This is a genomic window from Kushneria sinocarnis, assembly GCF_003633775.1.
GTDB classification, from domain to species: Bacteria; Pseudomonadota; Gammaproteobacteria; order Pseudomonadales; family Halomonadaceae; genus Kushneria; species Kushneria sinocarnis.
Genome location: NZ_RBIN01000012.1, coordinates 1 through 52,518 on the forward strand (window position 1 = coordinate 1; position 52,518 = coordinate 52,518).

Genomic DNA, 52,518 nt, shown 5'->3' on the forward strand with positions numbered 1-52,518 from the left:
TCATCGGGTAGCTCGGTCAGGTGGTGACAGGGTAGCCAGATTCTACCCCGCCGATGGCGATCAGGCAGCTGCGGCGGGATTTATGCAGCGTTTCCCTTGTCGACAGTGTCCAAGTGACACTACCTGAGTCAATTTGATACCTTCAGCGAGAATTCTGCAGAGAGAAAATCCATTATCATTGTTTATTACAAGATCCTTTCGAATGCGCGATGAACTCCTCACGGAAATGAAATCATGACCATTGCGTCGGCCACCCCTTATTGTTCTCATGGCGCACATTGCCAGACCTGCAGCCTGAGTTCGCTATGTCTGCCAGTGTCGTTGAAAACCGGTGAGCTGGATCACTTTGATGCCATTATCAAAAGACGCCCCCCGCTGGCGACAGGCGATTGTCTCTTCAGACAAGGCGATCATTTTTCAAACGTCTATGCCATTCGTTCCGGCAGCCTCAAACAGGTCAATTTTGATCATGCAGGCAATGAGCAGATCACCCATTTTTTTCTGCCCGGCGAACTGGTGGGATTCGATGGTATCGACGATGGCTACCATACCGGTTATGCCCATGCCATGGAGACAACCTGTATTTGTGAAATCCCCTTCAGCCATCTGGAGACGCTGGCCGAACGGATACCACAGCTGCGTAGTCAATTATTTCGCAGCATGAGCCGTGAGATGAAAGAGGATCATCGTCTGATTCGCCTGCTGTCATGCAAGACGGCCGATGAGCGTATTGCCGGTTTTCTGATCAATCTGGCTGTGCGCTTTCAGAGGTGCGGGCACTCTTCAAAAACCTATCGGCTTCCCATGACACGAACCGATATCAGCAATCATCTTGGCCTTGCTCTTGAAACGGTCAGCCGGGTGCTCAAGCGCTTCAGGGACAATCATCTGGTCGCCATCAGGGGACGCGACGTTCAAATATTGCAGCCACAATTATTATATAAACTTGCCGAAAACGGTTCACCCTGAAAAACGACAGGATTGCTTTCCATCAGTACCACAACCCATCGTTTGATTGGAAAATTCCAAAACATGGGTTTTTTATTTTGAAACAGCAATTCATTATATATAAGCGCATGCGACAAACTGCCCTATAGGGATTCTTCATATCGGCCGTAAAATGGCCATGAAAGTCGCATGGGCTTTCAGGTGGTGCCCTCGTACGCGATAACTCGAACAGCCGGCGACAGAACCGGCACAACGCGCTCGCTGACACGGGGACATCAGGGGATCATTCGACAAGGGGTCCGGGACATGATTTCCGAGTCGCTCGTCGCGCTGTCGAGGTGGCAGTTCGCCCTCACCGCGCTGTATCACTTCCTTTTTGTCCCGCTGACACTGGGACTGGCTTTCGTACTGGCCATCATGGAGACGACCTACGTCGCCACCGGCCGCGAAATCTACCGTGACATGACCCGCTTCTGGGGCAAGCTCTTCGGCATCAACTTCGCCCTCGGGGTCACCACCGGGCTGACCATGGAATTCCAGTTCGGCACCAACTGGGCGTACTACTCGCATTACGTTGGCGATATCTTCGGCGCCCCGCTGGCGATCGAAGGGCTCATGGCCTTCTTTCTCGAATCCACCTTCGTCGGGCTGTTCTTCTTCGGCTGGGAGCGGCTGAGCCGGATTCAGCACCTGGTGGTGACCTGGCTGGTGGCGATCGGGTCCAACTTCTCGGCACTCTGGATCCTGATCGCCAACGGCTGGATGCAGCACCCCACCGGCGCCGAGTTCAACTTCGAAACCATGCGCATGGAGATGCAGAGCTTTGCCGATGTCATCTTCAATCCGGTCGCCCAGGTCAAGTTCGTGCATACCGTGGCAGCCGGCTACTGCACCGGCGCGCTCTTCGTGGTCGGCATCAGTGCCTGGTATCTGCTCAAGGGGCGGGATCAGGCCTTCGCCAGGCGCTCCTTTGCCGTCGGCTCGATCTTCGGCCTGTTTGCGGTGCTGTCGGTGATGGTGCTGGGGGATGAGTCCGGCTATGAAGTGGGTGACGTGCAGCGGTACAAGCTGGCCGCCATCGAAGCCGAATGGGAAACCCAGGCCGCTCCCGCGGATTTCACCCTGTTCGCGCTGCCCAATCAGGAGACCCGGCAGAACGACTATGCCGTTCAGATCCCCTGGCTGCTGGGGCTGATTGCCACCCGTTCGCTGGATGAGCAGGTCATCGGCCTCAACGAACTCACCGAGCTGCACGAGCAGCGCATCATCAGCGGCATCCGGGGCTATACGGCACTGCAGCAGCTGCGCGAGGGCAATGACACGCCGGCGATCCGCCAGACCATCGAGCAGCACCAGGCCGATATCGGCTACGGCATGCTGATGCTGCGTTATGTCGAGGATCCCGCCAGCGCTACCCCGGCGCAGATCCATCAGGCGGCCCTGGATACCATCCCCAATGTGGCGCCGCTGTTCTTCACCTTCCGCATCATGGTCGCCTGCGGCCTGCTGATGCTGCTGGTCTTCGCCTTCGGCACCTGGGTCAGTGTGCGCCGCACGGTGATGAACTACCGCCGCGCCCTGTGGCTCTGCGTGTTTGCCATCCCGCTGCCGTGGATCGCCGTCGAGTGTGGCTGGTTCGTGGCCGAATACGGCCGCCAGCCCTGGGCGATCGGCGAGGTGCTGCCCACCTTCCTGGCCACGTCATCGCTGACCGCCCGCGATCTCTGGATCAGCCTGACCGGCTTCGTGGTGGTCTATACGGGGCTGTTCATCGTCGAGATGTGGCTGATGCTGCGCTTTGCCCGCCAGGGGCCCTCCAGCCTGCATACCGGGCGCTATCACTTCGAAGGTGACCGGACGCACGGCACCACTTCCCCGGCGATCGGAGGCTGACATCATGCTCGACTACGAAATGCTCAAGCTCATCTGGTGGCTTTTGATCGGCGTGCTGCTGATCGGATTCGCCATCGCCGACGGCCTCGACATGGGCGCCGGTATCCTGATGCCGCTGATCGGTCGCAGCGACAACGAGCGCCGGGTGGTGATCAACACCATCGCGCCGCACTGGGATGGCAACCAGGTGTGGCTGATCACTGCCGGCGGCGCCATCTTCGCCGCCTGGCCGCCGGTCTATGCCACGGCCTTCTCGGGCTTCTACTTTGCCATGCTGCTGGTGCTGCTGGCGCTGTTCTTCCGGCCGGTCGGTTTCGACTACCGCTCCAAGATCGAATCGCCCCGCTGGCGCGGCTGGTGGGATCGGCTGATCTGGTTCGGCAGCTTCGTGCCGACGCTGGTGTTCGGCGTGGCCTTCGGCAACCTGCTGCAGGGCGTGCCCTTCCGGGTCGATGACATGATGCGCGCCTTCTATGACGGCAGCTTCTTCGGCCTGCTCAATCCCTTCGCCCTGTTGTGCGGCCTGATCTCGGTCGCGATGATCGTGATGCACGGCGGCGCCTGGCTGCTGGCCCGGGCCGATCGCGCCGTCGCCGAACGCGCCGGACGCGTGGTGCAGCTGGCCGCGCTGGCCCTGATCGCGCTGTTCGCCCTGGCCGGCTTCTGGGTCAGCGCCAGCGGCATGGGCTACCACCTGGACAGCATCGGCAACACCAATGCCGCCATGCACCTGCTCGACAAGCAGGTCAGCACGCAGAGCTGGCTTGCCCGCTTCGGCAATCCGCTGATGTGGATCGCTCCGCTGCTGGCCGTGGCCGGCGCGCTGGTGGCCGCGGGGCTGGCACGCGCGGGCCGTGGCGGTCAGGCATTCGTGGCCACGTCGCTGTCGATGGCGGGGGTCATCGCCACCGCCGGGCTGGCCCTGTTCCCGTTCGTGATGCCTTCAAGCCTCGCGCCGCAGGCCAGTCTGACGCTGTGGGACGCCACCTCGAGCGAGCTTACGCTGCGCATCATGTTCTGGGTGGCGCTGGTGATGGTGCCGATCATCCTCGCCTATACCAGCTGGTGTTATATCCGGATGTGGCGACGCATTACCGTCGAGCACATCGAAAGCGATGCCCACGGACTCTACTGAACCCGGGGTCCCCTGACTGAAGGAGCATGCTCATGTGGTATCTGATCTGGGCGCTGGGGCTGGCCGTGGCCTGCGGCACCACCATCCTGGTGGTCATCAAGCTGGAAAAACGCGATTTCCGCTGAGCACGGATCGTCACACGACAGCGGGCCCGGCATATGCCGGGCCCGCTGTCGTCATACTGCTGGTGGCACCTTTCAGTGATCGCGGCCGCGTCCGGTGCGGGACTGCAGCTCGTCGATCCAGCGCGACGCCTGCGCCTTGCTGAGCGTCTCGTCGAACTCGACATCGGCCTCTTCACACAGCGTCTGCAGATAGGATTTCTGCGCGCCGGTCATGGCCTCGTCCCCGGTTGCCCAGTGATCGGGACGCTTCTCCTGATTGCTGCTTTCGGGCTCACTGGCCGCATCCTTCGTCTCGTCCGTCATCCTGACCTCGCTGCTCGGTGAACACTCTGATAACTGTATGGATATATAGTCTCGAAACCGGCCGCTGTCAGGTCACGGAGTGTAACGAGCGCTCGTCAGCTCATCACCCAGCCTCCGTTGAGATTGAAGGTCTGCCCGTTGATGTAGCCGTTGCGTGCCATCAGCAGCACGGTTTCGGCCACCTCATCGCAGCGGCCGAAGCGTTTCACCGGCAGCAGCTCGGGCGTGATGTTCGGGTTGTCGCGGATCATGTCGGTCTCGATCAGCGCCGGTGCAATGGCGTTGGCGGTCACCCCCTGATCGGCCAGCTGTCCGGCATAGCTGCGCATCAGCCCCAGCATGCCGGCCTTGCTGGCCGCATAGTGCGGGCCGATCACGCCCCCGAACTGGGCGGCAATCGACGACATCATGATCACCCGGCCCCAGCCGCGATCGCGCATCCCGGGAATCACCCGCTGGCTGGCCAGAAAGGCCGAGGTCAGATTGACCTGCAGGGTCTCCTGCCAGCGCGCCTCGTCGATCTCGTCCAGCGGGTAGATGGGATTGATGCCGGCATTGTTGACGAGGATATCGACCCCGCCGAGCTGGGCCTCGACCTCATCCACCAGTCGATTGACCTCCTCGCCCACCGCGACATCGGCCCGGACCGCCAGTGCCCGGCGCCCCTGCGCCTCGATCTCATTGACCACCGCCTCGGCCGCTTCATCGGAATGAAGAAAATTGATGGCAACATCGCAGCCGGCGCGCGCCAGCGCTACGGCAGTCTCGTGACCAATGCCCCGCGAGCCGCCGGTCACCAGTGCGATCCGTCCTGTCAGATCATCCATGCTGCGCTCCTGATAAGAACCTGTCCGGCCCAGCATAGCAGCGGTCTCAGTCGTTCATTGGCAGATGAAGGATGGCACGACGCAGCCGTGTTTCTTCGGCCCACAGTCGACCCAGCGTGATCGGCAGACGAAAGCGTCGCTTGCCGGCACCGCCGGGATTGAACCACAGCCGGGGGCGGCCATCGGGCGTATCCCGCCACTCGTTGAGTGCCTTGTGCGAGTGCCCGTGCAACATGGCATCGCACGGCGTGGCGGGATCGAAATCAGCCCTGTCGTGCACCAGGTGCAGCTGCCAGCCATTGACGCTCAGATCGCGGGTATCCGGCAGCGATGCACACCAGGGCTGGGTGTCGATGTTGCCGCGCACGGTATACAGCCGGGCCATGTTCGCCAGACGCGCCAGCAGCGCCTGATCGCCCACATCTCCCAGATGCAGGATCGGATCACATCCCGCCAGCAGGGCGACAGCTTCCTCGCGCAGCAGGCCATGGGTATCGGCGATCACCCCGATCGGTCGGGTAGTGGTCAGCACTACCGGTGACTCGGTCGCGTGCGTCATGAGCTTCTTCCGGTTTCCGATGAATGGCAATCGATGCAGGTCAACGGCGGCACGTCTTTCTACACTGAAGAATAACCGTGATGACACATTGCGTCCGGTCCGTGGCGCACTTCGCCCGACGACATCCGGCCGACGCACCATAAAGCTCAAGGGAGGAGATCATGGCAGCGCTCAACGTGACGCAGAAGCTGATCCAGTCGCATCTCATCAAGGGCGAGATGACGCCCGGCGAGGAGATCGGCCTGAAGATCGACCAGACCCTGACCCAGGATGCCACCGGCACCATGGTCATGCTGGAGCTGGAAGCCATGGGGCTGGACCGGGTCAAGACCGAGGTCTCGGCCCAGTACGTCGATCACAACCTGATCCAGGAAGACAACAAGAACCCCGACGATCACCTGTTTCTGCAGACCTCCGCCGAACGACTGGGGGTCTGGTTTTCCCGCCCCGGCAACGGGGTCAGCCACCCCACCCACCAGCAGCGCTTCGGCAAGCCCGGCAGCACCCTGCTCGGCTCGGACAGCCATACGCCGGCGGCCGGGTCGATCGGCATGCTCGCCATCGGCGCCGGTGGCATCGATGTCGCCATGGCAATGGCCGGCGAACCCTTCTATACCCGCATGCCGAAGGTCTGGGGCGTGAAGCTGACCGGCGAACTGCCGGACTGGGTCAGCGCCAAGGATGTGATCCTCGAAATGCTGCGCCGCCACGGCGTCAGTGGCGGCTCCGGTCGGATCATCGAATACTACGGTCCCGGACTCGAGCATCTCTCCGCCATGGATCGCCATGTGATCGCCAACATGGGGGCCGAGCTTGGCGCGACCACCAGCGTTTTCCCCTCCGATGAAGCGGTCAGGGCGTTCCTGCGCGCCGAGCAGCGTGAAGCGGACTGGAGCGAGCTGAAGGCCGACGAAGGCTGCGAGTATGATCTACATGACGAGATCGACCTCTCCGAACTCGAGCCGCTGATCGCCCGCCCGTCCAGCCCGGGCAACGTGGTACCGGTGCGCGAAGTGGCCGGTGAGGCGCTGTCGCAGGCCTATATCGGCTCCTCGGCCAACCCGGGTTATCGCGACTTTGCCATCGCGGCCGAAATGGTGAAGGAGCGCACCATCGATGATCGGGTGTCGCTGGAGATCAACCCGACCTCGCGCTCGATCCTGGAATCGCTGACCCGCGATGGTCATATCCTCAGCCTGCTGGGCTCAGGCGCCCGCCTGCATCAGGCCGGCTGCAACGGCTGCATCGGCATGGGTCAGGCGCCGGCCAACGACACCAACAGCCTGCGCACCGTGCCGCGCAACTTCCCCGGCCGCTCGGGCACCCGCGAGGATCACGTCTTCCTGTGCAGTCCGGAGACCGCCGCGGCTTCGGCGCTGATGGGTGAAATCACCGATCCGCGCACGCTCGACTTCGATTATCCCCGGGTCGAGAACCCCGATGATCCGATCATCAATACCCGTACCCTGATCGAGCCCCAGCCGGTCGAGAAGGCGCGCCGGGTCGATCTGATCAAGGGGCCCAACATCGAATCGCTGCCGAGTTTCGAGCCGCTCGAGGCGAGCTTCACGCTCCCCGTGCTGCTCAAGGTGGGCAATGATATCTCCACCGACGAGATCATGCCGGCCGGCGGCGAGGCCCTGCCCTATCGCAGTAACATCCCGCGGATTTCGGACTTCTGCTTCCGCGGCGTCGATGACGACTACCCGCAGAAGGCTCACGATACCGGCGATCACATCATCGTCGGCGGCGGCAACTACGGCCAGGGCTCGAGCCGCGAACACGCCGCCATCGCACCGCGCTATCTGGGCCTGCGGGTGGCGGTTGCGCTGGATTTCGCCCGCATCCACTGGCAGAACCTGGTCAACTTCGGCGTGCTGCCGCTGACCTTCGACAGCCAGGAGGATTACGATGCACTGGAAAGCGGCGACCGGCTGGCCTTCGAGAACATCTACGACGCGCTGGGTGCCGGTGACACGCTCAAGGTCAGCGTCAACGATGGTGAGCGCAGCATTACCCTGCGACACGGGCTCTCCAAACGCCAGATCGAGGTGCTGCAGGCCGGCGGTCTGATCGAATGGATGAAGCAGCAGGGCAAGCGCTGAGCGCCCAAAGGGCCGGGCACCGCGGACAAGGCAGTGAGTGACCTGTCACGGTGCCCCTGCTGCAGGGGCGGCTTCAGCCGTGATCAGTTTTTCGCGACTGAAGTCGCTCCTACAGTGAGTATGGCATCCAGGCTCGGCCCGGGTGGACGCTTCCTTCGAGGCTGAAGTCGCTCCTACAGCGAGTATGGCATCCAGGTTCGGTCCGAGTGGACGCTTCCTTCGAGGCTGAAGTCACTCCTGCAACGGGTATGGCATTCAGGTTCAGCCCGGGTGGACGCTTCCTTTCGCGACTGAAGTCGCTCCTTTAACGAGAGGCGGCCGTAATGCTCCCGTAGGAGCGACTTCAGTCGCGATCCATCCCCATCAATCGCCGAAACCTCTCCTGCTTCAGAGCGCCGGCACGTCGATCTTACCGACGGCAAAGGGCCCGCCCACGTAGGTGGTCTCGTCATCGGCCAGCTCGAAACGCTCGAAATCCTGCGGATGAAACCGCGGGCGATAGCCCAGCCGCTCGGCATTGCGGTTGTCCCAGTACGGCCGGGGCACGTCGGAGGCCCCGAACACCACCTCGAAGCGATAATCGCCGGCCAGGCCGATGGCAAGCAGCTGCAGAAAATCATCATGCTGCAGCAGCGTGCTGCAATGGCGCACCGTCTTCGGCTCGGCCAGACAGCTGCCGATGCGAATGCAGAAGCTGCGCACATCCCCCCGCGCCGAGTAGAGCCAGGCCAGATCCTCGCCGAAGGACTTGGTCACCCCATAGCGGCTGTCCGGGCGTACCGGTGCCATGTGGTCGATCACCTCATCGCTCGAATAGCGCCCTACCGCGTGATTGGAGCTGGCGAAGAGGATGCGGTCGACCCCGCGGCGCTGGGCGGCCTCCCAGAGGTTGATCGAGCCGATCAGGTTGGCCCGGGTCAGACTCTTCCAGTCCGACTCCACCGAGATGCCGCCGAGATGAATGATGGCATCGACGCCCTGCACCATGGCGTCCACCGCCTGCTCATCGGCCAGATCACACTGCACGCAGCGCACCTGCGGATGATCGCGGGTCACCGGCTGGACATCCGATAGCGTCACGGCCTCGAGCTCCCCGGCTTCCAGCCGGCGGATCAGGTAATCACTGACCAGTACCCCCAGCTGACCGGCAGCTCCGGTCAGCAGTACACGTTTGACCTCCATCGCGGCTCCTCTCCCTGTCGATATTCCTGTGGCGGTGCGGTGCCCGATCAGGCGGGCGGTGTAAAGCGCGGCTGAAAGGCCGGCACTTCGGTACCGGGTGAATCGCCCTCGAAGACGATCAGCCGCCCCGGCGATTGCTCGGTGGCCAGCTGGGTGACGAACACGGTGGTCATGTCGGGGCCCCCGAAGCAGGGCATCGAGGGCTTCGGCCAGGGCAGCTGAATGCGCTCGAGCCGCCGTCCTTCGCCATCCAGCAGATTGAGCCAGCTGGCCGAGACGCCGGCGCTCCAGTAGCGGTCGCGGCAGTCCATGGCGGCGCCATCGGGACGACCATCCGCCTCGCCAAGCTGGCACAGCCGCCGCGGCTCACCCGGCTCGCCGTGCTCATCGTAGTCAAAGCACTGCACGTACTGGCCGCGACTGTCGGAGTGGAACACCCGCCGCCCATCGGTCGACCAGGCCAGGCCGTTGGAGGTCTTCAGACCGGTCAGCACGGTTTGGCACTCGCCTTCCGGAGAGAAGCGGTAGAGCCCGGCCTCGGGTTCGCCGTCGTGGTTCATGGTACCGAACCAGAAATGACCATCGGCCCCCACCTTGCCGTCATTGATGCGATTGCGGTGTTTGCCCGGTTCGGGGTCATGCAGAAAGGCCAGCTGCTCGGTGCGGGTATCGAACCAGTAAAGCCCGCTGGCCAGCCCCACGATGAAGCGGTGCTCATCGATCAGGGCGAAGCAGCCGAGCGGCTCGGGCAGGGGCCACGTCTCCCGGCGGCGCTCGCGGTGATGCCAGCGATTGAGCGTACCGGCGGGTATATCGACGAAGAACAGCGACTGGCTGGGGGCGTGCCAGACGGGACATTCCGGAATTTCCAGGCCCTCGACCAGGACCTCACATTCGACAGCGCGAAGCGATGACATGGGCGCATCCCATCAGTATCGGCCGGTCTGGCCGATCGAACGTTCATTTTGAAGTATGACAACACACAACCCTGCCACGATGGCCGTGGCACCACCACCCGACTTTCGGTGTGGTGGGTACTCACGAAAACGGCGCCCCGCAGGGCGCCGTAACGGGCCGATCACGCGGCAAAGGCCTACAGCGATTCGCCCAGTGCGTCCGGCAGGTCGGTCACCGCACCGAGCGAGGCCGAGCTGACGGTGCGCGCATACTTGGCCATCGCGCCGCGGGTATAGCGCGGCTTCGGCCGCTGCCAGGCATCACGCCGACGCGCCATCTCTTCGTCGCTGATGTGCAGCGTCATGACGTCTTCCTCGGCATCGATGGTGATCTCGTCACCATTCTCGATCAGCGCGATCGGCCCACCGTTGAACGCCTCCGGCGTGACGTGGCCGACCACGAAACCGTGACTGCCGCCGGAGAAGCGGCCATCGGTGATCAGCGCGACCTCGCTGCCCAGCCCCCGGCCCATGATCGCCGAGGTAGGGGTGAGCATTTCGCGCATGCCGGGGCCGCCCTTCGGCCCTTCGTAGCGAATCACCACCACATCACCGGCCGCAACGGTCAGGTCGTTGATGCGGGCCTGAGCCTCCTCCTCGGAGTCGAATACCCGCGCCGTGCCGGTAAAGCGGGTGCCTTCCTTGCCGGTGATCTTGGCCACCGAGCCTTCCGGCGCGAGGTTGCCGTAGAGGACGCGCAGGTGGCTCTGCGACTTCACCGGGCGATCCAGCGGCGCAATGATCCGCTGCTCATCCGGATAGGGCGTAACATCGGCCAGATTCTCGGCCAGCGTCCTGCCGGTCACGGTCAGGCAGTCGCCATGCAACAGGCCGGCCTCGAGCAGGTTCTTCATCAGCGGCTGAATGCCGCCGATCGCTACCAGCTCGCTCATCATGTAGTGGCCGCTGGGGCGCAGATCGGCCACCACCGGTACCCGCTTGCCGATCTCGGTGAAGTCATCAAGCGAGAGCTCGACGCCGATGGTATTGGCGATGGCGATCAGGTGCAGCACGGCATTGGTCGAGCCGCCCAGCGCGATGACCACGGTGATGGCGTTCTCGAACGCCTGGCGGGTCATGATGTCCGACGGCTTGATATCCAGCTTCAGCAGGTTCATCACGGCCTCGCCGGCGGCACGGCTGTCATCCTGCTTGTTCTGCGAGACCGCGTTCTGCGCCGAGGAGTTGGGCAGGCTCATGCCCATCGCCTCGATGGCGGACGCCATGGTATTGGCGGTGTACATGCCGCCGCACGAGCCCGGCCCGGGGATCGCCGTCTCCTCGATCCGCTTGACGTCGATCAGATCCATTTTCCCCTGCGAGTGCGCGCCCATCGCCTCGAACACCGAGACGATGTCGGTATGCCCCTCGCCGGGCAGGATGGTGCCGCCATAGACGAAGATGCCCGGGCGATCGAGCCGCGCCAGCCCCATCATGCAGCCGGGCATGTTCTTGTCGCAGCCGCCGATCGCGACCACGCCATCGAACCCCTCGCAGCCGGAGACGGCCTCGATCGAGTCGGCGATGATCTCGCGCGAGATCATCGAGTACTTCATGCCCTCGGTGCCGTTGGCGATGCCATCGGAAATGGTGATGGTATTGAAGACCACGCCCTTGCCACCGGCCTCGTCGGCGCCATCACTGGCGGCATCGGCCAGTACGTTGATATGGCTGTTGCAGGGCGTCACCCGGCTCCAGGTGGACGCCACGCCGATCTGCGGCTTGCGAAAGTCCTCGTCGGTAAAGCCGACGGCGCGCAGCATGGCGCGGCTTGCCGCCTTGCCGGGGCCATCGACCACCGGCCCGGAGTGGCGACGGGTGTGATCATCGGGATCGCGTTGCGGAGGATACTGGAGATCTTCGTTCTGGCTCATCGGTCGCTAACCTGGTCGTCTGATCCGCGCGGGCGGAAGAAAACAATCGAAACTGCGGGTGCACTGCGAGTCGGCGTCCATTTCCCGGATCGGCAGGAAATGTCGGCGCGAGCGATGCGCGGGTAGCGCGGCGTGATGGTCAGGCATCACGACGTTGACGATAGTATACGCCTTTCAGAGCCTGAAGGGTGACTTAAGCGGGCGCTTCTCTCCCCTGTCCGGGCATGTCGCCGGCCACGGTGCGTGTCGTCACGGCCAGTGAGGCGCCGAGCTCGAGCGTCAGTTCGGCATCGCCCGGCAGCTCCCCAACCCCTTCCGGCGTACCGGTCAGGATGACATCGCCCGGCTCGAGCGTGAAACTGCGCGACATTTCCACCAGCAGGGCGGCCACATCGAACAGCATCAGGGAAGTATCGCCCTGCTGACGAGGCTCGCCATCGATGGTCAACGAGAAGTGCAGCTGCTGCCAGGCGACCTCGCTGCCATCCACCGGCACGAAATCCGACAGCGGACAGGCGCCATCGAAGCCCTTGGCGCGCTCCCAGGGGTGGCCCTGCCGCTTGAGTTCGGCCTGCACCTCGCGCAGGGTCAGGTCGAGTGCCAGGCCCATGCCGGCAATCGCCGCCAGCGCCTGATCGGGGGTGGCGTGGCTCAGCGGCCGATCGATCAATAGCGCCAGCTCGGTCTCGAAGTGCACCGCGCCCCGGCCACTCGGCACCCTGATGGGCTCGGCCAGCGCGACGGCACTGGTGGCCGGCTTGATGAACAGCAGTGGCGTTTCGGGCACCGCGTTATCGAGCTCGCGGGCGTGGGCGGCGTAGTTGCGCCCGATGCAGACGATCTTGCCGAGCTGTCGACCGACCGAACGGCCGTCGGTAAACCTGAGCGGAAAGGCCATGGGCGAAGTGCTCCTGAAGGGGGAGCTGCCAATGTAGCGCCTGACGGCCATGCAACGAAATACGGCGGCAGCCCGCAGGCTGCCGCCGTAATGCATCCGAATGCGCCCGAACAGGCGGCTCGGGCGCGCAAGACCGATTACAGATCGCGCCAGCGCTGATCCGGTGTGTGCGCGAGGAAGTCCGGGCGCTGCTTCTTCGCCCCGAACGGCTCCTGCATGGCGTTATCACGCCGGTTGAAGACAAAGAAGATGTTGCTGCGCGGATCAGGCGACATGTTGGCGTTCGAGCCGTGCATGGTGTTGCAGTCGAACAGCAGCAGGCCACCGGCCTTGCCCTTGGGGGCCTGAATGCCGTTGCGCTCGATCAGCTTGGCCAGTACTTCCTTGCTGGGCACACCCGCTTCCTGCTTTTTCAGCGAACTCTTGTAGTTGTCATCCGGCGTTTCGCCGAGCGACGGCACGAAGGCCTGATGAGAGCCCGGCACCAGCATCAGCGGACCGTTGAACTCGTGGTTATCGGTCAGCACGATCGAGGCGCTGATTGCCCCCATCCGCGGCATGCCGTCCTCGGCGTGCCAGGTTTCGAAATCCGAGTGCCAGTCGAATCCCTTGCCTTCGAAACCGGGCTTGTAGTTGACCCGGCTCTGATGGACATAGACATCATCGCCGAGAATCTGGCGGACCGAATCGACCAGTTTCGGGTCCTCGGTCAGTTTGTGGAATTTCTGCGACAGGAAGTGCACTGCAAACAGCGAGCGGATCTCGTCGCTGGAGGGTTCGGTGACGGTGAAGTCGCGATTGCGATAGTCATCACGCGCCAGCAGCGCATCCAGTTCGCGCCGGTACTCTTCCACTTCCGCCTCGTCGAGAAAGCCGGGAATGAACAGAAACCCGTTCTTCTCGAATTCGGTCAGCTGCGCCTCGCTCAGCGGCCCTTTGACATGACGGCCGCGCACCACCTCGTCGTGACGCTTGAGCCAGGACACCCCCAGCGGCTCGCTCAGGCGGGTGGGGTAGAAATCCTCGCGCTGATTCTGCTCGAACTTCTGCTCGTTATATCTCGCGTTTACCTGTGCCATAACATCAGCTCCGGATGTATGAGTGGCCCGACGGCTCCATGCCCACGGGAACCGGCGCCGAACTTCAATCAGCGCCCGTAATGTTCAATTTTCAATGGCAGCCCTCATCCTGGACCAAACAGGTATTGATGCAACCCGATAACAATAGATGTTTCCTATCGTCGCGTATTTCGCAACATGTGTTGTCCTTTTGCGGTTAAGACGAAGGTCCAGGAGGCTTTCATAACCCGGATCAAGTTGTACATTATTCTGACCACCCGAGCATCGACCCGCGGGTCCTCGCCCCGGATCGTAACGGTCTTCGAGCAATCCTGTGCCGGCTTGACGGATGTAATGGAAACCGTCGCGCCACCGGTCCATCCTGGAAGTACACCAGCGGCACAGGGAGTGCACGTGAACAACCCGCATGAAGGATCAGGGAGCGATCCGGATCGACTGCGCAGCGAATGGGCCGAGCCCGCCGCAGACGCAGCCGAACTCAATGCCCGGCTGGCCCGGCTGGTCGATCGGAAGGCGGATCGGCTGCCGCTGCCTGGGCACGGCAGCACACTCGAGCGCTGGCGCCGGCTGGCCGGGGTGGCCGGGTGCGACCTGTCACTGGTCAAACTGTACGAAGGGCACACCGACGCGCTGGCGATTCTCGCCGAGCATGGCGCGGCCGCACTCGCCGTCGAGCAGTCGCGCTGGGGAATGTGGGCGGCAGAGCCGCCGTTTGCCCGGGTGCAGCTCTGCGCCCCGGACGGCACGCCCCTGACGGATGAGCAGACGCCCGATGGCGGCGGTGTCCGTCTCGAAGGCACCAAGGCTTGGTGCTCCGGCGCTACCGGCGTCTCGCACGCCCTGCTCACCGCCTGGCAGGGCGATCATCAACGACTGGTCGCGGTCGAGATGGATCAGCCCGGCATCGAGGTAACCGATACCGGTTGGGCAGCCCTCGGCATGGCGCCAACCGCCAGCGTGGAAGTGAGATTTCACGGTGCCCACGGCCTGCCGGTGGGGCCTGCCGGCGGCTATCTCGAGCGGCCCGGCTTCTGGCAGGGCGGTGCCGGGATTGCGGCCTGCTGGTTCGGCGGCGCCCGCCGGCTGGGCGAAATCCTCCATGCCCGCGCCCTGCGCGGCGGCGATGCGCATCTGATGGCCCACCTGGGGGCGGTCGATCGGGCGCTGGATACCGGCGCGGCGGTGCTGCGCCGGGCGGCCGCCTGGATCGATGCCCGACCGCAGGCGGATGCCCGGCTGGTCGCCATCCGGACCCGGGCCAGTCTCGAGCACATGGCCGAGGCCGTGATGCACCACTGCGGCCATGCCCTGGGCGCCGGACCCTTCTGCCGCGACCCGGCCTTCGCCCGCTTCATGGCCGATCTGCCGGTCTATCTGCGCCAGAGCCATGCCGAGCGCGATCTCGAATCACTCGGCCGGGCACTGGCCGAGTGCCCCTCCCCCGGGGAAGATGAAGCCACCGGAGGATGGCGACTGTGAACGATTCAAGCAGCGATGACCGCCGCATCGAAGGTATCGGCACCCCGGCCGAGGCCTGGCAGAAGTGGTCCGGGCTGGCCGCCCTGCCCGAGCTCGAGGCCGCCGCACTCATTCCGGCGGGCTGGCGTGCCGTGGTCGTCGCTCCTCATCCGGATGATGAAGTGCTGGGCTGTGCCGGGCTGATGATGCAGCTGGCACTGCTGGATCGACCACAGGCGCTGGTGGCCGTCACCGATGGCACCGGCAGCCATCCCGATTCGCCGCAGTGGCCACCCCGGCGGCTGGCCCGGGAGCGCCCGGCAGAGAGCGCGCGCGCCCTGGCGGCTCTGGGGCTGGCCAGTGTCCCGGTCTCCCGTCTGGAACTACCCGACACCCGCGTGGCCGAGCATGAAAACGCCCTGGTCGAACTGCTGACGGCCCGGCTGGGCCCTCACGACGTGCTGCTGACCACCTGGCGCGGCGATGGTCATCCCGATCACGAGGCCACCGGCCGGGCCTGCGCCCGGGCGGCCGAAGCCGCTCACTGCCGGCTGATCGAACTGCCGATCTGGACCTGGCACTGGGCCCACCCCGGTGATGACCGGGTGCCGTGGTCGCGCGCCGGGCGGCTGCCGCTGACCGACTACCAGCAGCGGCTGAAGCATGCCGCCATCGCCTGCCATGCCAGTCAGCTCGAAACGGATGACACATCCAGCCGAGGGCCGGTGCTGAGTGCCCACAGTCTGGCGCGCCTGCTGCGCCCGTTCGAGGTCTTCCTGCAATGAGCTTCCATCCCGATGAGTTCGACCGTCTCCATGCCGCGCAGGCCGACCCCTGGGGCCAGGAGCAGCACTGGTATGAACAGCGCAAGCGCCAGCTGACGCTGGCGATGCTGGGCCGCCGGCGCTATGCCCGGGCCTTCGAGCCCGGCTGTTCGGTCGGCGTGCTCAGCCGCGCCCTGACCGAACGCTGCGACAGCCTGCTGTGCAGCGATGCCAGCACCGCCGCCCTGGCCACTGCCCGGACACGGCTGGCCGAGCTGGCCGGGGTGACGCTCCGGCAGCAGCAACTGCCCGATGAATGGCCGGCCGGGCACTTCGATCTGATCGTCTTCAGCGAGCTGGGCTACTACCTGACGCGCGAAGCGCTGATCCGACTGATCCCTGCCATACGGCACGCCCTGACGGCCGAAGGCGAACTGCTGGCCTGCCACTGGCGCCACCCCATTGCCGGTGGCGAGCTCGATGGCGATGAGGTGCATGACCTGCTCGAAGAGCACCTCGGCCTGCCGCGGCTGGCAGAGCACCGCGAGCCGGATCTGATCATGACGCTGTGGTCGCGCGATGAGCGCTCCCCGGCGCAGCGCGAGGGACTGGCATGATCGGCGTGGTGGTACCGGTACACAATGAACAGGCCCTGCTGCACGACTGCCTGCAGGCGCTGCAGCAGGCGGCCCTGCACCCGGCCCTCGGCGCGGAACCGGTGCGCATCGTGGCGGTGCTGGATGCCTGCAGCGACGACTCCGCCCGGGTAGCGGCTGCCCATGACGGCATCACCGTGCTCGAAACGAGCGCTGCCAACGTCGGCCGGGCGCGCCATACCGGCGCGGTTCACCTGCTGGCGAAAGGCGCCCGCTGGCTTTCGTTCACCGATGCCGACAGCCGGGTCGGGCGGGAGTGGCTGGCCGTGCAGCTTGCCAGCCCGGGCGATGCCATCTGCGGCAGCGTCAGACTCGACGACTGGGCCGGCATGCCCCGGGCCCAGCGTCAGCGCTATCTCGCCGAACGCCGGCTGGTAGCAGCCAACCGCCATGTACACGGGGCCAACATGGGGGTCAGCGCCGAGGCCTATCGCGCCGTGGGCGGTTTCGAGCCGCTGTGTGCTCATGAGGATATCCGGCTGATCCAGGCGCTGGAAACGGCCGGATATCACGTGCACTGGGCGCCGGCACTGAGCGTCATGACCAGTGCCCGCCTTGACGCCAGGGCGCCCGAAGGCATGGCAGCGCTGCTGAAGTCACTGCAGTAGCGACAGGCACGAAACCGCACAGCAGCACGACGCGGGATCTGCCACCATGGTGGCATGACTGATCGGTAGCCACCGATCGCTGTGAATATCATGCCCCGAGGCCATCGAGGCGCACGCGCTCATGTCGACCCTGTTTACCGCGTCTACCGCGCTCATCGCCACGGTTGCGCTGATGCTGTGCACCCAGGCAGCGCAGGCCAGCCCTGACGATGAGTTCAATCGCGCCGCCGCCCCCAAGCCCGATCATCTGATCCAGCCGGACCACGGCACCGCCAGCCAGCTGCGGGCCCGCCGAATGCGAGCCCGGCACGGCGGCAGTACCGCGAGCGCGAAGCCGCCGACCTTCAAGAACTATCCCGCCTTCCCCGCAAGCGTCAACGACAGCGTCTCCCATGCCAGGCAGCTGGCCATGACCACCCTGAACGACCAGCTCGGCAAGCCCTACCTGTGGGGGGGCAGCTCGCCGGGGGCCGGCTTCGATTGCAGCGGGCTGGTGTATTACGCCTACCGTGACCTGCTGGATATCCAGCTGCCCCGCACTGCCAATACCATGTATCACCTCAAGGATGCACCACGGGTCGGGCGCCATGAACTCGAACGCGGCGATCTGGTGTTCTTTGCCATTCATACCCGCCAGGCTGCCGATCATGTCGGCGTCTATCTGGGCGAGGGCCGCTTCATTCAGGCACCGCGCACCGGCAAGACGATTCGCGTCAGCTCGTTGCACAACGACTACTGGACACGCCACTATCTGGGCGCACGCCGGCTGTTGACCCAGGCAACGGTCCGCTGACAGCAGAGCTGTACAGCTGTTGCCATGATTGGTGCAACCCACCAGAATTGGGCTTCCTGCTTCAGTCCGGAGAGAATGAAGATGTCCGAAAACGTCAGCTGCATGGTGCGTCACTTCAGGCACTATGCCGATCTTGGCGATGACGAGATCGAACTGCTCGGTACCCTCGAGCGTTCACCGGAGCATCTCACCCCGGGTGAAACCCTGTGGCTGGAAGGCAGCTCCGCCGATGAGCTGGCCGTGGTCAGCAAGGGCTGGGCCTACAGCTTCTACAGCCTCAAGGATGGCAACCGCCTGATTCTGGATATCTATCTGCCGGGCGACGTGATCGGGCTGCGCGAGTTCGCGACCTCGGAGCACCTGGCCAGTGTCGAAACCATCACCGAGTGCACCATCTGTCGTTTTCCGCACAAGCATCTGACCGATGTCTTCAAGCAGTCCAGCAAGCTGACCCGGGTCTTCTTCGCAGTGGCGTCCACCCAGCAGTCGATTCTGGTCGAAAGGATGATCAACCTCGGTCGCCGCGATGCGGTCGGCAGGATCGCGCACTTTCTCTGCGAGATGCATACCCGGCTTGAGCGCACCAACGATGACATGCAGGGCCAGTTCCGCCTGCCCCTCTCCCAGCAGATGCTGGCCGATACCATGGGGCTCTCGGCCGTGCACGTCAGCCGGGTATTCTCCCAGCTGCGTAACGAGACGCTGGTCGAACGTGAACGCCATCGCATTCGCATTCCCGACTTCGAGCGGCTGGTTCGGTTCGCCGGCTTCAACAACAACTACCTCGGCACCCGCTCAATCATTCAGAATCGCGACTGATCACCCGCCTCCCTGTCGGAATACGGCTCGCCCGGTGCCTGCCTGACCTTCTATGCTGTCCTGGTGAAGCCATTCGCGAACCCGAGCGACATTCCAATCAACAGGGAGTTGGCATGGAACAGCGCACACTGGGCAATACGGAACTTGTGACCGCACCGCTGATCTTCGGCGGTAACGTGTTCGGCTGGACACTCAATGACCGGGAATCGTTCGACATGATCGATGCCTGGCTGGATGCCGGCTACAACGCCATCGACACCGCGGATGTCTACTCCCGGTGGGCCGAGGGCCACAGCGGAGGCGAATCGGAAGCGGTGCTGGGGCGCTATTTCCGCCAGCGCGGCAATCGTGACCGCATCATGCTGACCAGCAAGGTGGGCATGGACATGGGCGATGGCAAGAAGGGGCTCGGCAAGGAACGCATCATGCATGCCATCGAGCAGTCGCTGCAGCGCCTGCAGACCGACTACCTTGATCTCTATCTGTCGCACCAGGACGATCCGGATACACCGCTGGAAGAGACCCTGGATGCCTACATGCGTCTGATCGAGCAGGGCAAGGTACGCTACGTCGGCGCCTCCAACCATACCGGGGCACGCCTCGAGGAGGCCCTGGACATCAGCAGTCGCCAGGTACTGCCCCGCTACGAGGTGCTGCAGCCCTTCTACAACCTCTATGATCGTGCTGACTACGAGCGCGATCTGGCGCCGGTGGCCAGGGAGCACGGCCTCGGCGTGACCCCCTACTTCTCGCTGGCCAGCGGTTTTCTGACCGGCAAGTACCGCTCGCGGGAGGATGCCCGGGGCAAGTCACGCGAACAGTTCGTCGACAAGTACTTCAACGAGCGCGGCATGCGGATACTGGAGGCACTCGACAGCGTCGCCGAACGCACCGATGCTTCGCCGGCCTCGGTAGCACTCGCCTGGCTGATCGCCCAGCCGACGGTCACTGCCCCCATCGTCAGCGCCACCTCGGCCAACCAGCTGGCCCAGCTGCGCAAGGCCACCGAGCTTACCCTCGACGACGAGGCGCTCGAGCAGCTCAACCGGGCCAGTGCCGAGCGCTGATCCGGCTGCCATCCGATCAGAAAAACCGCCTCCCGGGGAGGCGGTTTCTCATGGCCACATCAGGCCGGCATCAGCTCGTCATTTCTTCGGCTGGCCACGCGCCTTGATATCATCAAAGTGCGCCTGACCCTGCTGATCCACCTGGCACTCCACCACGTAGATCGCATTGCCCTCACCCTGCAGGTTGACCACCAGCGGGTACTCATGCCCCGGGTTGTAACCACTGGCATTGGTTTCCAGCACCGCCAGCCCCTGGATATCCTCTTGAGTCTGACGGTTTTTGGCCGTATCCAGACACTGAGCGACAAGCTCAGGGTGAGGCTGCTGCTGCGTAGTGCGCGCCTGCTGATTTTCAGGACGCTGCTGTCCGCTCTCATCCTGGGACTGGGCCAGTACGTTACCGGCGCCCACCGTCATGCCGATACCCAGCGCGGCGGTCACCAACCATTGGCGAAGCGTGGTCATCCGATTCTCTCCTGAGGAAATGCTCACCTGCCAGTATAGATAAGCAGCTGATTTCTCGCCCGGAAACGACCGGGAACGCCGCTCGGGCGCCCCCGGACCGAATGGCGGCCGGCGCCGGGTCAGTGTCGGTCGTTGGCCGAATGGCGGGTATGCTCCGACTCGTTCTCCTCGTCAATCTGCTGTACAGCCGTGATGACCTTGCACATCTCCTCGTCGAACAGCTCGCGCTGCTGAGCATAGAAGTGCCGGGTCGACGAGGCGCCATAATGGCCCCGGGCATGAGAGGCGAACTGGCGTTCGAGCTGATCGGCATGATACTGCAACCGCTCGGCCAGATAGCCGGCCTCGCCCTGACGACAGACCACATCCATCAGTGCCCGCACCTCCACATTGAGCAGATAGAGCTGGCGTACGTTGCGCGCCTGGACCTCCTGACGGGTCGACAGGTTGTCATCCAGCAGGCGGATGTCATCAAGCTGGCAGCAGGACGATGCTTGGCTGCGTGATTCACTCATGACACTTCCTCCCAGCAGGTCGATTACATACACAGCGTAACACCGCCAAGCGGCCGAGCGGCTTCCACCTTGGTCCCATGCCCTGCGCCCTGGTGTCGCAGCCGGCTCAGCCAACGCGCCGGCGATCGCCATGCTCACCGGTATACTGCTGGTACTCGCGCGGCGTCATGCCCTTGAGACCACGGAAGTGACGGTTGAAGTTGGAGAGGTTGTTGTAGCCCACCCGGAAACAGATCTCCGAGACCGTGTACTGCCCCTCCATCAGCAGCCGGCAGGCCTGATTGATGCGTACCCGCCGCAGAAACTCCACGAAGGTATTGCCCGTGGCCCGCTTGAACAGCCGGGAGAAGTTCGAGGGCAGCATGTCGTGCCGGGCCGCGAGATCCGACATGCGCAGATCCTCGCTGAAGTGGTTGTGGACATGCCGCAGGACACTGTCGATCTGTTCGGAGAAGGTGCCCTGCAGCTGGTGGCGATAACCGTCACTCGCCAGCTGGCGGTAGTGCCCCCCGGCCAGGTCATGCAGCAGCGTCAGCATGGTCAGCAGCCGCCGCGAGTGTGGCTGTTCCCCCATGCTCTCGAGCAGGCACGCGCCCTGCTCGGCCCGCTCTCCCTCGAAGAGCAGCCCGCGCACGGCCGCTCGCAGCATCGGCCGCAGGCAGTTGAGCTCCGGACAGAGAGTCATCATGTGCTCAAGCCAGGCCGCGCGGAACTGCAGTACCACATCCCGCCCCCGGATGAGACCGTCGTCGCGCTCGGCGTCGCTGAACCAGGCGTGCGGCAGGTTGGGACCGACCAGTACCAGGTTGCCCGGGCCGAAGCGCCCCACGTGATCGCCGACAAAATAGCTGCCCCGGGAGTAGCGGATCAGATGCAGCTCGAACTCCGGGTGGTAGTTCCATTTCGCCAGCGGCGAAGGGAAGTCGTGACAGTGCCAGCAGAAGCTGAATTCGGGGTCCTGCGCGACGTTTTCGAAAACGGGCATGCCAAGCTGGATCTCGTCGACCGGCAGATCACTTGCGGATGTCTGTGAATGCGCCATGATCATCGTCCATCTCCACTCCGGACCGGGGCCGCACCGCTGCCTGCGGGAGACAGCTCATGCAGCGCTCGAGCACCCCTGCCGCCAGCCACCCCGTGACCGGGCGCGTGATCGCCACGCGCCCCGGCTACCCGCAGCGTGGCCGACACATCACTGCCACTTCTGCCTGAAAATACGTTCCGGCGCGCCTGGCCATTGGTCTTCCGTTGCCCTGTCACGGTCGTGGTCTCCGGCTACAGGAGTGATTCTTTGGTCGTAGAAACGGTTTTCCGTCCTGCCCGGATGACCTGCTGGCGTCCGTTCCGCCCTGCAGTGGCGGGCGCTGGCGGTAGGCGCGTCACAAGATGCAAAAAAGTATCAGTACACTGCAATTTTTACACTAGCGAAGCCGCGCCACACGTATTTAGGTAGCCTCATCACGTGATCCACGGATCACCCCGCACCTACCGCAGCCATCAGCTCAGGGAGCACCATGAACGCCAAGGCACTGGTACTGGAACAGCAGCACGAACTCTCCCTGCGGGAGATCGACCTGCCCGATCAGCTCGGTGATGAGGATGTCCGGGTCCGGATCCATACCGTCGGCATCTGCGGCAGCGATGTGCACTACTACACCCATGGCCGGATCGGCCCCTTCGTGGTGAACGAACCGATGGTACTGGGCCATGAAGCCTCGGGGACGGTCATCGAGGTCGGCCGCCACGTCACGCATCTTGCTGCAGGCGACCGCGTCTGCATGGAACCCGGCATCCCCGATCTCGCCTCCCGGGCGTCGAAACTCGGCGCCTACAACGTCGATCCGGCCGTGCGCTTCTGGGCCACCCCGCCGATCCACGGCTGTCTGACGCCGGAAGTGGTCCACCCGGCGGCCTTCACCTTTCGCCTGCCCGACTCGGTGTCCTTTGCCGAAGGCGCCATGGTCGAGCCCTTCGCCATCGGCATGCAGGCGGTCGCGCGGGCCGATGTCCAGGCCGGGGATGTCTGCGTGGTGACCGGCGCCGGCCCGATCGGTCTGATGGTCGCGCTGGCCGCGCTGGCCGGCGGTGCCAGCGAGGTGCTGGTATCCGACCTGGTCGACGACAAGCTCGCCATTGCCGGTGGCTATACGGGTGTCACGCCGATCAACGTGTCGCGCGAGTCGCTGCGAGATGCCGTCAGCCGGCGCTGCGGCGAGGACTGGGGCGCCGATGTGGTCTTCGAGGCCAGCGGCAGCCCGAAAGTCTACGACGACCTGCTCGCCTGCGCCCGCCCGGCGGGTACCGTGGTACTGGTGGGCATGCCGGTGGAGCCGGTGACCCTCGATGTCGTCGCCGCCCAGGCGAAGGAGCTGCACATCGAGACCGTGTTCCGCTACGCCAACGTCTACGACCGCGCCATTGCCCTGATGGGCTCCGGCAAGGTCGATCTCAAGCCGCTGATCTCGGCCACCTTCCCGTTCGAACGCAGCGTGGAAGCCTTCGAGCGCGCCGCCGCCGGACATGCCGAAGACGTCAAGCTGCAGATCACCCTGGATGAATGACCGGCGACAGGTAATGACAGGTGGCAAGTGATGCAGGGAGCGGGCGCCCTTCGGCATTCGGGGCAAGGCGCTGGCGCCGGGCCCATGCAGCGTGCCGCCACGCCCGAGGAGCTCGGCCCCAGCCTGATCTACCTGGCCAGCGACGCCTCGAGCTTCATGACCGGCTCGGTGATGGTGGTCGACGGCGGCTATACCCTCTGGTAGTGCTGTCGAACGTCGAGCCACCGGGCAGGCCGAGCCGCACCATCAGCGTATCGGCATCGCGCTGCAGGTCGCGTCGCTGCCGGGCGGCGCGGGCGCGCTGCCGGGAATCGCGCAGGCCGGGGAGATCGGCGTCGATGTTCAGCAGCAGCGCACTGAGCGCGCTGTGCAGCATCAGCGCACCGGCACGCGCATCACTGCCGAGCATGTCATCACTCAGCGGCAGGGCCTCTTCGATCAGGGTCAGCGCTTCCAGGCAGCACTCCGCTGCCCTGAGCGGAATCGCGGTGGCCCGCTCGGCCGCGGCGTTGATCGCCTGCTGGCGCGACTCGCGTTCGGCTTCGCTCTCCTGCGGCTGACGGGTCGCCGCCATGAACTGCTCGAAGGCCGCCACGTCATCGTCAGCGCAGGGCGCCAGCTGCGCGCTCAACTGCTCGCCCCACTCGATGAGCGCTGCACGCCGTTCGTTGTCGCCATGCTGCTGGGTAATCCGCAGCCCCTTGAGCACCAGCGCCAGACCGAACTCGGCCGATACCGTGGCGGCCGCGCCGCAGCCCGGCGTAGCCTGTGTCGCGGTGTGCTGACGGAACGCATGCAGCGGCTGCTGCCACAGGCTCTGCTCGCCGTTGCCGGCATCATCACGGGATGTAGTCATGTCTCGATATACTCGGGATTGCAGGGCCGGGCGAGTCGAACGTCATGCCGATCCCCCTGCGGAACTTCGAAACCAGCGGCGCCCTCCCGCTGCCTTCAGCCAAGCGTAGCAGCCCTGTGCGCCATGGCAGACAGCCTACCTGTTTACTCGCGCACCGAGGCCTCGGTCGCCGGCACGCGACGCCGTCCGGTCAGCGTGGTACCGATGGAAGCCACGATGATCGCACCGATCGCCAGCCATTGAAGCTGATGCAGCTGCTGGCCCAGAAACAGCAGCCCGGCCAGTGCGCCGACGGCCGGCTCCAGACTCATCAGGGTGCCGAAGGTCTGGGTCGGCAGCCGGGGCAGCGCAATCATCTCCAGGGTATAGGGCAGCGCGGTAGAGAGAATCGCCACCGCCAGCGCCAGCGGCAGTATCGCCGGTGCCAGGAGCGCCGTACCGGTGTCGACCACGCCGATCGGCGCCACCGCCACGGCCGCCACGGTGATGCCCAGGGCAGCGCTCTGGGTGCCGTTGCCGCTGCCGGCCTTCTGCCCGAACAGGATATAGAGTGCCCAGCAGACCCCGGCACCCAGCGCGCACAGCGCCCCATAAGGGTCGATGGCGGTCGACGTTGCCCCACCCGGCAGCAGCAGGACCACCAGCCCCGCCACGGCAAAGGCGATCCAGAGCAGATCGAGCATGCGCCGCGAGGCGAGCATGGCTACCATCAGCGGGCCGGTAAATTCCAGCGCGACGGCAATGCCCAGCGGCACGGTCTGCAGTGCCTGGTAAAGCAGGAAGTTCATGCAGCCCATGGCCACGCCGTAGATCACGATCGCCTTCCAGGCACGACGACTGACCGGTCGTCGCCAGGGGCGCAGGAAGATCAGCATCAGCCCCGCTGCCAGGATCAACCGGATCGAAGTCATGCCGGAGGCGCCGATCACATCGAACAGCGAGCGGGCGATGGCCGCCCCGCTCTGGATCGAACACATCGCCACGATCAGCAGTACCACCGGCCCCAGACGAGCCAGCAGGGGATGGGATTTCGCGGAAGCCACGGATAACACTCGCCACCTCTCTGTGCGCTCCTGCTCCAGGGCAGGCAGAATGCAGGGAACCGCAACATGCGGACATGCATGATGGACAACAAGACGCCAATGAGCAATATATTGCACAACAAGGAACGACCCGATGTGCTTGTCCACGTGGCCGCCAATGTCCGCCGGCTGCGCCGGACCGCCGAATTCAGTCAGCAGGCACTGGCCGAACGGGCGGGCGTCAGTCGACGCATGCTGGTCAATATCGAAAAGGGTGACATCAACGTCAGCCTTGGAACGCTCGATCGCATCGCACAAGCACTGGGAGTCCATTTTTACGCCCTGGTGCAGCCACCCGACAGCCCCGATTCGGCGCACATCAACGAGGTGGCCTGGGCCGGCCGGGCACCGCAGAGCCATGCCACCCTGCTGGCCAGCAAGCCGGCGCGCCACGAGGTGGAGCTCTGGGCATGGTCGCTGGCGCCCGGCGAACGCTACGACTCACCGGCCGATGGCGCCGACTGGCACGAGATGCTGCTGGTCATCGACGGCACCCTGACACTCTATCTGGCCGACCGGACGCTCACCATTGCCGCCGGCGACTTCCACGTCTTCCCCAGCGACCAGCCACACGGTTACGCCAATCATACCGACCGGCTGCTGAAGTTCATGCGCAACGTGCTCTACTAGACCTTCGTTTGCCATGGCCCGCGATACCGGGGGCGCACTGTCACACCCTCTTGCAACACTCCCCGGGATCGGTGCCTGATAGGGAGGTCGTCACTCATTCATGCCGGCTCATCCGGCATGGTGCCACGCCGGGCTCCGGTCCGGTTTTTCCAGACCGCTGACGAGGTATGCCATGTACAGCAACATACTGGTCCCCATTGACGGTTCCGAGGATGCCCAGCGAGCGCTGGCGATCGCCTGTCAGCTGCAGCAGCTATCGGGTGGTCAGCTGCAGCTGCTCAACATTCCCGAGTTGCCGGTCGCCGACGACTGGCTGGGTTATCAGACCGGTGCCTCGCCACTGGACTACACGCCCGAAAAGGCCGAAGCCCAGGGGCGCGAGACGCTGGAAGCCGCATGGCAGCAAAGCGGTCAGGAGAATCAGGAGGCGGTGAACTTCATCGTGCGCCAGGGGGTACCGGCGCACGTGATCGTCAGTGAGGCCGGCCAGCTCGGCGCCGATGCCATCGTGATGGGCAGTCGCGGGCTCAGTGATCTCAAGGGGCTGGTGACCGGGAGTGTCTCGCACAAGGTCAGTCATCTGGCGCCCTGTACGGTAATCACCGTGCACTCGCACTGAAGTGACACTGACCGCTGCCCATGGCAGCGGTCGGCACAGCATGCCGGTACGACAGACACTCCGGCAGGCCGAGCCGGGCCATGCAGCCTGCCTGCTCATGTCCGACGCCGCTACCCCTGAACCGGCACCACGGGTCTCGCTCATGACGAGCATGGCGACACCTGGGCAACTTGCGCTACATCCTGCAACACGACAACATGGCCCGCCCCGCATTCGGTCAGGAAAAAGAGTCGTGTCCACAAAACCCAGCTGCATGGTGCGTCACTTCAAACACTACGCAGCGCTTGATGAACAGGAAATCGAGCTGCTGCACGAGCTCGAGCGCTCCCCGGAACATCTCACCGCCGGCGATCACCTCTGGTACGAGGGACATGAGTCCACCGAGCTGGCCGTGATCAGCCAAGGCTGGGCCTACAGCTATACGCGGCTGGAAAACGGCCATCGGCTGATTCTGGATATCTACCTGCCGGGTGACGTGATCGGACTGCGCGAATACGCCACCGATCGCCATCAGGCCAGTGTCGAAATCATCAAAGAGTGCACGCTCTGTCGGCTGCCCCACCGCAATCTCGACGAGATCTTTCGAAACTCGGAGAAGCTCACCCGGGTTTTCTTTGCCGTGGCCTCGACCCAGCAGTCGATGCTGGTCGAGCGGATGATCAACCTCGGGCGGCGGGATGGACCGGGCAGGATTGCGCATTTCCTGTGCGAAATGCATACCCGGCTGGAACGCACCAATGACAATATGGCAGGTCAGTTCCGCCTGCCCCTGAGCCAGCACATGCTGGCTGACATCATGGGACTATCGGCGGTTCACGTCAGTCGCATCTTTTCACAGCTGCGCAGCGATCAGCTGGTCGATCGCGACCGGCATCGCGTGCATATCCGCGATCTTGCCCGGCTGATCGAGCGGGCCGGTTTCCGGGACGACTATCTGGGCACGCGCTCGATCATCGATCAATCGCGCTGAGCCCCTGTTTCACGAGTTATGGAGAAAGTGATCGACCTCGCGCTGCGCTTCCTCCCGGCTCAGATTCTTCTCCCGTCTCAGCCGGGCAATCAGCTGTTCGCGCTTGCCATTGGCATAGACTCTTTCATTGAACAACAGCACACCGACCTCTTCCTTGAGGCGGCCGGCGACCTTCTCGAAGATCGCACTCTGCAGATTGAGGGCCATTTCTTCTTCTCCCTGAATTCATGACAGCGTCATTGTCGATATCAACCGGGCGGAGGGCCATAACCTGGATTCAGCCGGTCATGGCCTGCCGGGCTGTCGTTTACCCCACAGGGTACTCTTCGAGCGCCTGTGAATGAACGCCCTTCGGCCATCCCCGGCAGATCCTCCACGATAGTCAGCCCGTGGCTTACCCGGCGCCACGGGCAGGAATCCGGTCAGGGCCGCAGCGAGGGCGTCACCGGCAACCCTGCGCTGTCCCGCGGGAGGGTACCATGGCGCAGCGACGATCACCGGGCCGCCGCAACAGCAGGTTGCACGCCTGCCTTCATCATATGCCCCTCACCCGCTCCAGGGCCGGTAGCACAACTACTTTCATATTATTCGGTCCTGCGCGCATGGTCGTTATTCATTAAAACCGACTCACCGAAAGACGTCATGACAATACCGAAATAAATATCAGCAAAAAACCGGCGACACCGGAATAAAATCAGGCTTTCGGGTGGTGTCGTTTCAAATCAGCTCGGCCTTCCGAGACCCGCCGTTTATCACGCGATATTGCACTCGAACCACCATTTTCTGTCAGACTATCAGTCTCGGCAACCTACAGGAGCCTGCTCATGAAACGCGCCATTGGAGCCCTGATCGTACGCTGGCTGAAAAAGCCGGAAAACCAGCGCAAACTCAAGCGTACGGCTCGTCAGCTGTGGCAGAAGCGTCGGCGCCGCTGACGCTCTTATCAAGCTTTTCCTTATATCGCCTTCAGCACTGGTCAGGCACGCGGGATTGGTTTAAAAAAAGGACCGGCATAACACGAGTGACTTGCCGGTTATTTCATCGGCAACATCATTGCTGCCCTGTTCAATACCCAGTCTTCAATCACCGTGAGCCGGAGTCTCATGACCTTTTATGATTTCATCATTTCTCAGGCGGGCCGTGGAGATGATGTGGGCGATCTGGGAGAAGAAATAGCCGGCGATCCCGATTTTCCACGGGCGCTGAATGACCCGATCCTGCTGGGCGGCTATCTCATGGAGCATGTCTACACCGCCGAACAGCTGGCTGCGGCAACTGCCGCCTGGCAGGAGTACCAGCTCACCACGGCGACGTCACTGACGAGTAACGACGCCATCGAGGCAGCGCCCTGCCCTGAACCACCCCGGGTTCGCTGACCGCAGGCAGTGCCACATTGACCGCACGCCCTCATCCGCCGCGGCAGAATGACATAAGCCAACCTTACGATCCCGAAAGGTTGCTGGCATCTGCCCGTCTTTCGCCTTATAAGGGATGGGGCCGGACAGGCCTGTGAATGGCTGGAGCTGACAGGGAAGCGGTCGGCGTGTTTCAGGGAGCGAAGACAGCTTCGCAGGGCGCCGGCAAGCGCAGGAGTGTCGCCTGACAGGGCCGTCAGGATACATTCCTGACCCTGCACTGATACGCCCGCTTCCCGCACACACGCCGTCACCCTGCCATACTGGGGCGACATACCAGTTGTCGGCCCGTCCCATGACGTCTCTCTCCTTCTCCCTCAGCTCCGCTACTCTTGCAGTGAGTTCTCCGTGAGATCATCGCCGCATCGTCATGCAGGCTGTCACGACTCGTCAGGCACCCGCAGCCGGGAGACAGGCATCCTGGCGGCCGCCATCCTGGGCTCATCGATGGCCTTCATCGATGCCACCGTGGTCAATGTCATGCTGCCGGAACTGCAGGCGTCACTTGCGGCGTCGGTGGCGCAGATCCAGTGGGTGGTGGAGGCCTACACCCTGTTTCTTGCTGCCCTGCTGCTGCTCGGCGGTGCGCTGGGTGACCGGTATGGCCGCCGCCGTATCCTCACCCTCGGCATCACCCTGTTCACGCTTGCCTCACTGGCCTGCGCGCTGGCGCCGGATGCCGACAGCCTGATCACGCTGCGCGCCCTGCAGGGGGTGGGCGCGGCACTGCTGATTCCCGGCAGCCTGGCGATCATCAGCGTCTGCTTCCCGCACGAGCGGCGTGGCCGGGCCATCGGTCTCTGGTCGGGCTTCTCCGCGGTCGCCTCCGGGATGGGGCTGGTACTGGGAGGCCTGCTGATCGATCTGATCTCCTGGCGGGCCGTTTTCGCGCTCAACCTGCCGGTGGCCGCCGTTACCCTGGGGCTGCTCTACCGCTTCGTGCCGGAGAGTGCACGTCCGGCGCCGCACCCGCCGCTCGACATCACCGGCGCGCTGCTGTCGGTGATTGCCCTGGGCGGCCTCATCCTCGGACTGATCGCGGCTTCCGGAAGCGGCTTTCTCGACCCGGGCGTGCTGCTGCCCGGCGCCATCGGTCTGCTGGCCATGGCGTTCTTCATCCGCCATGAACGCCGCTGTCCGTCACCGATGCTGGCGCCACACCTGTTTGGCTCGCGCACCTTCCGTACCGTCAGCCTGCTGACCTTCCTGTTCTATGCCGCACTGGGAACCTTTTTCTTTCTGCTGCCGATGACGCTGGTACAGATCCACGGTTTCAGTGCCACCGCAGCCGGTGCTGCCACCCTGCCGATCATCATCCTGATGTCGCTGCTGTCCGGCCGTGCCGGTCGGCTGATCGACCGCTACGGGGCCCGCCGTCCGCTGACCATCGGCCCGCTGATCGTCGCTGCCGGCCTCGGGGGGCTGCTGCTGGCCGGTACCGAGGCGTCCTACTGGCACACCTTCCTGCCCTCGATTGCCCTGATGGGAGCGGGCATGGTGACCACGGTGGCCCCACTGACCGCAACCGTGATGGCCTCCGTCGCAGACAGCGACGCCGGCACCGCTTCCGGAATCAACAATGCCATCGCCCGCACCGCCGGGCTCATGGGCATCGCCCTGTTCGGCCCGGTGCTCTATCTTGTCTTCCGTCACGCCCTGCTCGAACGCCTGGCCCCGCTGGCACTGCCGGACAGCATCCGGAACGCGCTCGTCACCCGTCTCGATCGGCTCGCTGCCCTGCCGCTGCCCGAACACCTGTCGGCCGAGCAGGCACTACGGCTCCGTCAGCTGATCGAGCACAGCTTCGTGCTCGGTTTCGACAGCGTCATCATCGCCTGCATGGCGCTGATGATGGCAGCCAGCGCCACCGCCGCCATCGGTCTGCGTCCGACCACCCCCGACGAACGCTGAATTCCGGACAGTAGCGCGCGGGTGGTTGCTACACTGAAAAATTCAGCGCCCATCCGCCATCGGCGAAAGGAGTCGGCCCATGGCAACCGTCGAGCAACTGCACGAGATCCGCGCTCGCAAGCGCGAGCAGTACAGCGTCCGCACCCGCTACACCGATGCCCGGGGAGAACCGGTCTACATCAATCACCTGATCGGCGAGGACTCCCCCTACCTGCTGCAGCACGCCCACAACCCGGTGGACTGGTACCCGTGGGGCAGCGAGGCATTCGACAAGGCCTCGCGCGAGGACAAGCCGATCTTTCTCTCCATCGGCTACAGTACCTGCCACTGGTGCCACGTCATGGAAGAGGAGAGCTTCGATGATGAAGGGGTGGCCGAGGTACTCAACCGCCACTTCGTGCCGATCAAGGTCGATCGCGAACAGCGCCCCGATCTCGACGAGATCTACATGGCCGGCGTCCAGCTGATGACCGGTCGCGGCGGCTGGCCGATGTCGAGCTTTCTGACCCCCGAGGGCAAGCCCTTCTTCGGGGCCACCTACTTTCCGCGCGATCAGTTCCTGAGCCTGCTCGACCGGGTTCACGAACTCTGGCAGGAACGCCGCGAAGCCATCCTGGGTGACGCCGACAGGCTCGACCAGGGCATCCGCCAGCAGCTTGCACCCTCGGCCGCCGCAGAGCTGCCCGAAGGGCTGATCGAACGGGTCACCGGAGCACTGCTCGAGCACGCCGATACCATTCATGGCGGCTTCGGCGAGGCGCCCAAATTCCCGCAGGAGCCCAATCTCTACCTGCTGCTGGAGGAGATCCAGCGCGATCCGCGGCCGCTCGCCGAACAGCCTGCCTGGCCGGTGGCACGCCATGCACTCGATGCCATGCTCGGCGGCGGTATCTTCGATCAGATCGGCGGTGGCTTTCACCGCTATGCCACCGACCGCGCCTGGCAGGTGCCACACTTCGAAAAGATGCTCTACAACCAGGGCCAGCTGGCCGATCTCTATCTATGGGCCTGGCAGCTGTCGGGCAATCCGGAGTATCGCCGCGGCTGTGAACAGACACTGGACTATCTGCTGCGCGAGATGCGCTCGCCGACCGGCGGTTTCTACTCCGCCACCGATGCCGACAGCGAAGGCGAGGAAGGCCGCTTCTTCGTCTGGCGCTACGATGAGCTGGCCGACGTGCTCGATGCCGAGCAGCTCACACTGTGCGAGCAGGTCTACGGTGTCACTCGTACCGGCAACTTCGAAGGCGCCAACGTGCTCCATTTGCCGCAGTCGCTGGATCGCACCGCCGATCGGCTGGAGCTGAGCCGTCAGGCGCTGGACGAACGGCTGGGAGAAGTACGCCGGCGGCTGTATGACGTCCGTGCCGAGCGCGAAGCGCCGCTGCGTGATGACAAGCTGATTACCGAGTGGAACGGCATGGTGATCGCCGCACTGGCCCGTGCCGCGCAGGCGCTGGAACGACACGACTACCTCGAGGCGGCCACTGCCGCGGCCGACTTCCTCTGGCAGACGCATCTCGATGAGACGCAGGATCGACTGTGGCGTACCAGCCTCAACGGTGTCGCCTCGGTCACCGCGCAGCTGGAGGATTACGCTCATCTGCTCGATGGCCTGATCGCACTGCATGACGCCACCGGCGAACAGCACTGGCGTGACCGGGCCCGTGCCCTGCTGGCGCAGGCCTGCCGTCACCACCGGGACGATCAGGATGGCGGCTTCTTCACCGCCCCGGCCGAGGCCACCGGCCCACAGCTGCTGCGCAGCAAGAGTCTGATGGACAACGCTACCGTCAGCGGCAACTCGCTGATGCTACCGGTACTGATTGCGCTGTATCGGCGCACCGGCGACCCGGAGCTGCCCCCGCTGATCGAAGGCCAGATTGCCGCCTTCTCCGGCCGCGTGGCCCAGCTGCCGCTGGCTGGTCCGGTCTTTCTGCAGGGCCTGCGCCAGTGGGCGTCCCCCACCCCTAACGATCAGCAGCATTTCGCCGAGGGCGCCATTCGGGCCGTCTGTCGCAGCGAAGCGCTCGATGACGAGCGCCAGCGCGTGATGCTCACCCTCACCATTCAGTCGGGGTGGCACATTCGCAACCACGCGGATGACACCCCCGAAGCCAGTCGCCTGGCCATCGGCAATCCGTCGGTCTGGCGCGAGACACACCTCAGCTGGCCGGCGCCTGAACGCGATCCGGCCAGTGGTGAGCTGGTGCATGCCGGGCGGGTCACCATCGAGCTGGAAGCCAGCCGGCTCGCAGCCGGCCCGCTGACACTCGAGCTTCGGCTTCAGCCCTGTACCGGGCGCGAGTGCCTGCCGGTCGAGCGCCGGGAGTTCGTGCTGCATCGGGTCGAGCATGGCTAAAGCAGCCCCGGGTACCGTATTGCTACCAGGCCGGCCATGCCGGGCTGTCCGGCAGGCCTTTATCCGCTCCCACATGCACAGAAAGTCGTGTTGCCGCCTGTTTCAGGCGGCGTCGACACTGAATTCACGGGCCCTGTGCTTCAGGGCCTTCCCGCAGCAAGGAGCCGGTCATGCCCGCGATCCCCGATCTTCCGCTCAGCGACGGCCATCGCATTCCCCAGCTTGGGCTGGGCACATGGAAGCTGCCTCCCGAAGAAACCGCACAGGCCGTTCAGACCGCCTTCGATTTCGGCTATCGCCATATCGATACTGCTGCCATCTACGGCAACGAAGCCGGGGTCGGCCGGGCCATCGCCCGGAGCGAACCGGCACGCGAGCAGCTCTTCATCACCACCAAGCTGTGGAACGATCAGCAGGGGTATGACGCCACCCTCACGGCATTCGACAAGAGCATGACCCGGCTCGGCCTGGCGTATCTCGATCTCTATCTGATTCACTGGCCCTGCCCGGCGCGCGATCAGTTCGTCGATACCTGGCGCGCCTTCATTCGCCTGCAGCAGGAAGGCCGTATCCGCTCGATCGGTGTCTCCAACTTTCGCGAGCAGGATATCGAGCGGCTGGGAAATGAAACCGGGGTGCTTCCGGCCATCAATCAGATCGAGCTGCATCCCATGCTGCCACAGCCGCTGCTGCGGCAGTTCCATCAGCGTCACGACATTGCTACCGAGGCCTGGAGCCCGCTCGCCCAGGGCAGCGAGCTGCTCAAGGATGAACGCCTTGCGGCCATCTCGGTGCGGCATGACCGTACGCCGGCCCAGATCATTCTGCGCTGGCATATCGAGCTCGGCTCGATCGTCATTCCCAAGTCGGCCACTCCGGCCAGGATGCGCGAGAACACCGGCATCTTCGATTTCGAACTCAGCGATGACGAGATGGCACTGATGGGTCGGCTGGCCCAGGGGCGCCGGCTGGGAGAAGAGCCGGAAATGGTGAACTGAGGGGGCAGAACGCCGAAGGCACCTGCCACCCGGCCGGCTGCGTCCCTGCTGAAACAGCCGCGATACACGTTACTGCTGTTCAGCCGGGCCGGGCGTACACTAACCTGAGAGTCTGAATCGAAAGGCTTACCGATCAGGGATGATCGGCCATCCATGACAGGACACCGGCGGCACCGCTGTTCTGCTCGCGACTGAAGGACCAGCCCATGTTTGCCTGGCCCGTCTCCCTCTGGGAGTGGATCACCGCCAATGCTGCTGTCTTCAGCGGCATCGTCAGTTTCGGCATGCTGTTGATCTGGGGCATCTATCTGCAGCTGCTCTTGCACAACTTCCGGATGCAGCAGAGCCCCCGCATCGTCATCAATCGCGGCCGCGGGCGGGATGTCAATTCCCTCTGTCTGATCAGTAACATGAGTGTGCAGGCGATCTTCGTCGAGGCCGTGGTGGCCCGGCTCGAGACCTCCCACGGCACCTGGTTCAGCGATGTCACCGATGTGCTCGATCAGCAGGGGGAAAGTTCAAGCCGCGATATTGGGTCAGGCGAGCATCAGCTGGCCCGGGTCACCCGCCAGGGTCCGCTGAAATCGGGCGAGTACATGGAAGCCGGCATGTTCGGTGACATGCTCCAGCAGGTGGCGCACGAGCAGGGTATTCAGCTGGATGAAGACTATAAATCCGGCGAAGAGCAGCTTGAGCTGCGCTCGCTGGAAATCGGCCTCATTGCCGTTTTCGGCTCGGAAAACGGGCCGATCGGTGCCCGACGCGTATTTGATCTCGAGCTCGATGATAATCACCGACTGCTGCTGAAACCCCGCGACCTGACCACCAAACAGCTGCGTTCCCGACGCGCCCGCAAGGAGATCAAGCGCTGGCAGAAGGTGCTTCGCTGATTTGCTGCCGAGCCGGTCTCGGCAGGCAAGCCTTCCCTGCCGAGCCGGCCGGCTGTACCGGCCAGGGCGTCAGCCCGACTGCCGGCTGATGTCGATACAGATCTTGCCGAAGTGCCGCTGCCCCTGCTGGTGGCGAAAGGCATCGGCGAGCCGGTCGAGCGACCAGGTGGAGTCGATCACCGGCTCGATCCCGTTCTGTTCGATCGCCTTCACCATGTCCTGCTGCTGCGCCCGGCTGCCGACGGTAATGCCGCTCATGTGCAGATTGCCGAAGAAGAACGCCGCCGTGGGCACCTCACCGGTGAAGCCGGTGAGTACCCCGAGCATGACAATGTGACCGCCCATCCGGCAGGCGGCAATCGACTGCCCCAGGGTGGCCGGGCCGCCGATCTCCACCACGGCATCCACGCCGCCCCCCGAGAGACGATGGGCCGTCTCCCCCCAGTCGGGGTCCTCGCGGTAGTTGATGGTGTCATCGGCCCCGAGCGCACGCAGGCGGGCCAGTTTCTCTTCCGATCCCGAAGTGGCAATCACCCGGGCACCGGCTGCCCTTGCGAGCTGCAGGGCAAAGAGCGAGACACCGCCCGTACCCATTGTCAGCACCGTATCGCCCGGTTTGATGGCGGCTTCCACCATCAGCGCCCGCCAGGCTGTCAGGGCAGCACACGGCAGGGTGGCCGCCTGGGCATGCGAATATCCGGCCGGCGCCCGGGTAAACGCACCTGCCGGCCCGACGACATATTCCGCCGCCATTCCGGGGCCACGATCGCCCGGTGTGCCCTCCCGTTTGGCAGGGGTGATCGGGCCATCCGCCCAGTGCGGAAAGAAGGTCGAGATCACCCGATCGCCTACCTGAAACTCGCTGATGTCGTGCCCTGCCGCCACCACTTCACCGGCCCCATCGGACATCAGCACGCGCCGATCCTCGGTTTCGATGATGGCGTCGGCTACCGCGTAGTCATGGTAGTTCAGCGAGCTGGCATGCATGCGTACCAGCACTTCGTCCGGTCCGGGCTGCGGCGGGTCCAGCTCCACCACCTCGATCCGATCCAGCCCGCCCGGCTGATGCAGTATGGCGGCTTTCATGCGCTCTCTCCTTGAGCAAAACGAAAACTTCAGAGCAGCAGAGCTGGCGGGCAAATGCCAGCTTCAACGCTGCTGACCCGAGAGAAGCACCATGGCATACGTTGCGCAAGCATCGCCCCGCGGCGAAGACTGTCTCGAAACACAGCTTAATTAATATTTAATTACTACAAGCCATATACTACAGAATAGTGGATTTTTCCTAACCCAAATATAAAATTACCCTTGCATTAGCCATGAAAAATAATCAGTAAAAAAATACTTTTATATTAGAAATAACCCATACCAGCGTTCAGCATCAATGACCCAGGGACTGGTCATTCATCAACAGGGGCATCCAGGAAAGGGACCACTGCACCTCCCAGCCGGAAAACCAGACAATGACCGGAACAACCGCTGAAATTGTCCAGGCAACAGTCGACAAGGAAGCAGGAAAGATATCGCTGGCCATGTGGGAGTACGATCCATGCACCGGTCTGATCACCCTTTTCAAGCCGGGACACGAGCTGTACCGCGCTGGCAACGACCCTGTAAGGGAAGAACATTTCTGGGAGCAGGTCCATCCAGCTGACCGGGAAGCTGTTGCAAGCAAGAGAGACCAGCTCATGGCCGGCAACGAAACCTGTGTCCGTGAACTGGAATTCAGGATCAACCGGCCTGATACGGGGCAGACAATTCGGGTTTCAGTCACTGCCCAATCATTTTTCGTGAAAGGTAGACCAGCCCGCATAATGGGCGTCATCAAACCCATTGCCAACCGATGTCAGCATCAACAACAGCTTGATTACCTGGAAAATCACGATCCCCTGACCGGGCTCTGCAATCGAGCCGGTTTCATGAAACAGGCAGAAGACCTGCGGGGCCGTGGCAGGAAGCTCGGATTGGTATTGATGGACCTGGACGGCTTCAAGCGCATCAATGATAGCCTGGGATATACGGCAGGCGATGAACTGCTGAAGCTTGTTGCCGCAAGGCTGACAAGTCAGCTGGATTCAAAGGCTCTGATTTCCAGAACCAGCGGTGATGAATTTGCATGTATTGTCCAGGAAGCAGAGCTCGACAAGACCATCAAGAATATAAAAAAGGCCCTGACCTCCCTTTTCATTCTGGGCGGGCGACTGCTGCAGGTCAGCGCCAGCATGGGCGCCGCACGCTACCCTGCAGATTGCAGCAGTATCGAAAGTCTTTTCCGACATGCCGACCTGGCACTGAACGAAGCCAGAGCCACGGCGCCCGGTTACAGCCGTTTCTATTCACCACAGCTGACAACAAACATTCAGCATCAGCAAAAGCTGACCGAAGAGCTGCATCGCGCGGTACTGGAAAAGCAGTTCGAGCTTTTCTACCAGCCTCAGGTCGATCTTGAAACAGGCCGGTTCATCGGCTTTGAAGCACTGCTTAGATGGCACCACCCGACAAGGGGGTTGCTGACACCGGCTCATTTCATCGAACCCCTTGCCGGCAGCAGCTGGGCCAACGCTGTAGGGAACTGGATCATCAAGACAGCCTGTCGCGATGCAGCAATCATGAACCGCAACGGCAACAACTTCAGATTTGCCGTTAATATCTTTTCACAACAACTCAGACTGGGTCAGCTGGAAGAGCATATCCTGACTCAACTGGAAGAACACAACCTGCCTGCGGAACTGCTCGAAATAGAGATTACGGAAAACATTCTTCTGGATCAGGAAGAAAAAGCCATCAACCAGCTTGATGCCCTGCGAGAAAAAGGGTGTTCAATTGCATTTGATGATTATGGAACCGGCTATGCTTCCCTAAGCATGCTGAAGCGTTTCCCGATAGATCGGTTAAAGATAGATCGCTCCTTTATTCGCAATATAGCTGACAGCAGGGAAGATACCGCCATTGTTGAATCAATCATGAAGCTGGGAAAGGTCTTCAAGCTGGGGGTGATTGCCGAAGGAATCGAACACAGCACACAACGGCATCTGCTGCTTCAGCAAGGCTGCACGACAGGACAGGGATATCTTTTCGGTCATCCCCAGCCATTATCACAACTCCTGCCAACCTGCGCTGGCACTCTCCCCGAATCCGTTCTTCACGACTCTCTCCAGCCTTTTTCCGGGAGGTAGGAAAAATGACCACTCAAGCGGCAATCAGTGTCGGGCAGCCGGAAATGCAGTCACGCTCGAGGCAGGAAGATGCAGCGTACGTGGCCCATGTAATGGAATCCATCGCCCGCGATACCCATGACGTCTCCCTTACCCTCGAGATGCTGGAGGATCCGATTCCTGCACGGATCAAGACGATCAATACGGAACGCGGGATCATGTCCCTTGCCATCGCCGATATCAGGGACTTCAGCGATGAACATGTCATCGGTTCCAGGCTGATGCTCGATGCTGAAAAGCCCGGCGGCCCAGTGGACTCGGAAAGCATCCATTTCGAGGATATCGAACCGGTCAGGGTCAGACATCTGAGTGATTCGCTGGAGATACAATGCTCGCTGCCCCGCTCCCTGTTTACCACCAGCCGACGTGGCGGTGTGCGGGTTCCCTTCATTCAGGGCATGAAAGCCTTTGCGGAAATCGAAGTTTATGCCGGTCAGCCCACCATTCGGGCGCAACTGCGCAATCTCTCGCTGGGCGGGTGCATGCTGGAATTCCCCCTGCGGGAATGCGCTTATTTCGGAGTCAATCAGTACCTGCCCGGTATTACCATTTCATTCCCGAATGGAGATGAAATCACTTTCGAGGCAAAAGTACGCCATGTCCGACCTGCCGGCCGATCCCATCATGCCATTATCGGCGTCAGCTTCAGTGAACCATCCACTCAGCTGACCCAGCGTCTGGCCTATTTCATTGGAGAAGCCGAGAGTGAACTTGCCTATCGACTGGGCATGGATACGCGCAAATCGCATAGATCGGCACTGTTCATCGAAAAATATGCGCATCACACGGTAGAGAGCGATCCGCCCAAAGCCGATCGTTCGGCACCAATGGTCAAGGCCATCGAGGAAATTGCCCGACAGCTGCACATAACACTGTTACACCTCAAAAATGATCGCACCATTTCAGGCAATGCCCTGTATGACAGTGCTGATACCCTGATCCATTTGCTTGACCGGGACCGACAGCAGGCACTGTATGCGCTCAACTGCCTGAAGGATGAGCCGCAATGGTTGCAACATGCACTCAGCGTGGCCGGCCAGCTGGGAGATATCATGCTGTCCGATTCCGGCCTCGCCTTCCAGGCCCGTGATGCCATGGTGTGCGCTCTGCTGCACTCCATGGGCAAGCCCCTGATGCTCTGCAAACAGCTGCCCTCCCTGGAAGCGCCGCTGACCAACAGGCAAAGGGAGCTGCTACGTGGCCATGTTGAAGTCCTGCAGACCTATCTGGAGAAGATGGAGTGGCTGAACGGGAAAATCAGTCATGAGGTCATCCTGGGCGCCAATGAATGTCTGGATGGCAGTGGCTACCCCTTTCACAGGCAGCAGGATGAACTGGGCGATCTCACTCGCATTACCGCCATCATCAACCGCATCGATACATTGAGGCGCAAGCGCAACAAGCGCTCCGGAATGACGGCCTTTGAAGCCTATCGCATGGTCTATCACCAGTCCGACAAATATGACCGCAAGTGGGTAACACGCTATATCCAGCGCCATGGATTTTATCCGATCGGCAGCCTGGTCAAATTCTCCAGGGGGTTCCTTGCCTGGGTGATGCAGCTCGATGAGGCCGGTAATCCCGTCCGCATCCGGGTCGTCAAGAATCTGGCCCACGACTCCATGACTCTGGATACCATCCTGACACCGGTCGACTTTTCCCAGCTGGGCAGTCTGGAATCGGCCGAACGTCCGGATGATTATCAGATAGCGCCATTCTGAACCTTCCGAGCATGCCGGGCTGCCAGCCTCGCACAGCCCTGAAGCGCCAGGCCCGCCTCACGGCGGGCTTTTTGACAAGCGCCACGCTCTCTGACAGACAGCATGACGCCTCCATCAGGCACTGCTCCTGCGCTCTCCTCCCGGAACGTCAGCAGAGCTCGTCCAGCCGCACCACTTCGCCATCTTCCCGGGTGAACTCGCTCGGGGGATAGGCCAGCAGATCCAGCACCTTCTCCGAGGGCGTACAGAGCCGCACGCCCAGCTCGGTGACCACGATGGGACGATCGATCAGGGCAGGCTGGGCCAGCATGGCATCGATCAGCTGCTCATCGCTCAGCGAGGCCTCACCCGGCACCGGCTCCTCAGGGGGCGTCTCCCGGGGCCGCAGCAGCTCGCGCGGGGTAATGCCCATCGCGACCAGCAGATCGATCAGCTTCGCGCGGGAAGGGGGCGTTTTCAGATACTCGATTACATGGGGCTCATCGCCGGACTGTCGCATCATCTCCAGGGTATTGCAGGAGGTTCTGCACTCCGGATTGTGATAGATCACGCTGGTCAAGATCGGCCCTCCGGGGAGATGGCAACGGAAAACAACCTCTCCAGAGCCTCGCACAATTCGGGGTGGCTCGCACAACCCCTCTGCCACGTAAGTCGGGGGGCGCTCGCAGGGTCCTGGCTCACACAGCCTCATGCAGATTCAGTGCCAGCCGAGCGCCATCCCCCGGTATGCCGAATGCGCCCCGTGAAACACCCGGCATGGACGCCCCTGGTCTGGTGAACTATGTTGGGCCGATTTCATTACCCCGATTCTCATATGTAAGTGGCAAGGACCCCTTATGCGCGCCCACTCGAAGAGTAAACAGCTGGTCGGACTTCTCGGCTGGCTGGGTATCAGCTACCTGGCTGCCGCCATCGGCGCCATTGCCTCGATCAACGCGGCGGACTTCTATGAGCGGCTAGCCCAGCCGGCCTGGGCGCCCCCCGCGGCAGTGTTCGGTCCGGTCTGGATGACGCTTTACGGCCTGATGGGGATCGCCGCCTGGCTGGTCTGGCAGGAGCGACGGCGCAGCAGGGCGCTGCGGCTGTTCCTGATTCAGCTGGCGCTCAATGCGTTGTGGAGCTGGCTCTATTTCGTATGGCATCTCGGTGCCATGTCGTTCATCGGCGTGCTGGTGCTGTGGGGGCTGATCCTGTGGACCCTGATCGCCTTCTGGCGCAGACGCGCACTCGCCGGCGTGCTGCTGGTGCCCTACCTGCTCTGGGTCAGCCTGGCCTCGGCCCTGACACTGGCCACCTGGCAGCTCAATCCGCAGGTGCTGGGCTAGACGAGCGGGCGGCTGCCAGGCGCTGTCGCCCGCCCCGAAAATGAAAAACCCTGCCACCAGGGCAGGGTTCGAAGCGCAACAGAAGTGGCAGCGTTTCAGGCCGGCAGTGCCGAGCCTTCGTAGGGGTGCCGGGCCGCCGCATCGTCATGGCCGGTCGAGGCATTCTGCTGGAAGCGGACCATCAGTTCTTCAAGAGTGCGGGCCTGCTCCTCGAGCGCCGTGGCCGCACTGGCCACCTGCTCGACCAGCGAGGCATTCTGCTGGGTGACCCCATCCATCTCGGTGACCGCCTGATTGATATCGCCGATTCCGGAGGCCTGCTGCTTCGACGCCACCGCAATCTCGTTGATCAGCCCGGTGACGCGCTGCACGGAGCCGACCAGCCGCTCCATGACCTCGCCGGCCTCTCGCGCCTGACGTGATCCTTCTTCGACGCGCCCCAGCGATTCATTGATCAGCCCGCTGATCTCGCTGGCCGACTTCGAGCTGCGGGAGGCCAGATTGCGCACCTCCTCGGCGACCACCGCGAAGCCACGCCCCTGCTCGCCGGCCCGCGCCGCTTCCACCGAGGCATTCAGCGCCAGCAGATTGGTCTGGAAGGCGATGCTGTCGATCATTTCGACGATTTCCGACATCCGCCGCGAACTGCCACTGATCTCTTCCATCGAGCTGATGACTCGATTGACCTGCGCGCCGCCCTGCTCGGCAATCCCCGAGGCCTCGCTGGCCAGCTGGCTGGCCTGGCGGGCACTTTCGGCATTGTGACCGATGGTGGCGGACATCTGCTCCATCGCCGAGGCGGTCTCCTCCAGCGACGCCGCCTGCGATTCGGTGCGTCGCGACAGATCAACGTTACCGGCCGAGATCTCGCGGGTACGTCCGGCAATGGTGTCGGATATGCCGCTCACCTCGGCAAACAGGTGATTGAGCTTGCCGGCATAGCGGTTGACGGCACTGCGCAGGGCGCCGATTTCATCATGACGGCTGACCGAAAGCGCTTCACCGCTGGCGCCGCCTTCGCCCAGGCGATCGATCTGCCGGGTGGTCTCGTTGATCTGGCGCAGCAGCAGCCGGCTCCCCCACCAAGCCAGCATCAGCAGGATCGCCACTACCGGCAGGATGAACAGCAAAAGATCACGGGTCATCGTGCTGGCCAGACTGGTGATGCGACTCAGCGGTGTCACCAGGCCGATGGTCCAGCCGGTATCCGCCATTTTGAAGAGGCTGACCGAGGCGGTGTCCTGCAGCCGGGCATCCCGGATCTCGACCGGCTCACTGGTGTTCATGGCGCCTGCCACCGGCGCCAGCCAGTCGCGATCGGCACTGAGCTCGGCAAACGACTGCATGCCCTGGCCCTGATCGACCCCGGGGAAATACATCACGTTGCCCTCGCGATCCAGCGCGAAGGCGTAACCGCCGGTGGCGTCGCCATTGGCCGCCAGCAGCGCGGCCAGACCGCCCAGCCGGATATCCAGGGTGGCCACGCCGGCAAACTGCCCCTGCCGCTGCCAGGGCACGCTGCAGGTAACCATCGACTCACCGGTGACCGGGTCCTGATAGGCAGCCGACCAGACGCACTGCCCGGCCGGCGCATTGCGCGCTTCGGTATACCAGCTCTCCTGCTGATAGCCGGCACCCTCGGGCGCGTTGTACTCGTCCGAATACGCCAGCCTGCCATCACTGCCCCGGCCCCAGAAGAAGCTGCGCCGCTCGACCCCGGGGGTAAAGGCATTCGGCTCAGGCCATATCCCGCCACCGGCAATGGCTTCATCCCCGTTGGCATCGATGATCGCAGGCAGGGTCGCGGCAAACAGTGTCGCGTTCAATGGCAGGGTTTCGGCCAGATTCGCCAGACTGGCCGTGGTGCCCTCGTAACCGGCCATCCGGGCACTCAATCCGTTGACGATGGATTGGCCGGACTCCTGTACCAGGGTCGAACTGGCCTCGATCAGGCGGGGTTTGGCGCGCAGTGTCATGACGCCATAAATGGAAATCGCGATCAGCAGCATCAGGGCGATACCGCCGAGCGTCAGGCGCTTCGAGATGGTCAGTGACGGGAGGTGCATGGTGAGAGGACCCGAATTGTTATATTCGAGTGCCATATCGGCGCTTCGAGGGGAAGACTTGACGCCAATCATCGCCCAGGCAGGCCCGGGAGCTCAGGGCAGGCGCCCGGCGGGCCCGTCACCGAGCTCGCCGGCAATCTCCTCCACCAGCCCGCGCACCGCCGGCGAACTGCTTCTGCGCCCCACCCGGATGACATTGACGATCTGCGGCGGCGGGGCCAGCTCGCCATCCATCACCACCATTTCCGGCGTGACATGGCGGGCGTTGAGCAGCGACACGCCCAGCCCGGCCTGCACCGCCGAGACCAGGCTGGCGATGCTGGTACAGGTCATCACGGTGGCAAAACCGGGCGGCCGGGACTGCCCGAACTCCATCGCCCACTGGCGGTAGAAGCAGTCGTCACCGAAGGCCACGAACGGCAGCGGCACCGTCTCGTCGGCGGCCAGATCGGGCGCCTTTACCCAGTGCAGCGGCTCGGAGGCGAGCACGACATCGGTAGCGCGCTGGCCGTGCTCGAAGCGCTGCAGCACCCCGATATCGAGCTCGCCGCGCTCGAGCTGCGCCTCGATGGTCAGGCTCTGGCGGACACTGGTATGCACCGTGACATCCGGGTGGCGGCGCGTGAAGCGCCCGAGAATCCGCGACAGCCCGCGGCTCGTGATGTCCTCGGTCATGCCCAGCCGGATCCGTCCGCTCAACGGCGTGGTCCCCAGGCTGGTGGCGGCTTCGTCGTGCAGCGCCACGATGCGCCGCGCGTAGCGCAGCAGCCGCTCGCCATCCGCGGTCAGCAGCGGCTGGCCGACCCGCCTGGCCAGCAGGGCGCAGCCCAGCGCCTCCTCGAGCCGCCGGATCTTGTGCGAGACCGCCGACTGCGAGAGCGCCAGCTGATCCGCCGCCCGGGTAATGCCGCCGTGATCGGCAATGGCGCACAGCGCCTGCAGCGCGCCCATTTCCAGTCGTGCGCTCATTCGCTTCTCGCATGACAGTTTTCGATCACCTTACGCAAACAATCCATTGGCGTCATTACCGGGCGTGCCGCACGCTGGCGCAGCGTTCGGCGCGTGGATGATACTTACCACCTGCGAACGGACATTTTCAGCCTGCCACCCAGCCGTGGCTGCCCGAGGACGGCATCAGGCAACGTCAATGGAGAACAAGATCCCATCGTGAGCAGAGCCATGTACATTGCCGCCGGCGGCGCGCTGGCGACCGCCGTTTCCTTCGGCCCGGCCCGAATCGGTTTCGGGCTCTTTCTGCCGCAGCTTCGTGAAACATTCGAGCTCACCACCCGGGAGTCCGGCTATATCGCGAGCAGCGCCTTTGGCGGTTTTCTAATTGCTCTGCTACTGGCGGGTTATCTGTCGGCGCGCTTCGGGCCGAGGCTGCCGGTGGTGCTGGGGTCACTGGCGGCGCTGGCCGGCATGACCATTGTCGCCCTGGCGAATAATACGCTCATGCTGGCGGCCGGCACCGTGCTGGCGGCCACCAGCGCCGGCTGCTGCTGGTCACCGTTCAACAACGCCGCCGAACGCGGCATTGCCGACGACCGCCGGAACCGGGCGCTTTCGATCATCAGCACCGGCACCACCGGCGGCATTGCCGGCGCCGGCCTGCTGGCACTGGGCGTGGCCTGGCTATATCAGGAGTGGCGAGTGGCCTGGGGGATATTTGCCCTGATGGCGCTGTTGTCGACGCTGGTCAATTTCCGGGCGCTGGCCCGGCTGCCGGATACTCCCGCCACCCGGCCGGTGGCACTGCCCACCCAGCTGCGGCGCCTCTGCCGGTTGCGGGCACTGCCGTTGTACGCCATCGCCCTCTCCTTCGGCATTTCCAGCGGGATCTATCTCTCGTTTACCGTCGATCATGTGATGCGTGCCGGGGGGCTGCCGGGGCTGGCGTCCGAGCTCTCCGGGCCGGTCATGTACATCGCGATGGGCATCGGCGGCATCGCCGGGCTGGCCACGGCGGAGATTCATCGCCGCATCGGCATGACGGTACTGGTACGCACGCTCTTCATACTCTCGGCCGTTTCGCTGCTGGCCTGCGGACTGGCACCCACCAGCTGGCCGCTGCTGCTGCTCTCGGCACTGCTGCAGGGCAGCTGCATCATGATGCTCAGCGCCATCTTCTCGTTCTGGAGTGTCCGGCTGTTCCCGGAGCTGGCCGCGGTCAGCTTTACCGCCGTACTGGTTATCTATGCGCTGGGCAACATCATCGGCCCGGCGGCGGCCGGGAGCCTGGCGGCCACGCTGGGCATGAATATCGCCTTTGCCATCACGGCGGCCCTGTCACTGCTCACGGCGCTGCTGTTTCGGGAGCGCATCGGGCGGGCTGCCTGAAGCTGGGCCGCCCCCCGGTGAAACCGACCCTTCGGCCCCCGGGCGAGGACCGGGATTGAAGGGCGGCGGCATCACCGGACTCGGCCGCTCGTGGCTACAGCGCCCCGTCGGCGACCGCTCGCGCCATGGTGGGCGCCAGCGGCAGGCGGGGCAGCAGCGTGGCCTGAAAGGCGTGATAGAGATCGGGCTTGCCGGACCAGAGCTGGCTGGAGGGGCGGTTGTGCGCATCCAGCTCGTGCCACCAGCTGCCGCGCTCGCGGTCGATCAGAAAGCGGTCGATATAGTCCCAGAAGCGTCGATACCAGATCTCATAGCCGCTGTGTCCGGTGCGCTGATAAAGCGCGGCCGCCGCACTGGCGGCTTCCGCCACCGGCCAATGCAGGCGCTCGCGCACCAGGGGCTGGTTCTCCCAGTCATGGGTGTAGATCAGCCCCGGTTCACCATCGGCGGCCCAGCCCAGTTCGGTGGCACGCCGGAACAGCCCCTGGGCATCTTCCAGCAGCCAGCCCGGTGCCGTCTCGCCGTGGCTCAGTAGTCCGGCTTCCAGGTGCAGCAGCAGCCGGGCCCACTCGAAGCTGTGCCCCGGGGTCGCGCCATAGGGGCGAAACGGGTCCTTCGGCGAGTCCGCATTGTAGTCGCGCCATTCGTGCCAGTTTTCATCGAAGTGCTCGACCACGCGATAATCGTTGGGCCGCGCATGGTGGTGGATGATGTTCTCCACAATGGAGCAGGCACGCTGGCGCCACACCGGCTCGCCCAGCACATCGGCCAGCTGCAGCAGGGCCTCGGTGGCATGCATGTTGCTGTTGCCGCCACGGTAGGCTTCCTCGTCGCGCCAGTCCCGCGAGAAGCCTTCCCGCAGCCGGCCTTCCGAGTCGGACCAGAAGCGCTGCTCCAGCACCCGGCTGACATCTTGCAGCAGCGGCCCGGCCTCTTCGTTGCCGGACTGCCAGGCGCTGGCCGCGGCCAGCGCCACGAAGGCGTGGATATAGGCCTGCTTGGGTTGCGCCTCGCCCTCGCGCGGCAGCTCGCTGTACCAGCCGCCAAACTCGCTATCCGCCAGTGGGCCCCGCAGTGCCGCCACGCCATGGGCCACCAGCGGCGCTGTTCCCGGCGTCCCCCGCATGGCGGCCAGCGCAAAGCAGTGGGTCATGCGCGCCGTGATCATGGTATCGGGGTGGGCATCGGCCGCCAGCCGCCCGTGCTCATCCAGCGCGGCAAAGCCGCAGTCGGGGTGGCGCGAGGCCCGATAGAAGGCCAGCAGGCGCTGACCCTCGGCTTCCAGCCAGGCATGGTGCGAGGCGCGCTGTACCCAGCTGCCGCCGGGCAGGGTCGCGCGTTGAACGCTTTCGGTCATGATGAACAGGCTCCGGCAGATCCAGGAGAAATGGCGCATCGGGCCGGCCGCTCAGGGCAACCGGGAAGAGACAACGGCCGATGGCTCATGCTCCTGAAAATCTAGTATCAGAGGCGCTGTTTTCAAATAACGCCCTGATATGCATGATCATTGAATATCTGCCGGCAGGGCTCAGTGCGCCTTCATCTCCTCGGCGATCTCATGACCGTTGAGCTCGGCGGGATAATAGGTCGGCCAGTGGGTCACCTCTTCCAGCAGTGCTGCACGATCGTCGCCCATGTAGAGGTGGTAGTGCTCGGCATCGGTGGGCGCGATGGCATGGTCGCTGAACTGGATGAAGCCGGGGGCGGCCGCGTCGCCGGCGATGCGCTCGAAGATGTAGCGCACGCCCCGGTTGCCGGCTTCATAGGTGAGTATCTCGTGACCGTCGTCGGCATATTCGGCGGTATGGACCTCACCACCGTCGAAGAATGTAACCCTGCTGCCCTCGATCACGATGCGCCGCACATCGGTCCGGTAGCCCTGCTCGTAATAGGTCCTGTACTCGGCAGCCGTCTTGTCGCCATGTCGGGCCTTGTGGGCCATTACCTCATCAAGGGTGCCGTTTTCCAGATAGGGGTAGACGGACTGCCACGCGCCCGCCCAGTCGGCAAGCGAGCGCTCCCTGACCTGATCATCATCGAAGTAGCCGGCATGAATATCGCTGTCATGCTCATGATTGTGCGCGTGGTCGTGGTCGTGGTCGTGGTCGTGGTCGTGGTCGTGGTCGTGGTCGTGGTCGTGACCATGATCGGACGCCTGCTGCGCGGCAGACTCCGACGCCCCACCCCCGTTATGCTCGGCAGCACCGGCGCTCGCGATGCCACCGGCTGTCAGCAGACCAACCAGCAGCGTACTCATCTTCCGGGAGGGCAGTAACTTCATGATGCGGCTCTCTTGTGCAGCTCAGGATACGGCTTTTTATTGTACGTTATATCATATCATTTATTGCTGCCGGTCAGCCCACCGCCAGGCTTCACTTAAGCGAGCGGCAGAGACATGCCCTCGACCGGTTTCCCCTCCGTGATCGAGCCGCGCCCTGCCCTCGTTCGGCGCACCGGCGTGCCGCTGATCGACTGCCGACACCTGTTGACTGCTGCCGGGCAAGCGACGCTTTCTGTCAGCAATCCATCCGAAATACATGACAGCGCCCTTGAGCGATCGCTTTCCAGAAGATTACTTAAAGTAACGGAAGGTTAATATGGGTACGCCATGCAGGGGGCAATCACCCATGGAAGGGCATCAATGTCATGAAGGTTCGCTACTACGCAAAAAATACGCGCGGCCCGGCGAAGGGCATTCCGATCGAGACCGATCATGCCACCTTTGCCAGCATGCCCGAGCACGGCCAGACCACCTTTCATGGAGAGCTGAGTACTTCCACTTATCGCACCAGCGCTGACGGCAGGGTTGTCGTTGAAAGACGGGTGAGCAGCGCATAGAGGATGTTTGCATGAGCCTGAACGGACGCAGTGCTCTGACCCACAACTGGCGCGACGCCAGCGACGGTCTTCGTCGGGGGCAAATGGATTTGCGGGATGAATTTGTCAAAACCCATCGTACTGCCATACGCCAGCGTGTCGGCCGGGCACTGGCGGCACAGCGGGCGCTATCCGGTGTTCGGGCGGAATTCTTTGTGCAGGGATTCATGGGGCTTTCCACCCGACAGGGCACCCCGCATCGGATGGGGTGTGAAGCCGAATTCAACGAGGGGCGCAAGGCCATGACCACCGGGCTGGCCCGGCAGATGGACGGGTTGGCCCATGTCTGGCTGAAGGCCACACCGGCACACATGCAGCAGCTGGATCTGCTCACCGCCGAAGAGCTGACCGGTCAGGCAAGCACTGAGGAAGTCCTAGCGCTGGAAGAATGGCTGCAGGGCATGGAGAGCGGCGACGACGCTCTCGGAGAATGAATCGGTCGAGAGCAGTGCAGCACGATGCGGGAAGGATCAGGTGGCACCCGCGGCAGGACTATAAAAACGATCTAAGCACATGATTTTAATGAAGTAACGGGATATGAAAACAGCGGTATATGCCAGTGGGTATGCCATGGGGTGCAATTGGAGGGCCATACCTTTCCCTATACGATAGTTGGCCACAAGGCGGCTTACGGCCAGAAGCGGCCACTACACGCCTAGCAATAAGGCTGCTAATAGCGCACTCGGCTTATACGTACGCTCCGAATTCTAGTTAGAGCCCCACCAACAAACTATTTAGAATAATTGCTTGCGCCTTCTATTCACCTTGAGCTTCAGTCCTTTCACGAGATAGGTTTTGACAATACCGTGCGTTTTGAGGATATCGAGTAGTGACCGATCGGCGGTAGTATCTGGAATCTCAACCTTATGCTGGCCAACTGTCGTTAGCTTGGAATAGTCGCCACCCATTGAGTCGAGAATAGCGAACAATTCCTCGCGCTCAAGCGATGGAAGGTGTGGCTCAAGCAGTACTATCACATGCGGAGCTCCGGCACCGCCGAGTGCCAACTGCTTTACGACCTCCCGTTCCAGCGGGAGACCTTTTTGCACCGCAACTCGCGCGATTTGACTCAAGCCAGCGCGGTCAGCTTCCGGGGCGTAGTTGCTAGCCTGTCTTACGATCTCCATCTTGATCGCCGGATCGACTTTATCGCTTTTTAGCAGCCTTGCGAGATCCTCTCGCACGAGATCCGGGCTTATATATTCCTTGAATTCACGCGACTCGCGAATGTATGCCTCACGGGTCGGCCAGTCCATCTCGCTGAGATGGGCGTAAGATGCAGCCTCATCCTTGATCATCTTGTACTTCAGAAGTAGCGCGAAGAGCTCACCACCTTCAGCCGCGACCTCGCTCGACTCAAAGGGATGCGTCAGTTTAAGTCTTGAAGCCAGCTTCGTACGGAGCTTTGCAGGGAGAAGCTCCGCATCTGCCGCCAAGATCGCTCGCGCGAGTTCCGCCCTCGCTTCATCGTCAGCTTTGTCGGCTCCTGTAATGGCGCTTGCAGAAGTCAGAACTTTGGCTAGGTTTGCGTCAATTTCTTCCGAAGTACTGACGTAGCGCTCCACATTCTCAAAAGTTGCAGGGAAGCGTTCATTCTCAGCCAGTTGAGGCCAAGCCTGCGACGAAACTTCGGCGAGATCATTGACGACACAATTAGGCGATGCGTGTGCAATGACATCCCCAAGCCGATCGGACTCATGCTCGAGGACATCTTCGATCACGGAAATAAAGCGCTCTGAGCATTCGATGGTCGGCGACACTCCCTCCACTGCTGATATATACGCACTTGGATTATCAAGTATGTAATCGTAAACCGATCGATCAGCAGCCTGAATTATGTCCAGTGCCAAGCTCGTCTTGGCGTCGATAGCCACCTCGAGATTTTCGCGTTTGATCTCGTAAAGGCTGCGATCGACGAACGCACGGCGCATGTTCTCGGTCAGCGGTGCTAGAAGCGGTAACTTAATGCTGGCTTGAGCAAATAGATCGCCAATACGTTCCGCCTGAGTGAGGGGGACAGTATCAGACGTTAGCGTCGCGAGTTCGGTGTATCGGTTACTCAAATAGCAAGAGACAGCGGAAGAAGTTTGATACGTATCGCTTCCCAAGTGCTTGAGAGCAGCGTCGACAAGTTCGAGCTGCAGCGCGATATCAACCTCTGCCTGGCTTATGAGATAAATCAGTACTTTTGAGTAAATGGGCGTTAGTAGCGCAATCAGCCTTGTCTGCTGATGACCACCATTAAGATAATCCTGCATGAAGCTTGTCTGGCGCTCGCCGAACCCGACGAACGAATGAATCATGATTTCCGCCGCCGCGGCATTGGTCGACAGTAGATGATCCAGAATGTCGATATTATAGAGCGAAGGCTCTTTCAGAGCATCCTTACCGCGTTCTCGGACAACGTCGTCGACATCACTTGGGTCCAGTTTAAACTGTGCGTCCATCAGATCGCGCTCGACATGATGGATGATGAAGTTGGTCGCGGCCGAGCTGACGCGGTCGCCGTGGAAAGTAGATGTGTAGAGCGTGAAGTTTCTATTGATATAGCCAGCACGCACCAACTCGTATGCCAGCCCGGATTTGAGAAGCTTATTGGAAACAGCGGCGAATGAATGCTCCATTTCGTCATGTTCGACAAGAAAATCGGATCGCTCGATAAGATCTTTCAGATCGGCGCCACGTAGAAATTTGAGGTCCGCGTTTATATCCTCAAGCCGGTCGTTTATCGCTCGGCGAGCCGCGTCATCCCAACTCTCGGCGTCTAGCGAATCAGAAAGCTCGGCGGCAAGGTGCGCTTTAGTGAAGCTGAGAACTGTACGTCCGCCCAACTTCCAATCCAATGTCGGGTTGCCATCATTCGAAGTAAATTTTTGCCAAAACTCTGCACTTTGAAGCTCATCCGGTGTCAATAGTTCGCCAGAGAAAACATACTGACCATTGTTATTAATATTAATGCAAGCCTCTATTGTTCGCTGCACATGCTTATGGAGGCGTTTGCCAAGTTGTTGGCTACGTATCGCAGCGCCGTCAATCCGTAACCGGCTTCTAAGAGCCTCGCGTCTCTCGTCCTGCAACAGTTGTGTGTTATGTCTAATCAACTTACGGCTTACGTCGTAAAGGGTGTCCAAGTTGCTTTTGCATAAACGGATTGCCTCGAAATCTGTGAGATGCGTGCTCTTATAAAGCATCATTGCGAACAAATCCGTTTCGTTTAGCCTAAGAGGGTTGTCATCACTCAAGATGATGCGGTCGCGAAATACAATGAACTCATTGCGGACGTTTTTGAGCAGCCGCATTTCCGGTACATATCCAGTGGCGAGGTCAAGCAGTTTCTTGTCGACATGATTTTCGAATTGGTCGAGAAGCTGCGTGGCGAGGTTGCGAGCGCTTCGGTGAGTGATGAATGGAACCACTGGAATGACGAGATCAAAGAACTTTGTCCGGTTCGCACGGACTGTCTCGGATTGGGCGCGGTCCTCGTTTGTATCTAGCCCTTGATCGTACCCACGGTCGCTGTTTTTATAACTAATTTGATCGAATATGCTGTCCTTAAGGAAACGCTGCATAAATCCCGCCGCAGCTGCCTGATCGCCATCGGCGGGGTAGAATCTGGCTACCCTGTCACCACCTGACCGAGCTACCCGATGA

At 62.8% G+C, this 52,518-nt stretch carries 49 protein-coding genes; 28 read left to right on the forward strand and 21 right to left on the reverse strand.

The features are described 5' to 3' along the window. Window positions 1–234: 234 nt before the first annotated feature. The 4 genes from fnr (at window position 235) to C7446_RS15840 (ending at window position 4,101) form a co-directional block, all read left to right on the forward strand. Window positions 235–969 (forward strand): fumarate/nitrate reduction transcriptional regulator Fnr, encoded by a 735-nt coding sequence (fnr, locus tag C7446_RS15825; protein WP_121174085.1) that lies wholly within the window; start codon window positions 235–237, stop codon window positions 967–969. A 285-nt stretch (window positions 970–1,254) separates the two neighbouring features. Continuing rightward, window positions 1,255–2,841, forward strand: a complete 1,587-nt coding sequence (locus tag C7446_RS15830) for a cytochrome ubiquinol oxidase subunit I (RefSeq protein WP_121174086.1) — start codon at window positions 1,255–1,257, stop codon at window positions 2,839–2,841. 4 nt (window positions 2,842–2,845) lie between these two features. Then, a complete protein-coding gene (gene cydB / locus C7446_RS15835) occupies window positions 2,846–3,976 on the forward strand; it encodes a cytochrome d ubiquinol oxidase subunit II (protein WP_121174087.1) in 1,131 nt (376 codons plus the stop codon). A 32-nt stretch (window positions 3,977–4,008) separates the two neighbouring features. After that, a complete protein-coding gene (locus C7446_RS15840; protein WP_121174088.1) occupies window positions 4,009–4,101 on the forward strand; it encodes a cytochrome bd oxidase small subunit, CydX/CbdX family in 93 nt (30 codons plus the stop codon). 72 nt (window positions 4,102–4,173) lie between these two features. On the opposite strand, the gene C7446_RS15845 is transcribed toward C7446_RS15840, so the two are convergent. The 3 genes from C7446_RS15845 to C7446_RS15855 all read right to left on the reverse strand — a co-directional run bounded on the left by C7446_RS15845 (window position 4,174) and on the right by C7446_RS15855 (window position 5,790). Further along, entirely contained in the window at window positions 4,174–4,404 is a 231-nt protein-coding gene (locus C7446_RS15845) for a DUF3072 domain-containing protein (protein ID WP_121174089.1), read from the reverse strand. Between the two features lie 95 nt (window positions 4,405–4,499). After that, window positions 4,500–5,231 carry an SDR family NAD(P)-dependent oxidoreductase gene (locus C7446_RS15850; RefSeq protein WP_121174090.1) on the reverse strand — a complete coding sequence of 244 codons (732 nt, stop codon included), beginning with the start codon at window positions 5,229–5,231 and terminating at the stop codon, window positions 4,500–4,502. Window positions 5,232–5,277: 46 nt separating this feature from the next. Next, window positions 5,278–5,790, reverse strand: a complete 513-nt coding sequence (locus C7446_RS15855) for a metallophosphoesterase family protein (RefSeq protein ID WP_121174091.1) — start codon at window positions 5,788–5,790, stop codon at window positions 5,278–5,280. Window positions 5,791–5,951: 161 nt separating this feature from the next. On the opposite strand from C7446_RS15855, the gene C7446_RS15860 reads away from it, so the two are divergent. Continuing rightward, complete coding sequence (locus tag C7446_RS15860; RefSeq protein ID WP_121174092.1) at window positions 5,952–7,895, forward strand: aconitate hydratase; 1,944 nt, start codon at window positions 5,952–5,954, stop codon at window positions 7,893–7,895. A gap of 387 nt (window positions 7,896–8,282) precedes the next feature. Here C7446_RS15860 and C7446_RS15865 read toward each other — a convergent pair whose 3' ends face one another. The 5 genes from C7446_RS15865 to thpD all read right to left on the reverse strand — a co-directional run bounded on the left by C7446_RS15865 (window position 8,283) and on the right by thpD (window position 13,884). After that, complete coding sequence (locus C7446_RS15865) at window positions 8,283–9,077, reverse strand: NAD-dependent epimerase/dehydratase family protein (protein WP_121174093.1); 795 nt, start codon at window positions 9,075–9,077, stop codon at window positions 8,283–8,285. A gap of 47 nt (window positions 9,078–9,124) precedes the next feature. After that, window positions 9,125–9,994, reverse strand: a complete 870-nt coding sequence (locus C7446_RS15870) for an SMP-30/gluconolactonase/LRE family protein (RefSeq protein ID WP_121174094.1) — start codon at window positions 9,992–9,994, stop codon at window positions 9,125–9,127. A gap of 176 nt (window positions 9,995–10,170) precedes the next feature. Beyond that, on the reverse strand, window positions 10,171–11,907 hold the full coding sequence (ilvD, locus tag C7446_RS15875) for a dihydroxy-acid dehydratase (RefSeq protein WP_121174095.1): 1,737 nt from the start codon (window positions 11,905–11,907) through the stop codon (window positions 10,171–10,173). 193 nt (window positions 11,908–12,100) lie between these two features. Continuing rightward, complete coding sequence (locus C7446_RS15880; RefSeq protein WP_121174096.1) at window positions 12,101–12,805, reverse strand: fumarylacetoacetate hydrolase family protein; 705 nt, start codon at window positions 12,803–12,805, stop codon at window positions 12,101–12,103. A 137-nt stretch (window positions 12,806–12,942) separates the two neighbouring features. Further along, window positions 12,943–13,884 carry an ectoine hydroxylase gene (thpD, locus tag C7446_RS15885; RefSeq protein ID WP_121174097.1) on the reverse strand — a complete coding sequence of 314 codons (942 nt, stop codon included), beginning with the start codon at window positions 13,882–13,884 and terminating at the stop codon, window positions 12,943–12,945. 393 nt (window positions 13,885–14,277) lie between these two features. On the opposite strand from thpD, the gene C7446_RS15890 reads away from it, so the two are divergent. The 7 genes from C7446_RS15890 (at window position 14,278) to C7446_RS15920 (ending at window position 20,049) form a co-directional block, all read left to right on the forward strand. After that, window positions 14,278–15,363 carry an acyl-CoA dehydrogenase family protein gene (locus C7446_RS15890; RefSeq protein WP_121174098.1) on the forward strand — a complete coding sequence of 362 codons (1,086 nt, stop codon included), beginning with the start codon at window positions 14,278–14,280 and terminating at the stop codon, window positions 15,361–15,363. After that, window positions 15,360–16,127 carry a PIG-L deacetylase family protein gene (locus tag C7446_RS15895; protein WP_211327965.1) on the forward strand — a complete coding sequence of 256 codons (768 nt, stop codon included), beginning with the start codon at window positions 15,360–15,362 and terminating at the stop codon, window positions 16,125–16,127. Before C7446_RS15890 ends, C7446_RS15895 begins: the two co-directional genes overlap by 4 nt. Beyond that, window positions 16,124–16,723 carry an SAM-dependent methyltransferase gene (locus tag C7446_RS15900; RefSeq protein WP_121174100.1) on the forward strand — a complete coding sequence of 200 codons (600 nt, stop codon included), beginning with the start codon at window positions 16,124–16,126 and terminating at the stop codon, window positions 16,721–16,723. The genes C7446_RS15895 and C7446_RS15900 overlap by 4 nt, the downstream gene beginning before the upstream one ends. After that, window positions 16,720–17,370, forward strand: a complete 651-nt coding sequence (locus C7446_RS15905) for a glycosyltransferase family 2 protein (RefSeq protein ID WP_121174101.1) — start codon at window positions 16,720–16,722, stop codon at window positions 17,368–17,370. Before C7446_RS15900 ends, C7446_RS15905 begins: the two co-directional genes overlap by 4 nt. Window positions 17,371–17,491: 121 nt before the next feature. Then, window positions 17,492–18,163, forward strand: coding sequence for a C40 family peptidase (locus tag C7446_RS15910; RefSeq protein WP_121174102.1), 672 nt, complete (start codon window positions 17,492–17,494; stop codon window positions 18,161–18,163). Window positions 18,164–18,244: 81 nt separating this feature from the next. Next, window positions 18,245–18,982 carry a Crp/Fnr family transcriptional regulator gene (locus C7446_RS15915; RefSeq protein ID WP_245977880.1) on the forward strand — a complete coding sequence of 246 codons (738 nt, stop codon included), beginning with the start codon at window positions 18,245–18,247 and terminating at the stop codon, window positions 18,980–18,982. Window positions 18,983–19,095: 113 nt separating this feature from the next. Next, the gene (locus tag C7446_RS15920) at window positions 19,096–20,049 is read left to right on the forward strand and encodes an aldo/keto reductase (protein WP_121174103.1); all 954 of its coding nucleotides are present in this window, start codon (window positions 19,096–19,098) and stop codon (window positions 20,047–20,049) included. A gap of 78 nt (window positions 20,050–20,127) precedes the next feature. On the opposite strand, the gene C7446_RS15925 is transcribed toward C7446_RS15920, so the two are convergent. The 3 genes from C7446_RS15925 to C7446_RS15935 form a co-directional block, all read right to left on the reverse strand. Further along, a complete protein-coding gene (locus C7446_RS15925; RefSeq protein WP_121174104.1) occupies window positions 20,128–20,514 on the reverse strand; it encodes a hypothetical protein in 387 nt (128 codons plus the stop codon). Window positions 20,515–20,633: 119 nt separating this feature from the next. Next, complete coding sequence (locus C7446_RS15930; protein ID WP_121174105.1) at window positions 20,634–21,029, reverse strand: hypothetical protein; 396 nt, start codon at window positions 21,027–21,029, stop codon at window positions 20,634–20,636. 106 nt (window positions 21,030–21,135) lie between these two features. Continuing rightward, a complete protein-coding gene (locus C7446_RS15935) occupies window positions 21,136–22,071 on the reverse strand; it encodes a helix-turn-helix domain-containing protein (protein WP_170150113.1) in 936 nt (311 codons plus the stop codon). A 472-nt stretch (window positions 22,072–22,543) separates the two neighbouring features. On the opposite strand from C7446_RS15935, the gene C7446_RS15940 reads away from it, so the two are divergent. After that, window positions 22,544–23,590: an NAD(P)-dependent alcohol dehydrogenase gene (locus C7446_RS15940; RefSeq protein ID WP_121174107.1), complete on the forward strand. Its 1,047-nt coding sequence runs from the start codon at window positions 22,544–22,546 to the stop codon at window positions 23,588–23,590. A gap of 84 nt (window positions 23,591–23,674) precedes the next feature. Then, a complete protein-coding gene (locus tag C7446_RS15945; protein ID WP_245977881.1) occupies window positions 23,675–23,794 on the forward strand; it encodes an SDR family oxidoreductase in 120 nt (39 codons plus the stop codon). On the opposite strand, the gene C7446_RS15950 is transcribed toward C7446_RS15945, so the two are convergent. Together C7446_RS15950 and rhtA are read right to left on the reverse strand one after the other, a co-directional pair. Further along, window positions 23,745–24,446 (reverse strand): cyclodeaminase/cyclohydrolase family protein, encoded by a 702-nt coding sequence (locus C7446_RS15950; protein ID WP_121174109.1) that lies wholly within the window; start codon window positions 24,444–24,446, stop codon window positions 23,745–23,747. The two genes, C7446_RS15945 and C7446_RS15950, sit on opposite strands and share 50 nt — an antisense overlap. Before the next feature lie 143 nt (window positions 24,447–24,589). Further along, entirely contained in the window at window positions 24,590–25,489 is a 900-nt protein-coding gene (gene rhtA, locus C7446_RS15955; RefSeq protein ID WP_245977882.1) for a threonine/homoserine exporter RhtA, read from the reverse strand. 99 nt (window positions 25,490–25,588) lie between these two features. Between rhtA and C7446_RS15960 the strand changes: the two genes are divergently transcribed. The 3 genes from C7446_RS15960 (at window position 25,589) to C7446_RS15970 (ending at window position 27,747) form a co-directional block, all read left to right on the forward strand. Beyond that, window positions 25,589–26,158, forward strand: a complete 570-nt coding sequence (locus tag C7446_RS15960) for a helix-turn-helix domain-containing protein (protein WP_121174131.1) — start codon at window positions 25,589–25,591, stop codon at window positions 26,156–26,158. A 172-nt stretch (window positions 26,159–26,330) separates the two neighbouring features. Further along, window positions 26,331–26,777: a universal stress protein gene (locus C7446_RS15965; protein WP_170150114.1), complete on the forward strand. Its 447-nt coding sequence runs from the start codon at window positions 26,331–26,333 to the stop codon at window positions 26,775–26,777. A 232-nt stretch (window positions 26,778–27,009) separates the two neighbouring features. Next, entirely contained in the window at window positions 27,010–27,747 is a 738-nt protein-coding gene (locus C7446_RS15970) for a Crp/Fnr family transcriptional regulator (protein ID WP_245977883.1), read from the forward strand. Between the two features lie 9 nt (window positions 27,748–27,756). Here C7446_RS15970 and C7446_RS15975 read toward each other — a convergent pair whose 3' ends face one another. Next, window positions 27,757–27,954 (reverse strand): CsbD family protein, encoded by a 198-nt coding sequence (locus C7446_RS15975; protein WP_121174112.1) that lies wholly within the window; start codon window positions 27,952–27,954, stop codon window positions 27,757–27,759. Between the two features lie 896 nt (window positions 27,955–28,850). Here C7446_RS15975 and C7446_RS15980 point away from each other — a divergent pair. From C7446_RS15980 to C7446_RS16000, 5 genes are all read left to right on the forward strand, one after another. Next, entirely contained in the window at window positions 28,851–29,123 is a 273-nt protein-coding gene (locus C7446_RS15980; protein ID WP_121174113.1) for a YozE family protein, read from the forward strand. A gap of 387 nt (window positions 29,124–29,510) precedes the next feature. Then, window positions 29,511–31,073, forward strand: coding sequence for a DHA2 family efflux MFS transporter permease subunit (locus C7446_RS15985; protein ID WP_121174114.1), 1,563 nt, complete (start codon window positions 29,511–29,513; stop codon window positions 31,071–31,073). Window positions 31,074–31,152: 79 nt separating this feature from the next. After that, complete coding sequence (locus tag C7446_RS15990; protein WP_121174115.1) at window positions 31,153–33,435, forward strand: DUF255 domain-containing protein; 2,283 nt, start codon at window positions 31,153–31,155, stop codon at window positions 33,433–33,435. A 170-nt stretch (window positions 33,436–33,605) separates the two neighbouring features. Next, window positions 33,606–34,433: an aldo/keto reductase gene (locus C7446_RS15995; protein ID WP_121174116.1), complete on the forward strand. Its 828-nt coding sequence runs from the start codon at window positions 33,606–33,608 to the stop codon at window positions 34,431–34,433. Window positions 34,434–34,639: 206 nt separating this feature from the next. Then, window positions 34,640–35,323 (forward strand): hypothetical protein, encoded by a 684-nt coding sequence (locus C7446_RS16000; protein WP_121174117.1) that lies wholly within the window; start codon window positions 34,640–34,642, stop codon window positions 35,321–35,323. A 69-nt stretch (window positions 35,324–35,392) separates the two neighbouring features. On the opposite strand, the gene C7446_RS16005 is transcribed toward C7446_RS16000, so the two are convergent. Then, window positions 35,393–36,409: a zinc-dependent alcohol dehydrogenase family protein gene (locus C7446_RS16005; protein ID WP_121174118.1), complete on the reverse strand. Its 1,017-nt coding sequence runs from the start codon at window positions 36,407–36,409 to the stop codon at window positions 35,393–35,395. A gap of 377 nt (window positions 36,410–36,786) precedes the next feature. Between C7446_RS16005 and C7446_RS16010 the strand changes: the two genes are divergently transcribed. Beyond that, window positions 36,787–38,499 carry a putative bifunctional diguanylate cyclase/phosphodiesterase gene (locus tag C7446_RS16010; RefSeq protein WP_121174119.1) on the forward strand — a complete coding sequence of 571 codons (1,713 nt, stop codon included), beginning with the start codon at window positions 36,787–36,789 and terminating at the stop codon, window positions 38,497–38,499. Window positions 38,500–38,504: 5 nt separating this feature from the next. Further along, window positions 38,505–40,259, forward strand: a complete 1,755-nt coding sequence (locus tag C7446_RS16015; protein WP_121174120.1) for an HD domain-containing phosphohydrolase — start codon at window positions 38,505–38,507, stop codon at window positions 40,257–40,259. A gap of 148 nt (window positions 40,260–40,407) precedes the next feature. Here the strand turns inward: C7446_RS16015 and arsC are convergent, their stop codons facing one another. Continuing rightward, window positions 40,408–40,809 (reverse strand): arsenate reductase (glutaredoxin), encoded by a 402-nt coding sequence (gene arsC / locus C7446_RS16020; RefSeq protein ID WP_425454117.1) that lies wholly within the window; start codon window positions 40,807–40,809, stop codon window positions 40,408–40,410. Window positions 40,810–41,095: 286 nt separating this feature from the next. On the opposite strand from arsC, the gene C7446_RS16025 reads away from it, so the two are divergent. Then, window positions 41,096–41,584, forward strand: coding sequence for a TspO/MBR family protein (locus C7446_RS16025; RefSeq protein ID WP_121174122.1), 489 nt, complete (start codon window positions 41,096–41,098; stop codon window positions 41,582–41,584). 95 nt (window positions 41,585–41,679) lie between these two features. On the opposite strand, the gene C7446_RS16720 is transcribed toward C7446_RS16025, so the two are convergent. Both C7446_RS16720 and C7446_RS16035 read right to left on the reverse strand, forming a co-directional pair. Beyond that, window positions 41,680–43,686 carry a methyl-accepting chemotaxis protein gene (locus tag C7446_RS16720; protein ID WP_245977884.1) on the reverse strand — a complete coding sequence of 669 codons (2,007 nt, stop codon included), beginning with the start codon at window positions 43,684–43,686 and terminating at the stop codon, window positions 41,680–41,682. Window positions 43,687–43,743: 57 nt separating this feature from the next. Then, complete coding sequence (locus tag C7446_RS16035) at window positions 43,744–44,619, reverse strand: LysR family transcriptional regulator (protein WP_121174124.1); 876 nt, start codon at window positions 44,617–44,619, stop codon at window positions 43,744–43,746. A gap of 198 nt (window positions 44,620–44,817) precedes the next feature. On the opposite strand from C7446_RS16035, the gene C7446_RS16040 reads away from it, so the two are divergent. Beyond that, the gene (locus C7446_RS16040; protein WP_147408789.1) at window positions 44,818–45,990 is read left to right on the forward strand and encodes an MFS transporter; all 1,173 of its coding nucleotides are present in this window, start codon (window positions 44,818–44,820) and stop codon (window positions 45,988–45,990) included. A 94-nt stretch (window positions 45,991–46,084) separates the two neighbouring features. Here C7446_RS16040 and C7446_RS16045 read toward each other — a convergent pair whose 3' ends face one another. Then, complete coding sequence (locus C7446_RS16045) at window positions 46,085–47,347, reverse strand: D-mannose isomerase (RefSeq protein WP_121174133.1); 1,263 nt, start codon at window positions 47,345–47,347, stop codon at window positions 46,085–46,087. Between the two features lie 171 nt (window positions 47,348–47,518). Further along, window positions 47,519–48,271 (reverse strand): metal-binding protein ZinT, encoded by a 753-nt coding sequence (locus C7446_RS16050; protein ID WP_121174126.1) that lies wholly within the window; start codon window positions 48,269–48,271, stop codon window positions 47,519–47,521. Between the two features lie 365 nt (window positions 48,272–48,636). On the opposite strand from C7446_RS16050, the gene C7446_RS16055 reads away from it, so the two are divergent. Together C7446_RS16055 and C7446_RS16060 are read left to right on the forward strand one after the other, a co-directional pair. Beyond that, window positions 48,637–48,828, forward strand: a complete 192-nt coding sequence (locus C7446_RS16055) for a hypothetical protein (RefSeq protein WP_121174127.1) — start codon at window positions 48,637–48,639, stop codon at window positions 48,826–48,828. A gap of 11 nt (window positions 48,829–48,839) precedes the next feature. After that, window positions 48,840–49,301, forward strand: coding sequence for a hypothetical protein (locus C7446_RS16060; protein ID WP_121174128.1), 462 nt, complete (start codon window positions 48,840–48,842; stop codon window positions 49,299–49,301). A gap of 300 nt (window positions 49,302–49,601) precedes the next feature. On the opposite strand, the gene C7446_RS16515 is transcribed toward C7446_RS16060, so the two are convergent. Beyond that, window positions 49,602–52,518, reverse strand: a 2,917-nt coding sequence (locus tag C7446_RS16515; protein WP_170150115.1) for a YobI family P-loop NTPase, incomplete at its 5' end; no start/stop codon positions are given.

Bases quoted from the DNA above. Each gene is read 5' to 3' on its own strand.
- fnr (WP_121174085.1), top strand. From the start codon at position 235: ATGACCATTGCGTCGGCCACCCCTTATTGTTCTCATGGCGCACATTGC.
- C7446_RS15830 (WP_121174086.1), top strand. From the start codon at position 1,255: ATGATTTCCGAGTCGCTCGTCGCGCTGTCGAGGTGGCAGTTCGCCCTC.
- cydB (WP_121174087.1), top strand. From the start codon at position 2,846: ATGCTCGACTACGAAATGCTCAAGCTCATCTGGTGGCTTTTGATCGGC.
- C7446_RS15840 (WP_121174088.1), top strand. From the start codon at position 4,009: ATGTGGTATCTGATCTGGGCGCTGGGGCTGGCCGTGGCCTGCGGCACC.
- C7446_RS15845 (WP_121174089.1), bottom strand. From the start codon at position 4,404: ATGACGGACGAGACGAAGGATGCGGCCAGTGAGCCCGAAAGCAGCAAT.
- C7446_RS15850 (WP_121174090.1), bottom strand. From the start codon at position 5,231: ATGGATGATCTGACAGGACGGATCGCACTGGTGACCGGCGGCTCGCGG.
- C7446_RS15855 (WP_121174091.1), bottom strand. From the start codon at position 5,790: ATGACGCACGCGACCGAGTCACCGGTAGTGCTGACCACTACCCGACCG.
- C7446_RS15860 (WP_121174092.1), top strand. From the start codon at position 5,952: ATGGCAGCGCTCAACGTGACGCAGAAGCTGATCCAGTCGCATCTCATC.
- C7446_RS15865 (WP_121174093.1), bottom strand. From the start codon at position 9,077: ATGGAGGTCAAACGTGTACTGCTGACCGGAGCTGCCGGTCAGCTGGGG.
- C7446_RS15870 (WP_121174094.1), bottom strand. From the start codon at position 9,994: ATGTCATCGCTTCGCGCTGTCGAATGTGAGGTCCTGGTCGAGGGCCTG.
- ilvD (WP_121174095.1), bottom strand. From the start codon at position 11,907: ATGAGCCAGAACGAAGATCTCCAGTATCCTCCGCAACGCGATCCCGAT.
- C7446_RS15880 (WP_121174096.1), bottom strand. From the start codon at position 12,805: ATGGCCTTTCCGCTCAGGTTTACCGACGGCCGTTCGGTCGGTCGACAG.
- thpD (WP_121174097.1), bottom strand. From the start codon at position 13,884: ATGGCACAGGTAAACGCGAGATATAACGAGCAGAAGTTCGAGCAGAAT.
- C7446_RS15900 (WP_121174100.1), top strand. From the start codon at position 16,124: ATGAGCTTCCATCCCGATGAGTTCGACCGTCTCCATGCCGCGCAGGCC.
- C7446_RS15905 (WP_121174101.1), top strand. From the start codon at position 16,720: ATGATCGGCGTGGTGGTACCGGTACACAATGAACAGGCCCTGCTGCAC.
- C7446_RS15910 (WP_121174102.1), top strand. From the start codon at position 17,492: ATGTCGACCCTGTTTACCGCGTCTACCGCGCTCATCGCCACGGTTGCG.
- C7446_RS15915 (WP_245977880.1), top strand. From the start codon at position 18,245: ATGTCCGAAAACGTCAGCTGCATGGTGCGTCACTTCAGGCACTATGCC.
- C7446_RS15920 (WP_121174103.1), top strand. From the start codon at position 19,096: ATGGAACAGCGCACACTGGGCAATACGGAACTTGTGACCGCACCGCTG.
- C7446_RS15925 (WP_121174104.1), bottom strand. From the start codon at position 20,514: ATGACCACGCTTCGCCAATGGTTGGTGACCGCCGCGCTGGGTATCGGC.
- C7446_RS15930 (WP_121174105.1), bottom strand. From the start codon at position 21,029: ATGAGTGAATCACGCAGCCAAGCATCGTCCTGCTGCCAGCTTGATGAC.
- C7446_RS15935 (WP_170150113.1), bottom strand. From the start codon at position 22,071: ATGGCGCATTCACAGACATCCGCAAGTGATCTGCCGGTCGACGAGATC.
- C7446_RS15940 (WP_121174107.1), top strand. From the start codon at position 22,544: ATGAACGCCAAGGCACTGGTACTGGAACAGCAGCACGAACTCTCCCTG.
- C7446_RS15945 (WP_245977881.1), top strand. From the start codon at position 23,675: ATGCAGCGTGCCGCCACGCCCGAGGAGCTCGGCCCCAGCCTGATCTAC.
- C7446_RS15950 (WP_121174109.1), bottom strand. From the start codon at position 24,446: ATGACTACATCCCGTGATGATGCCGGCAACGGCGAGCAGAGCCTGTGG.
- C7446_RS15960 (WP_121174131.1), top strand. From the start codon at position 25,589: ATGAGCAATATATTGCACAACAAGGAACGACCCGATGTGCTTGTCCAC.
- C7446_RS15965 (WP_170150114.1), top strand. From the start codon at position 26,331: ATGTACAGCAACATACTGGTCCCCATTGACGGTTCCGAGGATGCCCAG.
- C7446_RS15975 (WP_121174112.1), bottom strand. From the start codon at position 27,954: ATGGCCCTCAATCTGCAGAGTGCGATCTTCGAGAAGGTCGCCGGCCGC.
- C7446_RS15980 (WP_121174113.1), top strand. From the start codon at position 28,851: ATGACCTTTTATGATTTCATCATTTCTCAGGCGGGCCGTGGAGATGAT.
- C7446_RS15990 (WP_121174115.1), top strand. From the start codon at position 31,153: ATGGCAACCGTCGAGCAACTGCACGAGATCCGCGCTCGCAAGCGCGAG.
- C7446_RS15995 (WP_121174116.1), top strand. From the start codon at position 33,606: ATGCCCGCGATCCCCGATCTTCCGCTCAGCGACGGCCATCGCATTCCC.
- C7446_RS16000 (WP_121174117.1), top strand. From the start codon at position 34,640: ATGTTTGCCTGGCCCGTCTCCCTCTGGGAGTGGATCACCGCCAATGCT.
- C7446_RS16005 (WP_121174118.1), bottom strand. From the start codon at position 36,409: ATGAAAGCCGCCATACTGCATCAGCCGGGCGGGCTGGATCGGATCGAG.
- C7446_RS16010 (WP_121174119.1), top strand. From the start codon at position 36,787: ATGACCGGAACAACCGCTGAAATTGTCCAGGCAACAGTCGACAAGGAA.
- C7446_RS16015 (WP_121174120.1), top strand. From the start codon at position 38,505: ATGACCACTCAAGCGGCAATCAGTGTCGGGCAGCCGGAAATGCAGTCA.
- C7446_RS16025 (WP_121174122.1), top strand. From the start codon at position 41,096: ATGCGCGCCCACTCGAAGAGTAAACAGCTGGTCGGACTTCTCGGCTGG.
- C7446_RS16720 (WP_245977884.1), bottom strand. From the start codon at position 43,686: ATGGCACTCGAATATAACAATTCGGGTCCTCTCACCATGCACCTCCCG.
- C7446_RS16035 (WP_121174124.1), bottom strand. From the start codon at position 44,619: ATGAGCGCACGACTGGAAATGGGCGCGCTGCAGGCGCTGTGCGCCATT.
- C7446_RS16045 (WP_121174133.1), bottom strand. From the start codon at position 47,347: ATGACCGAAAGCGTTCAACGCGCGACCCTGCCCGGCGGCAGCTGGGTA.
- C7446_RS16050 (WP_121174126.1), bottom strand. From the start codon at position 48,271: ATGAAGTTACTGCCCTCCCGGAAGATGAGTACGCTGCTGGTTGGTCTG.
- C7446_RS16055 (WP_121174127.1), top strand. From the start codon at position 48,637: ATGAAGGTTCGCTACTACGCAAAAAATACGCGCGGCCCGGCGAAGGGC.
- C7446_RS16060 (WP_121174128.1), top strand. From the start codon at position 48,840: ATGAGCCTGAACGGACGCAGTGCTCTGACCCACAACTGGCGCGACGCC.